Below are 54709 nucleotides of genomic sequence, written 5' to 3'. Positions count from 1 at the left end.
CACTTCGATCCCTTTGTCTTCCAACGCTTTTTGCATGTTGCCAAAATCCTCAAAAGCGGTATAAACAAAGATCTCTCCTTCGTTTTCGTCGATATCCTCCAGGCCAAAATCGATCAACTCCAATTCCAACTCCTCCAAATCCCATTGGTCTTTGGGAAATCGAAACACCGCTTTCCGCTCGAACATAAAACTTACCGATCCGGTAGTACCGAGCGAGCCCCCCGCTTTGGTGAAATAATGCCGGATATTGGCGACCGTCCGGTTAAGGTTGTCGGTGGACGTTTCAACGATGACAGCGATACCGTGTGGGCCGTAGCCTTCGTATACAATCTCTTCGTAGTCTTTTTCGTCTTTATTGCTGGCACGGGTAATCGCCGCCTCAATCCGATCCTTGGGCATGGATGCGCCTTTGGCATTCTGGATCACCGTCCGCAACTTCGCGTTGTTTGCCGGATCGGGTCCTCCCGCCTTCACGGCCATCACGATCTCTTTACCAAGGCGCGTAAATACCTTGGACATTTTGCTCCATCGTTTGAATTTTCGCTCTTTTCTAAATTCAAATGCTCTTCCCATACTAATTTTTTTTCAGGTTTGTAAAAATAAATAAATTTTTCATTCGAACTAATGCCGGGGTCAAACAAACCCAAACATATCTTTTGCGGGCAGCGACCCGGTTCAACTTATTCCCTCGCATTCCGTATCACTTGTATACGCAGCTTACCGAAACTCGCCCTACCATGGAGCCAATGCTTCCGAACCTACCACAGTCCCCGTATCCACGAATCGTTATCGTGGGTGCGGGTTTTGCCGGCCTGAAGCTCGCAAGAAATCTGCGCAACAAGGCCTATCAGATAATCCTCCTGGACAAAAACAATTACCACCAGTTTCAGCCCCTTTTCTATCAGGTAGCCACGGCCGGATTGGAACCAAGCGCCATTTCCTTTCCCTTACGGAAAGTCTTCCACGATACGCCAAATGTAACCTTTCGCATGGGAGTAGCCAAACGGATTGACCAGCAGCAAAACCGCTTGTACACAGAGATCGGCTACATCGATTACGATTACCTGGTACTGTCCATGGGTGCCGACACCAATTATTTCGGAATGGAAAACATCATGAAAAACAGTATTCCGATGAAATCCGTGTCCGAAGCACTCTTTATTCGCAACAAGATCATTTCTAACTACGAGCGGGCAATCACCATCGCCGATGAGTCGAAAAGAAAAGCCTTGATGAACGTGGTGATCGTGGGAGGAGGACCTACCGGTGTAGAACTGGCCGGGGCCATGGCGGAATTGCGCAACAAGGTGTTTCCGAAGGATTATCCCCAGCTCAATTTCCAAAACATGAAAGTGGTGCTGGTAGAAGCCGGAGGATCGTTACTCGCGGGTATGAGTGCCGAATCAGGCAAAAAGGCAAAAACCTATCTGGAAAAACTACAGGTAGAAGTGCTTCTTCAAACCACCGTCTCCGATTACGACGGACTGAACGTAATCATCAACGGAGAAACCCGCTTTCAAACCCATACGCTGCTCTGGGCAGCCGGAATTACGCCCAATCCCATCGAGGGGATTCGGGAAGAGCAAACTGCAAGAGGAGGACGCTTGCTGGTGGACGACTACAACCGACTTTATTCCAGTAAAAACATCTTCGTGCTTGGGGATGGATGCCTGCAGCAATCGGAGGACTACCCACGGGGTCATCCTCAGGTAGCCCAGGTGGCCATTCAGCAGGCCCAAAATCTCAGCGCAAACTTACTGGCGAAACTCCGACAGCAACCGGAAAAACCTTTTCGTTACAAGGACCTGGGAAGCATGGCCACCGTTGGTAGAAAACTGGCAGTTGTAGATTTGCCCTTTGTCAAATTTCAAGGACTGCTCGCATGGCTTACCTGGTTGTTTGTCCACCTCATGGCGATTGTAGGCGTAAAAAACCGAATTTTTATCTTTTTGGATTGGTCCTGGAACTATCTTGCTTTTGACCCCTCTCTTCGCTTACTGATCAAACCCACCATTTCCAAGCCCCAGGACCGGGAAAAACTGACGACAAAAAAAAATTAATTGCCACTTTTCCTGAAAATTAACATTTGTTAACAAGGCACTTTTAAACCTGGGCGACTTCTTCCGGTCTAACTCCTACAAACCAATTATAAATTACTTGCCATGAAAAAAATACTCATCATTGCCGTACTGGTAGGAGCTACTTTCGTACAGGCCCAAGCACAACGCAGGGGAAATCAAGAGATCAATCCCGAACAACTTGCTGAACGAATGACCGAACGAATGACCGAAAAACTGAACCTGAGCGAGGTACAGAAAGAACAAGTCCATGCATTGCACCTGGAAGAAGCCCAAAAACGAAAAGCCGCCTGGGAGGAAAGAAGAGAGACCATGGAAAGCATGAAAGCAGAGCGGGAAGCCTACCGAGAGAAAATAGCCGCTGTCCTGAGTCCGGAACAAAAAGAAACCTGGAAATCGCTGCAAGAGGAAAACCGGGAAAGAATGCGGGAAGGCCGCAGGGGACAGGGACCCAGAGGCCGGAACCCACAGCGACCGGCACCTTCGGATAACCAATAAAGAAAATATCAGATTAATTTGGGTTTAATTAACGGATGAAAAGCCGGAGTCTCTGACCTCCGGTTTTTTTTTATGCCGTTTACCGATTTTGTCTTAATTTGGACGAATTCCATGAAAAAAGCGATCATCGTTTTTCAAAAATACCCGAAAGCCGGAACGGTAAAAACCCGTCTGGCCCAAAGCATCGGCGCAGAAAAAGCCGCTCGTTTGTATGCGTTCCTGATTCGTCACACCCACCGGCAACTTGCCGGACTTGACGCGGACATCTTTGTGTTTTACAAAGGCCCGATCTCCCGAAAAGACTATCCCGAAAAAAAGTACCAATTTCATGCACAAGAGTCCGGAGATCTCGGCGCTAAAATGAAACATTCGTTCCGGCAGGTTTTTTCGCAAGGATACGAACAGGCACTGGTCATTGGGACAGATTGCTACGAACTTCAAGCCCGCCACATAAACAAGGCTTTTGATTTACTCTTGGATAAGGACCTTGTGCTTGGGCCAGCAGTGGACGGAGGCTATTACCTGCTCGGGCTGCGCAAGCAAGCCGACCTACTTTTTGAAGACATCTCATGGAGTACCTCCACGGTGTTGCAAGAAACGATGCGACGAGCCGAGACCGCAGGACTGTCCCTCGCTTTTCTCGAAAAACTACCGGACGTGGACCGGTACGAAGATTTGGGGGTATTGAAGCAACTGCTCCCAGACCTGTAGGAAATGACTTCGGGCTAGGACTCGCGTCGGGAGGAGAGGCAGCAAAGCGTTGATTATTTCACCAAACCGGCCCATGCCCGGACGGCCCTCCCTCCTTAAAAAAACCACTACCCAAAACAAATGGCAAGTGGGGAATACCTTCAAAAAAAACGCCTACCCCTGGTCGATCAAAAACCGGAGTAGGCGTTTTCCTTCGAAAGAGATGACGCTGAATCAAAATGGTTTTCCCAGTGCAGCATACCATATCCCCCCGTACAGGTGATTGAGAAAATCAGCATCTTCGAACGCTTCCTCCACATGTCCCAGGCCTGTATAAAACACCCTTCCCCCATCGTATTCGTGGTACCAGGAAATGGGGTGTACGGCACCCATTCCCATTTTTTGTCCGTTTCGTTCGCCCACTTCGTACGAGGTCTCGTCCAATTGGACGAGAATATTGACGCTTTCGTTAAAATTTTTAAACTCGTACCACTCGTCGGTTCGGAGCCACTTGTCGTTCAGGTGGTAGGTGGCAGGGTGGTCCCTGTTTACCACCTTCATTCTGGCCGTCTGCTGTTGGGGGTGGTGATTGAATTGTCCACCGATCAACTTGGTATACCAAGGCCAATCGTATTCGGTATCCGTTGCACTGTGCACGCCTACCACCCCTTTTCCGCTCTGCACAAACCGCTCAAAAGCAGCTTTTTCTTCCGCGTTGAAAATGGTACCGGTGGTACTCATCAGAATGATTACATCGTATCGCTCCAAATTTTTGTCGTTGATCAGACTGGCGTCTTCACTGGCGTATACTTGAAACCGATGCTTTTCTCCGAGTTTTTTGATCGCGGCGACTCCTTCCGGTATGGATTGGTGACGAAATCCGGCGGTTTTACTGATCACCAGCGCACGGAACTGCTGTGCCTGACTTAAGGCAGGCAATAAGGTTACGGCCAAACCGAGGGCCAATATGGCCAGGGTTTTGAGTTTATTGTTCATGGAATGCATGGATTTGGTAAGTTAAAACTAAGGACGATAATACAATTATTATTTCACAATGTCGAATTTCTCCCCGGCAACTTTTCGACTGTACGCATTAAAATGCCACCATTCGGAGCCTATTCCTGTGAATCCTCCTTTTTTCATGACATCCCTCAGTATTTGCCGATTCGCTACCTGCTCCGGGCGTAGCTTTCCCTGGGCCAACATCTGTTCTTCCCGATCGGGGTAGGCCGGATAGCCGAAATAGTCGTATCCCGTTCCCATGTCCAGCGGCTCCCCGTTATCTTTCCTGGCAAGGGTTAGGTCCACTGCCACCCCAAAGTTATGCAGGCTTCCTTTTTCAGGGTCGGCTACGTACAGCGGTTTGATGCTGTCCGGTTTGTCCAGCTCATCCCAAAGAATTTGTTGCACGGATTGCGGGCGTACCGCATCGTATACCAAAAAGGTGAGTTCCGGGTACCTATCGGAAAGCTCCAAATAGGCAATTTTGAGCATGTCGGCAACTTCCGGCTGCATGTAGCAGCGGGAAAGGGAGCCATACACGTTTTTTCCAAAAAAATTATCGGTGGAGGCATACTTCAAGTCCACCCGTACTTCCGGAATGATTGCCTGTACATCCACCAACCCGGCCGCGAGGAGCCGCTTTTCCAGTGCGCCCACATCCTGCCCCGGTGCTTGTATTTCTTCGCTCACCGCATCCTCCCTACCCTGACCGACCGGTTTGCTCTCCGATACCAAGGGGGGCATGGGTACAGGTTCTCCGGCGGTTTGTTTTTCAGAAGCCGAATGACAGGCTGCTGCCAGAAAAAAAATCAGTATCCGCCATCCGGTGCTCACGATTCCTTCTTATGCAAAAGTGTCGTACTGGCCTGAGCGGTGGGTAAAATGATCACATCAGCCAGGACCACATGCGGGGGGCGGGTAACTGCATACCGCACCAAATCGGCTACGTCTTCGGCTTGCAGGGGATCGAACCCCCGATATACTCCCGCTGCGCGTTCATCGTCTCCCTTGAACCGGACTAAGGAAAACTCGGTATCCACCAATCCGGGATTGATTGCCATTACCTTTATACCATAAGGATTCAGGTCCAAACGCATGCCCTTGGTGATGGCATCCACGGCATGTTTGGATCCGCAATACACGTTTCCTTTGGGGTACACCTCTTTTCCCGCAGTCGAACCTATATTGATCACCTGACCCGCCTTACGCGCTACCATGCCCGGGAGGATCTTTTTCGACACGTATAGCAGTCCTTTCACATTGATGTCCATCATCGCATCCCAGTCGTCAAGGCTCCCTTCCTGTATGGGGTCCAATCCGTGGGCGTTTCCGGCGTTGTTGATCAAAACGTATATGGACTGCCATTCCGCGGGTAGGGAGTCGATGGCCTCCGCCACGGCCTCCCGATCCCTGACATCAAATACGAGGAAATGATAGGGTGTTCCTTCAGGTAATTCGGCTTTCAATGCTTCGAGTCGTTCTCTTCTCCGACCGCAGCCTATGATAGCGAAGCCTTCTTCTGCCAGGTACCGGGCACAGGCTCTGCCGATACCGGAGGTGGCTCCGGTGATGCATACAATCTTTTTTTCCATGAGGGAATATAGAATTTTTCTGCCTGTTTCAAAAGTAAAAAAACAGCGAATGCCTCGCTTGCTACTGAAAATTAAGGTAGAGGGTGATAGACTTGCGGCGGATATCCTGAATGGCACCCAAGATCCGGTTGTCCGAGTGTCCGGGCTGGTAGAGATTCATCAAACCATGAGAAAAGCGGATCTCCGGAGAAAACTTGAAGTATTGAAAATACAGATCAAAACCCATCCCCATCTCCACCGCCAGGTCCCTTCCTTTCAGCACAACGGGGTCTTCATTGGCTTCTTCCTGATTTTTTGTGCGGATTTGGCCGTTCAAGCCACCCACGAAAAACATCCGGGTATTGTTAAACCGCTCGGATTTGTACTTCAAGAGTAACGGGAACTCGACCAGGGTTTCTTCCGTCAGCAAGGGCACAGTGGTGAAGCCCGTTCCCTCCGGACTGCTGGCGTTGTCACTAAAAAGCTGTAGCTCTGTACGGTACTCATAAAATCCCACTTTGGGAGTAAAGAGCACATTTACCTGATCGTGAATCCTGCCGGTAACTAAAAATCCCAGAGCAAAACCGGGCGAAAAAACCGGCATGATGGCCCGTACATTGTGTAAGTCCGTGTAGCCCGGATCCATAAAATTATCGGAATATTTAATGCGAAGACTACTGTTGTGTGCGGCCAGAAAAAACCCGTAGGAGACGGCCTGATCATCGCTACTCGAAGTATTAAAAAACATTCTTTTCTCCTGCGCCTGCAATGGACACACTCCCGCCAAAAAAGAAATTAGGAGTATAGCGATTATTTTGTACCTGTATAAATGGAACTGATGCCGAAGGTGAGGATTTTGCATTGCGTTTGTTTGAAGCCTACTTTTTCCAGAATGTCAAGAAAATCCCTCCCATCCGGAAAAGCATTTACCGATTCGGGTAAATACGTGTACGCCGAGTGATCTTTCGATATAATCTTACCAATTTGAGGTAAAATATATTTAAAATAAAAGGAATAAACTTGCTTCATCGGAAATTTTTTTGGTTTGGAAAATTCCAGGATCACCGTTTTTCCCCCGGCTTCAACACCCGGTACATGTCTGCGAGTCCTTTTTCCAAATTTTCGAAATTCCTGACACCAAAAGAAACGATGACTGCGTCGAAATTATTTTCCTGAAACAACAACTTTTCCGAGTCGCCCAGCTGAAGCTCTATCAGGTGGTCCAGCTTTCGTTGGCTCATTTTTTTCCTCCCTTCCGCAAGCATGCCTTCCGAAATATCGACCCCGATTACTTTATCCGGCTGAAGGGCCAGCGCCTCAATGGCAAAATCTCCGGTACCTGTCGCAATGTCCAAAATGAATTTGGGACGCTCCTTCTGAAGCATTTTGATCGCCTTTTTTCGCCAGATGATGTCTATGCCCAAACTCAGAAGGTGGTTCAACAAGTCGTACTTCTTGCTGATATTATTGAACATGCTCGCAACCTGCTGCTTTTTACTTTCTTTTTTGTCTTTATACGGTACTACGGCCATGGCTTTCTATTTCGATACAATATTAGTAAGTAAACCTGAGCATTGGAAAATTGTTAATGAATTATTGGTTTTGAGGCCTTGCCGGAAATTGGTTACCTTTGTTGAAAAAAGAGTCATGTTGAAAAATGCACGCTTCCTGGTCAGCAATACGGACCACCGAAAATGTCCGGCGCCCAGCAAACCGGAGTTTGCCTTCATCGGTCGTTCGAACGTGGGCAAAAGCTCGCTGATCAACATGCTTACCAACCACAAGCATTTGGCGAAAATATCCGGGAAGCCGGGGAAAACGCAGTTGATCAACCATTTTTCAATCGACGACCGCTGGTTTATGGTAGACCTGCCGGGCTATGGATTTGCCAAAGTCAATAAGAAACTCAAAGCCGACTGGGACAAAATGATTCGGGCCTACCTGACCGAGCGGGAGAACCTTACCGCCGTATTTGTCTTGGTTGACAGCCGGCTTCCACCCCAGAAAATCGACCTGGAATTCATCCAGTGGTGTGGCCAACTCGAACTTCCATTGGTTCTGCTCTTTACCAAGGCGGACAAACAGTCCCAGTCAAAAACCGCTGAAAACGTCCACCTATTTCTGGACGAAATGGAGAAATTATTTGTAGAAGCCCCGGAATTTTTCGTTACCTCCGCCGTCAACCGGCAAGGTCGGGATGAACTGATCCAATTTATAGAAGAAAACGTTACCGAATGGTACGAGCCCGGCGAAGTAACTTGATCAATCCTGCCGAAACCGTATATTTGCAGCCTGAAAACAAACTAGCCATCATGGAATTTAAAGACATCGCCACCGTTTCCGGAAAACCAGGACTTTACAAAGTACTAAAACCCAGCCGTAGTGGGGTCATTCTGGAGTCTCTGGATGAAAAAAAAGGAAAATTGGTCGTAGGGGCCGCCCAACGGGTATCTTTGCTCAGCGAGATTTCCATTTACACCCTGACCGAAGAAGGAGCCTCTCCGCTGAAAGAGGTACTCGTAAAAATCGAAAAGGAGTTCAAAGGCGATACCGGACTGGAGGGCGCCGACAAAGAAGAATACCAGGCATTCATGAAACACATATTGCCCGAATTTGACGAAGACCGGGTCTATGCCTCCGATGTGAAAAAACTGATCAGCTGGTACCACATTATTCGCGCGCAGTGCCCGGAAGTGCTGGAAGCGTCCTCCGATGCAAATTCCGGAGAAGCAAGTCCTGACAGCGATTCGGAGAAAACGGAAGGATCGTGAACGAGCCGGAAAAAGCAGGACCTGCTGCCATTCAGTCCGGTGCCGCGGACTTGACCGAATTGCTGCAACTGGCGGAAATTCCCCAGGTACGGGATCGGGAAAGTTTGGCGGCCGCCATCGCTCCTGTGATTCGCAGCTTACTGAACGGGCGATTGGAGGAATTGCTGCACCTGTGTTATCGCCTCGACCTGGGAGAAGAAAAGCTGCAACGCATCCTCTCTGAAAGTCCTCCTGAGGTAATGGCCCGGGACCTCTCCCTGGCAATCGTGGACCGGCAACTGGTAAAGGTTTATTTTCGAAACAACTACCGTTAGCCCAGCAGGGCTTTCTCCAGTCCTGCAACCATATTTTTTGAACCAATGTAAATCGGCGTTCGCTGATGCAGGCTCTGTGGAACAATGTCCAGAATCCGCTCGGTTCCATTAGTGGCCGCCCCTCCCACTTGCTCGGCAATAAACGCCAGGGCATTTGCCTCGTACATCAGCCTGATTTTACCATTCGGTGCCTGAGAAGTCGGAGGATACAGGTAAATTCCCCCCTTCAGCAGGTTTCGGTGAAAATCCGCTACGAGGCTTCCGATATACCGGGCGGTGGCTCCTTTCCGCTTACATCCTTCCAGGTAGGACAGAATGTTGGGGTTGATATGGGGAGTCAAACCTTCGTTGATGGTATAAATCACTCCGTCTACCGGCATTTGCATCTGGGGATGCGACAGAAAAAACTCGCCCAAAGACCGCTCGTAGGTAAATCCGTTGGCACCGTTTCCGGTAGAATATACCAGCATGGTGGATGAACCGTACAACACGTAACCCGCAGCTACCTGATCGGACCCCTTCTGCAATACATCCTGCTCCTGTATGGGAGACCCGGTGGGCGTCTTTCTCCGATATATGGAAAAGATGGTGCCGATAGAAACATTGACATCGATATTGGACGAACCGTCCAGTGGATCAATGGCCACCACGTATTTTCCCTTGCTGTTCTCCAGATCTATGACCAGGTCTTCCTCTTCGGAAACCACCGCACAGACTTCTCCTCCCTTTGTCAGTGCTCGGGTGAATCGCACATTGGCCACCACATCCAATTTTTGCTGCTCTTCTCCTTGTACATTGGTCTGCCCGAAAGCACCTGTTACATCCGAAAGCCCCGCCCGGCTAATTTCTCTGGAAACGATCTTGGAGGCCAGGGCAATGTCTCGCAGGATTTGGGACAATTCACCCGTAGCGTACGGAAAATCTTGCTGCTTGCTTTTAATAAACCGGTCCAGGGTCACCCCTACCTTGTAGGTCAGTTTACCCGAGTCTTGTTTGTAAGGCTGTGTCTTCATACCTTTGAAGTTAATTCATTATCTTCAAATCATTGGCCTTTCTTTTCTATTTTTCATGATACAACCCCTCGTTTTCAAGTTTGGTGGTGCATCGATCAAAGACGCCGCATCCATAATAAATATCGCTCAACTGGTAAAAAAACGATGGACCAACGGCCTGGTATTGGTGGTATCTGCGGCCGGGAATACCACCGACCGCCTGGAGCAATTGATCGAACTTTCGCTTGAAAATAAAAGATTTGACAGGCAATTGCTGGAATTATTGACCTACCACGAAGACCTCTGCCGGGGCCTTTTTTCCCCCGGACACGCCATTTTCTCCCGGGTTGACAATCATTTCGCGCAATTGCACCGACTACTGGAAACACCTAGCCTGAAAACAGAAGAAGGGTTTTTCTACGATCAAATTATCGGATACGGAGAGCTAATTTCCACGCGTATCCTCCAGGAATACCTCTGCGAAACCGGCAACCCGTGCATTTGGCAGGATGCCCGAGAACTGGTGCGCACAGATTCCACTACCCGGATGGCACGGGTAGATTGGGCCTTAACCATGCAGCATTGCCGGCGGATATTGATTCCAAAACTCGAAAAATTCCCCGTGGTCACTCAGGGCTTTATCGGCACCGATTTGCTGGGCAATACCACCACCCTGGGGCGGGAAGGCTCGGATTTTACGGCTGCCATCCTGGGCGTGAGCCTGGGAGCATCCGCCGTCACCATTTGGAAGGACGTGGCGGGTATCCTAAATGGAGATCCGGATATATTTCCGGATGCAGTTAAATTCGATTACCTGGATTTTGAAGAAGCCGCCGAGATGACCTATTACGGGGCAAAGGTGATTCACCCCAAAACGATCAAACCCCTGGCCAAGCACGGCATCCCCTTGTATGTCAAGTCTTTTGTGAACCCGGAAATGGCCGGAACGGTCATTGGTTCCTTTGGACAGGCGCCGCGTATCCCAATCACCATTTTCAAAAGTAACCTGACAATGATTAACCTGCGAATTCGCGACCTGTCCATGGTCGGCGGATTCCATTTCGAATTTGTCTACGAAGCAGCGAAAAAAGCCAACTGGCGCATTCAACTGATACAGGCCTCTGGCGCACACCTACAGGTGGTCATTCAGGACATGCCCCTTTCGGAAGAGCAATTGGCCAGGCCTTTTCGGGAGGTATTCCACGTGCAAATCAGAAGGCAGCTCCAGATGGTCACGGTCAAAAATCCTACCGAGGCAGCGGTGAAACACTATCGGCAGGTTGCCGAAAAGTGCTTCCTGGAGCAAAAAACCCCGGAACTCGTTCAATGGATCTACGAACCGGAAACGCCCTGACGGGATCGCCTGGCCGGGGAAAATCGGCAGCCGGTATTCCCCGAAACGCCCAGGGCTAGTCCAAAAACCGCCTGAGGGTGTGTTCAATTCCCGATAAATAAGCCTTCCCAAACAAATTGAGGTGCACCAGTAGGGGATACAGGTTGTACACCGCTACGCGTTCATCAAAGCCCTGCTCCAGGGGAAAAACGGACCGATATGCCTCATAGAACCGGTCATCAAAGCCGCCGAATAGGCGGGAAAAGGCAAGATCTACCTCCCGATGACCGAAATAAACGGCCGGGTCGATCAATGCCGGCGCTCCCGTGGCATCGGGAAGAACGTTTCCTGACCACAGGTCACCGTGGAGCAGCGCAGGCTTTTCTGAAGGAAAAAAATCCTGCAAATGCTCGTACAGCGAACGGAAACGTGCCATAAAATCCGAGTCGATCAGCTGGTTGTAAAAAGCAAGTTGCAATTGGGGCTCCAGCCTGTTTTCCACAAAAAAATCGTACCAACGGGACTTGGGTTTGTTTTTTTGGGCCAGCACGGCGATGTAATTGTTACGGTCCAAACCAAAGCTTTCTGAAGTGCACATATGCAATTCTGCCAGGCCCTCTCCCAGCTGTTCGGAATAATCTGCCTGCTCCGGGCCGCTACCGATCCAATCCATCAGAAGAAAATGCCGGTCTTCATGGCTTCCACATGCCAGCGTCTGCGGTACGTAAAGGCTACAATGAGCGCGCAACCGATCCAAGCCCTCGCGTTCCCGCTCAAAAATTTCCGGAGAAGACTCGTGATTCGTTTTTAAAAAATACTCACCGGCATCCGTTTCCAGGTAAATGGCTTGACTTCGGGTACCTGCCGCCACCAGCCGGTACTGCCGGATTGCGGGCACCCGGCCAAAGGCCTGAAGGCATACGCTTTCAAAAAGACCCTCAAGTGATTCCATTCAGTCGGTGCTTTTTTTCCAGCTCCTGAATGAAGCCATCCAGCGCCTCGTTCAGGATTTCAAAAACTTTTTGAAACCCCTCTTCCCCGCCGTAGTACGGGTCCGGCACCTCTAAAAACTCCGGGGAAGGCTGAAATTCCCGCATTAAGTGAAGGTTTCGCGCCGGTAGCCCCACCTCTTTGGACAATTTTAGGATGTTTTCCAGATTGGAATGGTCCATGGCAATCAGGTAATCAAAATCCCGGAAATCGGTGCGGTGCAATTGCCTGCCACGATGGTTCATATCGATCCCGTTTCGTTGTGCACAAGTCAGCGCCCGCTCGTCAGGAAGCTCTCCAATATGGTAATCCGATGTACCACAACTATCCGCCTTCACCTGAGATGCATAGGGCTTACCGGAAATTTTATGCGCAAATAAGGCCTCTGCCAGAGGAGAGCGGCAAATGTTTCCAAGGCAAACAAACAAGACTTTGATCATAAAACCATCGTTTTCCGGATTTACCTGACCAACCCGGCGACTCAGGTTGAAGGTTAACTGAACTGGCTTTCAATTTAAATAAAGGAAAGAACTATCCATATGAATTTCTTAAAATAATGCCTAATTTTGCGGGCTGAACCGAGAGGAGGAATGGCTAGCCGACAAAACCTGGACATTTTCGGCCAAAGAATCCCAGGTTTTCGCTGGTATCGAAGCCCGGCCGGAACCACCTATCCTGCTGCCTGGTCCGACTGCCAATCTTTTTGGCTCGCTCGCTTTTCGGATGACCGGCATAACAGCGGCAGGGTCTTCCCCCTGTTCCCCTCGCGGAGCGACGCGTCGTCTGGCCGCTGCCGGGCAGGCGGGTTAAACGAGTTACTGCTCCCGCTGCACCGATGGGTTTTCATCCCCTCCTGGAATTCCGCTGCTACTTTTGTATTGGCGGTAGCCGGATCGAAGCGATGACTGACATGCAGGAATCTCGAAAATGTCAAAAAGCTCCTGCATCGAGAACCAAACCGAAGCTTTTGTAGTTGAGGAAGTATCGGTGGTTAATTGAGAAAAAACAGAATTATTTTCTTATTCTAATCATAAATTTATCTATAAACAATTAAAATCTATTTTATGTCACTAGTTGGAAAAAAAGCACCTTTATTTAATGCCCCCGCTGTAGTCGATGGAGAAGAAATCGTAGAAAACTTCTCCCTGGAGCAGTACATTGGGAATAAAGATGTGATTTTCTTTTTTTACCCCAAGGATTTTACCTTCGTTTGTCCCACTGAAATTTTGGCTTTCCAGGAAAAGTTGGAAGAATTCGAAAAAAGAGGCGTGGCCGTAATTGGTGCTTCCTGCGATACGGAAGAGTCTCACCTGGCCTGGTTAAATACCCCTAAAGAGGAAGGAGGAATTCAAGGCGTAACCTATCCAATTGTCGCCGATCCGGTAAAAACCATCGCGCACAATTTTGGCGTGCTTGCCGGTGATTGGAACTACAACGAAGAAGGCCAACTTACCTACGATGGCCTTCCAGTGGCCTACCGGGCCACCTTTCTTATCGATAAAGAAGGCACCATCCGGCACGAAACCGTAAACGATTTGCCTTTGGGAAGAAATATCGACGAAATGCTGCGACTCATCGACGCGCTCCGGCATGTGGAAAAATTTGGAGAAGTTTGTCCGGCAAACTGGGAAGAAGGTAAAGAAGCCATGTCTGCCACTCGCGAGGGGGTATCCGCCTACCTGTCCAACAAATAACATAACCTCCGCCCATGGCGTTTTCAAAAGCCCTGCAGCTATGTGCAGGGCTTTTTTTGCTTTGATCCATTCTTTTTGTGCTGCCCGCTAACCTTTTTGGATTGGGATGGTTAAATTTACCGGTATGGCCGAATCTCCCAAAATATCCGTATTGATCGCCACGTACAATACCCCTTTTCACCTGGTGAAGCGGGCCATTGATTCGCTTTGGCAACAGACCTTTCGGGATTTTGAAGTCATTCTTGTGGACGATGGCTCTACAAATGATGCCCGGCATGAATTGTATAGCTACTGCATGCGGAACGAGGAGCGCCTGGTATACCTCCGACAACACAATCAGGGCCAATCCAGGGCCATCAACCGTGCAGTGCTGCTCAGCAGCGGCACCTATCTGTCCATCCTGGATGCCGACGACGAGTACCGGCCCGAACACCTGCAGGCATGCCTGCGTCAGATGGAGTACTACGACCTGATTGCCTCCACCACCGAAACCATCGTGGCGAAAGAAGAAGACTACTACGTGACCGACCGGCACCAACCGGAACGCCTGGTACACGTGGACGACTGCATCCTTTTCGCAACGTTATTCGGAAAAAAAGAGGTATTTGAAGGCCGGTCCTTTAAAGACGGCTACGCTGCCGATGCTGATTTTTTTGACTGGGCCAAGGAGCGGTACCGCGTAGGAAAGGTAGACCTACGTACCTATATCTATTACCGCAACCATCCCGATAGTACCTGTGAGCGCATGAAAATCAAATGCTCGGGTAAAAAACGCTCCGCACCCCTCTGAGAAAATTAAATCGCCTACCGAGGTCAGTTGCAATTTCTGTGCATGAGTTTATGTTGTACCTTTGGCCAAAACGAAACACAGACGATGGGTACTCCTTTTTCCTCCCAGGCTTCCTGCTGCGATCAGTCACCCGATCCCCGCGAAACCATTCCTTCCAGATGGTTTCATTACTGGCAGGAATGGAAAAGCAGTATTCTCAGTTTACTGGCCCTCCTGTTGGCCGCGATCGGAGAAGCCCTGTATCCCTACGAACTCCTAAACCTATCGGTCTGGCTGCCCCTGTACCTACTGGCGTACGGACTGGTGGGTTGGTCCGTCCTTAAAAAGGCCGGGGAGCTGATTCTAAAAGGGGAAGTTTTTACCGAATTTTTTTTGATGGCAATCGCTACGCTGGGCGCCTTTGCCATTGGAGAATACCCGGAGGCCGTGACCGTCATGCTCTTTTACACCGTCGGTGAAATCTTGCAGCATCAGGCGGTAAGCAAGGCGAAGGGAAACATTCAGGCCCTGCTCGATCTGCGGCCCAGCCGGGCACGAGTCATTCGTGAGGGGCAGGCTGAATGGGTACAGCCAGAAACCGTGGCCGTAGGAGAAATCCTGGAAATTCAGGCCGGAGAAAGTGTGCCCCTGGACGGAATCTTACAGCAGGGTACCGGAAGCTTCAATACGGCGGCGATCACCGGGGAAAGCGTTCCCCGCCGAATCGGTGCCGGAGAAGAGGTATTGGCCGGTATGGTCAACCTGCAACAGCTCCTCAAAATCCAGGTGTCCCGCTCGTTCCAGGAAAGCTCTTTGTCAAAAATCATCCGTACGGTGCAGGAAGCAACGGCGAAAAAAGCAAAAACGGAGCAATTTATCCGCAAATTTGCCAAAGTCTACACACCCATCGTCACTTATCTGGCGCTGGCATTGGTGCTGCTCCCCTACCTGTTTGTTGACCCCTATGTATTCAGTGACTGGCTCTACCGGGCCCTGGTATTTTTGGTCATCTCCTGTCCTTGTGCCCTGGTGATTTCCATCCCGCTAGGCTATTTTGGGGGAATAGGAGCGGCCTCCAGAAAAGGGATTCTCTTCAAAGGATCCAATTACCTGGATCAGATAACGCGGGTCACTACGGTGATTTTTGACAAGACCGGGACCTTGACGAAAGGGGTTTTTTCCGTTCAAGAAGAAAAAGCGGTAGCAAGGGCCCATCCGGATTGGAAAATGCTGGCCCTCAGCCTCGAATCCAAATCCAACCACCCAATCGCTGCGGCATTCGTCCAATACCTGGGAAAATCTCCCCATCCGGTATCGGAGCTCCGGGAACATGCCGGACAGGGGCTCTCCGGTACCGTCCAGAACCAGGCCGTATTGGTGGGCAACCGAATACTGCTTGAGCGAATGCAGGTCCAAAACGTTCCCGCTACCTCTGTCTCTGATAAAACGATCGTACATGTAGCCGTGGAAGGAAATTACTGCGGGTATTTCGCACTCGCTGACGAATTGAAACCCGATGCGCGTCAAGCTTTCAGGGATTTGGATAGCTTGGGGATTTCGGAAACGGGAATCCTATCCGGCGACCGGCAGGAAATCGTGCAGGCATTGGGCAGGGAATTGGGAGCCAGCCAAGCCAGGGGCGATCTGCTGCCGGAGGAAAAAAGCGCCTGGCTGGAAAATGAGAAGAAGCAAGCCGGCCGGGTGTTGGCTTTTGTGGGGGATGGGATCAACGACGCACCCGCCCTGGCGGTAGCGGATATTGGCATCGCCATGGGTGGTCTGGGCAGCGATCTGGCCATCGAAACCGCCAATGTGGTGATTCAGACCGATCGCCCCTCCCGGGTAGCCCTTGCCATTCGCATTGGAAAAACAACAAAAAATATTGTATGGCAAAACATTGGTATGGCTTTCGGTGTAAAGTTCCTGGTGTTGGCATTGGGGGCGGCCGGACTGGCAGGCATGTGGGAAGCCGTGTTTGCCGACGTGGGAGTTGCCCTCCTGGCCATACTCAACGCTATCCGAATTACCAAGATTTATTCGTAACCTGAGAAAACATGCTTTTTTACGAAACCGACCCACTGGATGCCGTATGGATGACTGTCAAAAAGGAACTGCAGCGGGCTGCGCTTGATAAAAAACATCCCTTTCGGTTTGTGGTGCTGAGCAGTTCCTCAGAAAGTCGCCCGGATGCCCGCTACGTAGTCCTGCGAAAGACGGAAGGTGACTTCTGCTGCTATATCTATACCGACAGCCGCAGTCATAAAGTTTTTCAACTGGAGCAGCAACCCGCCGTGACCCTGCTTTTTTACCATCCCCAAAAGCGATGCCAGGTCAAAATACAGGGCCGGGCCACCATCCACCGGCAGGATCCGGTAAGCAAAAGCCATTGGGCAAACGTACAGGGGGAGGCCCAAAAGGCCTACCAATCCATCCTTGCTCCCGGCACGCCGATCGAAACCCCAGCTGCTGCCCATACCTGGGAGCAGGCAGGGGATTCGCGCCATTTTACGGTGATCGCCATTCAGGCAGAGGCCGTGGAATGCCTGCAATTAAACGGGCTGCAGCACCTTCGTGTCGTCTTTCGAAAAGACGCAGGCGGCTGGTCCGGCCACTGGCTGGCACCCTAAGCAAGTACCATTCCTCTCCAAGTAGATTGCTGGTAAAAAATAAAAGCCTTATCTTGACTTTCTTTAGATTCAGGAAATAACCTTTATTCGAAACGCATGCAAACCAGAAGAGATTTTATCAAAAAAACCGGTATGGCCTCGGCCTTGCTTGGTTTGGGAATCGGTTCGGAGGCTTTCTCCCGGCCTGCCCGCGCGGAATTGTACAAAATATCGCTGGCCGAATGGTCCGTGAATAAGCTCTTGTTTTCCGGGAAAATGGACCACCTGGATTTTCCAGTACTGGCGAAAAAACACGGCATTCATGCAGTGGAATACGTCAACCAGTTTTTTATGGACAAAGCCCAGGACCAGGCCTACCTGCGCGAAATGAAAACCCGTGCAGCCGGAGAGGGGGTCACCTCGGTATTGATCATGTGTGATCGGGAAGGACAACTCGGTGCGGCGGATGCCGCCGAGCGGGCAACCACCGTAGAGAATCACAAAAAGTGGGTAGAAGCAGCAAAATTTCTGGGATGCCACGCCATCCGGGTAAACGGCTATTCTTCGGTGGATTACAGTTCCGACCGGCAGGCCTTTAAGGAATCCATGAAGCTGGTAGCCGATGGGCTGCATCAGCTTTGTGAGTTTGCGGATACCATGGATATCGGCGTGACCATCGAAAATCACGGGGGTTTTTCCAGCAACGGCAAGTGGCTATCCGGAGTGATGAAAGCCGCCGATCATCCCCGCGCGGGCACACTACCGGATTTTGGCAATTTCCAAATCAGCCGCAATGAAGGCGCGCAGCCGATCTCCTACGATTCGTACAAGGGTGTAAAAGAGCTGATGCCCTATGCACAGGGAGTCAGCGTGAAAACCACTGTCTGGGACAACAAAGGCAATCAGTATCCGCTGGATTACGAAAAAATGATGCGCATCGTGCTGAAAGCGGGTTACCGCTCCTGGTGTGGCATCGAGTACGGAGAGGCTGGCCGCGAATGGGAAAGCATCGTGGAAGTCAGAAAGCAACTGGAGGCCACCGAAGCAGCGCTTCAGGGGTCCTTTTCGGCTTAATCCAATAAAAAGACGGTCATGCTCCGGGGACCATGCGCCCCGATGACCAGCGATTGCTCAATGTCAGCAGTTTTAGAGGGCCCGGCTATGAATACACCGTAGCCGGGCGCTTGTACGTCTATTCGGGCATACACCTCGTGCATGTTCCCCAACAGCCGGTCCTTTTTCAACAATACGATCAGGTGCTGCGCGATAAAGGGCAGCGCCCGATGGTGCAATTTTTCTTCGGGAAGCCAAATGGCTCCGTTTTCTGCCACTCCCCAGTCTCCTTCCAGAATGGCCAGATCCACGTGTTCCAGTTCATGGGGATCCTCTGCCATCGCAACATTAAAATTTCCCGGAACGGCTTCGCTCAGGGAGACGATCATTTGACTTTCCCGGAAATGCTCCTTAATGAAGGCCAGCACCTCTTCAGGACCACCGACTTCCAGGCACTTTCCTCCATTTCCTGCCAAACCAATCGTGTATTGGGCGGGCAGGTCGCTGTCGTAAGGAAACTCCGGCTGTTCCGGCAAGGGGAGTAAATCGGGTTTATTTTGCTGGATGGCCGCTAGAATACGTTCTTTACTGCTCATTTGTTTCTGTTTTTCTTGTACCAATCCTTGAAGCTTTCCTTGGGTACTTCCGGCAGCTCCCGGTGTTTGCCCCAGGCATTGAAACTGTTGTAAACAAAGCCTCTGGGGCTGATGGAAAGGGACTTTCGGGCCATTTTACCCATCAGGTCAAACAACCTGGGTTTGGACATCACCTGCCCGCCAAAACGCATGGCCCATTTTTTGGAGGCCTGTGGCGGTCCGTCTTTGGTAATCACTTGCCGCCATTTATACAGCTGTTCGTGGATGTTGATTTTTACCGGACACACGTCCGAGCAGGAGCCGCACAGGGTGGAAGCAAACGGGAGCGTGCTGTATTTCTTCAAGTCCATGCCGGGCGAAAGTATGGAACCAATGGGTCCCGGCACGGTGGAGTTGTAGCTGAAGCCGCTGCTTCTTCGGTAAATCGGACAGGTATTCATACAGGCCCCGCATCGGATACATTTGAGCGAGTTTCTGAAATCCTCCCGGCCCAATTGCTTGGTCCTGCCGTTATCCACCAGGATGAGGTACATTTTCTTATCTTTCCTGGGTCGGTGAAAATGCGAGTTGTAGTTGGTAATGCTCTGCCCAGTGGCACTGCGGGCCAATAGGCGTAGGAAAATCCCCAGGTCGGCCGCCCTTGGCACCAATTTCTCGATGCCCATGCAGGCGATGTGGATATCGGCCAGATGGGTACCCATATCGGCATTGCCTTCGTTGGTGCAGACCACAAAGCCACCCGTCTCGGCGATGCCAAAGTTAACGCCCGTGATTGCGGCATGCGCCTGAATGAATTTTTGCCGCAGGTGTTGCCGGGCAGCCTCTGTCAGGTATTGGGGGTCATCGGCCCCTTCTTCGGTACCCAGGTGCTTGTGAAAAATATCGCCAATCTCTTTTTTCTTCAGGTGAATGGCCGGCATCACGATATGGCTGGGCACCTGCTTGTTAAACTGAATGATCCGCTCACCCAGATCGGTGTCTACAACCTCGTAGCCCTTGTCTTCCAGAAAGTGATTCAAACCGCATTCCTCTGTCAGGATGGATTTACTTTTTACCAGTTGTTTTACCTGGTTTTCCTCCAGGATGCGCAAGACATGCTCGTTGTGCTCTTGGGCGTCTTTTGCCCACAGTACTTCTATGCCATTGGCGGTTGCATTCTTTTCAAATTGAAGCAGCAAGGTGTCCAGATTGGAAAGCACATGATTTTTTATCTGGGAGGCAAGCGTGCGAAGTTGTTCCCATTCCGGGATCTTCTCCGCAGAGGCATCTCTTTTGCTCCTAACGTGCCAAAGCGTATCGTCGTGCCAGTGACTCCTTTCCGTGTCTTTTAGGAAATCGGCTGCTGCATCCGCATGTGTCTGAGGGAGTTTCATCTGTTTTTTGGTCGTTAATTTTCTGGTCGGTGTCCATTCAGGATTTCTGCGATGTGCATGACCCGGATGGGTTTCTTTTCCCTGCGAAGCAGGCCTTCCAGGTGCATGAGACAGGACATGTCCGCACCTGTGATTACCTGCACCCCTTGTTGCTCGTGGTCCTTGATGCGGTCCCTTCCCATTTCTACGGAAACGGCCTCTTCAAAAACTGCAAAGGTGCCACCAAATCCACAGCATTCGTCTTTTCTTGTCAATTGAACCAGGTCGATGTCCTTGACCATTTCGAGCAAGCGCAAGGGTTTATTAAATTCCGGTACCATCAGTTCGGAAGGTTTGGCCAGGTGAAGCCCCCGTAATCCGTGGCAACTGGCGTGCAGGCCGACCCGAAAGGGAAAGCGGACATCCAGATCGCTTACCTGCAACACATCCGTCAGAAACTCACACAATTCATATATTTTCGGCCCTCCCTCTTTTTCAGAGAGAATATGTTCCTTGGCATGCAGGGTACAGCTACCGGAGGGGCAAACGATGTACTCGTACGCCTCAAAATTTTTCCGAAACAAGCTGGCGGGACCTTCCCCGTACTGTTGGTACCCCGAGTTGGCCATGGGCTGACCGCAGCAGGTTTGTTCTAGGGGGTACTCCACCTCTACGCCGGCTTTTTCCAATAGCTGTAGGCTGGCAATGGCTGCATTGGGATAAAATTGCTCTACGTAACAGGGAATAAATAATCCGACTTTCATTCAGGGCAGGTATTTGGCTATCTAACAAAATAAGGCTGCCTTTGTTGGCAACCGCAGCTAAAGATACGCATCAGAAGGAAATTCGCCAGTAGTTACCCACGAAACTTTTCCCTGCTGATGCGGTACGGCTTACCGGGAAGGTAAATCCTTGGGTACTTAAACTTCTAATAAAAGTACAGGAAAGCAAAAAAGGAACCATCCTGCACTGTGCTGATTTTTGGCTGCCGAAAACTTGCATATTTAATGGAAATCCTTGACCTGGAAAGGTGCGGCCGATACATGGCTGGGAATTTTGACAGGTTGTAGCGGTAGGATTTTGATTGATTAGGGTAGACCTTGTAGCCCGCTTTTTTTTTCATTTTTTTATGTTCCAGGAAATATAGTTAAGGATACCTCCATCTTTTGAAAGCTGATTGCTCGCTACGGGAACGATGCTTGTCCCATTAAACAGTTCCTCAAATTGTTTGATCACTTGATCGTCCTCTTTTCTGTTAAAAGTCGGGAGGAAAACGACACCCTCCATGTGCAGATAGTTGATGTAGTCTCCCGTTGCATCATCTGTTCTTTGGTTGTCAAAGATTGAAGTCGGTAGTTCAAGTACCTCAAGTCCTGTATTGTGCAATGCGGCGTGAAGCGAGCGAACAAATTCTTGGTCAGGCTCCTTTGAATAGTCATTGACAAGTAACGTGTTCTCGTCAAGGAAGCGAACCATTCCGTCACTGTGCCCTGTAAAATCGTCTGGTTGTGTTGGAATCAAAATTAATTGGTCTATCCCAAAAAGTTCTGTGATTTTATCGGTCAGGTGGCGTACGGTATAGGTAGGGTTTTCCTCCATTACTCTTGTAGTCATTATGACCTTATTTTTTGTCCTGGTAACATTACCGCCATCGGCAATGATGTCAGTCACGGAAGGTGAAAGGTCGAGTTGTGCACAGATTAGTGAAGGATCGCTGATTGTTTTATGGTACTTCTTGGGCTTAAGGTATTTCGGGTCGAATTTGAATTGTACAAATTCACTTTCGCTAATCTGTACCGGCATAAAATCAACGCACCAAACATCTTTGGTTTTAGGAAGATAAGCAGGTTCTATTCCGTTTTCGTCAAGGGCCTTTTTGAAGTTCTGGAAAAACAGGGGATAGCGCTTTTCAAGTAAAGGGGAGAGGCCCAGTTTGTTGGTTTCCTTGTCCGTTATCATCCGTTCGCTAACCTGTTTTTTCGTATTTCGGCAATGCAATCCATATCTTTATTCAAAATTTGACAGGTGTATTTAGATAGTTCTTAGGGTAGAATTTAACAATCAGTATCACCACCTTTTTTCCATAAGTCAATGGTTTGTTTAATGAACTCTTCAAGTCCTGTTTCCTGAATTTCAACGTTCTTTTTTATACGAATGCAGCCTTTCCCTTTGTCAAAATTCTTTAGTAATTCCCGGGCATTGTCAACTTTGTTTATAGTCCCAATGTAAAGACTTACATAAGCCCGCTGAGCGTTTAGGTTAAAAATAGTTTTGTCATTATATCTAAACGATAGCATTTTATATTCAATCCCTTCAATTAAGTCAGGCCCGTGCTTTTTAAGCATTTTACGAACCATTAGAAGTTTTTCCTTTCTCCAATCATTTTCAAGTTTGTCAAGGTATTCTCTTGGTGTGTTGACCTCATATTGCATGATGAGTATGTGTTTTATTCTCAGTTTTTAAATGCACTGCAACGGTTTGCATAAACGCAGGGCAGCCGCATAGGCTGACTTGCCGTTTTATACTCTGTTGCAGGCAGTTTTCGTTGTTTCTAATTCCTATCACTCACTTTGAATATTGGAGATATCCGGTACGTTTTCCAGCATACCTGTTGAGGAGTAGCTTTCGCCGCTACCACCAATATGACTAGTTACATAAGGCAGTGTTCCGCCCTGCTGCCGCATAGTTCTTGCAAATGGCAATAACCCATGGTTTTGCAGTTGTCTGATCGCGAGGTCAAGCAATTCATGGGCCGCCGCGCAAACATCCCTCCATCGTATAAAGTCAGAACGGGTTGACGGCGGGTTGATGTCGTTTTTGTTTTCTTGAGTGGAACGCTGCAGGTTTCTTAAGTGCTGGCGAGTGCCGGGAGGGGGAATATTTGCAGACAGGATCGAGAAAAGGATTCCAAGCTCGTCAATCTGCCTGGATTCCTCCACCCCTTCTTCGAAGCTAACCGTCTCCCTTTGCAGCAGTGTATTCAGTTCCTCCACGGCATTTGCTGCATCCGTAAGACCTATTTCTTCCGCATAGGCATCAGCATCGAGGGTGGTAGGGTAACCGGCACGTTCCAATCTTCTATTTGGAACTACCCCATCAGGTCTTCCCATAATGGCTGTCTCAAAGGCCCGTAGTGTTTCGTCTACTCTATTGAAGCGTTCGGTCAAGCGACTTAGCAGTTCCCGTGCGGACTCCCGCCTACGGGCAAGTCGTGGTTCGTAGTGCGATCTGGCTCTCTCAGCAGAACTGGCTCGTCCACTTTCAGATGTGCTTACATTGTGAAGCAGGTTCCGTAGGCGCTCATTGAGTTGGACCCTTCTCTCCAGATTGTCTTCCTGGTTTATCCTAAGCAGGAGTGCACGTTGATTGGGCGTGATTCGCCAGGCCAGAGAGTCTAATAGGCTGGGGTTACACCCGCGTAGTGATAGACCATGTGCGCCCAATGAAAACACATCCTCGCATGCACTTCTTGCAAGCGGAATCCAGAGTCATATCTTCCATTGGCCAGTATGTGTGCTGAGATTACAATACGTTGACCTGCATCGAGCAGGTTCGTCTCATCACCATTGAATAGTCGCTCCGGTATGATATTTGAATCAAAATACTGAGACAGCAAGGTAATCTGCCCGGGCGTAAAATTCGCGGCAATCTCGTGTGCACTCAATGTACTACCTGTAGATGTAGTCCCAGCTGAGGATTCCTGTTCCCCGCTTTCTGAAGCTTCTTCGGCAGAACTGCCTATGGAGGTCGGACTCGCAGGCCGGGGCCTAAATACGTGTTGTATGCTGTTAAAATGACGATTAAAGCGTTCGACAAATTCATCCGACAGGCTGACTACCTGGACTCTCTGCTGGCGCAAAAGGTATCGCTCATACAAACGGATAAACTCATCGATCTCATTGGAGGCAATGGTCAAATTGTAGCTGTCCTGCCCTGTGGCAAAGACTATGCGAGTCGTTTCAGTGGTCTCCGTCACCGCGCTTTCTGCACTGCGAAGCCCTTCCAGAGCCGCCCGAATGTTATCCTCATTGCCTTCATCGAGGAGGAACATCAGGCGAGTAACTGAACTGGCATGATCTTGCTCAGTGTATTCCTCAAGCTGGACAATATTACTTTTTGTCTGGATAGTACTAAAATCATTTCTCATGTTAAAGCTTGAAGACTGGTATTTAGGTACTAGCTCGCCAGTAACTGCCATTTCCCCAAAAATGTCAGCTTCTCTTTCTAACTCTTCATTATCGTTTAAAATCAGCCCCTTCCCCATCACACTAGGGGGTTTCACCACTCCACTTCTCTGCTGGGTCACATGAGCAAATTCATGTCCGATAAGATTTTTCCCTTTTTCTGAGTTAGGATTAAATTCACCGGGTGCAAAATGAACCGAATCTCCCTTAGTAAATGCCCGAGCATTTAGATCAACTGCTTCTTGCGAGTTCTTCTGAATATTTACATTTGTGAAATCTTGTCCAAAAGAATTCTCCATGTTTTCTTGAAGGTCTTCAGGCAAATTTTTATTCTCTTTCCTTTGAATTGGATGAATTGGAATAGTGCTAAAATTAAATGATGATGGAAAAAAGCTTGTACTTTTACTGAAAAAACTATTTTCATTCCCTTCGGCCTTGAAAAAGGGTTTTTCTACAGATTTCTTCTGAAAAAATGGCTGGTTAGCATTTGCCCTGCTATTTGTTTTCTTCTGGTTTGGTGAATGTTCTTTCATGATTTTATCTTTTTAATTGCCTGCAACGGCCCGGCTAGCATGTGGAACTTGGCATTGTGTGCTGGCCTAAAGCGGCTCTTTATGCTCGCCATTGTTGTAGCGCGTTTTTATTTTAAAATTATTGTTATCAGCAGTAAAATAACAAATATCGATTGTAACCCCATGATATTCTGGTTGACCATCGAGTTAGTTTAATTAGAGCTTTAATTTTCTTTGAAAACTCAATCGAATCCGTCTGTTCATAAAGTTGTGATAACTCCTTAACTGTGTATCTCATTCTAAAATTCGTCTTCGTGATCGTAAAGTTGTTCTTTTTGAGTGACCGATAAGTTAGTATACTTAATGTCACCCCAAGTATTACCAGGAGGAAAAAATATGCAATTAAGAAGTATAGAAAGTTCAATTTTCCAGTTTATGTCAGGTGTTTATAAAAGTTCTGTCTTTTTGTTAAAAATGAAGTTGGAACTTAGGCAAATGCGCTACAACTACTGGCTAACTGCAACCCTTGCATTTACTTCCCTTTTGGGCTGCGGTGCAAACTCCCTTGATTATAAAATATTTTGAGGAATCCCAACTAGCTTTTTCAGTATCGTGCACCATAGCCTTTCACCCGATACCGAACCATAAACGTTGGTTTCCCGCCGAACCGCTCATCGGAATCCCTGGGAAAACCCATGCCTATGCCATAAAAAAGTCCTTCCAAAAGCCATTGAAAAGGCTTAAAACATGAGTACTTTTTTGAATCGATCCCGAATCTACTGGCAGGTATCACCTTTTTTAACTAGCTGTACACCTCACTTCCCTTCAAAACATCCCGACTCAAACTCCGTAAGCACTTCACCGGTTCACCCAAAAATTCGGGGCAGGCAGTGCAACAGCGTTTTCATGCTTGGCTTTACAAGCCCCACGAAAACTTAGCTGTTGGTGGCAGTTTTTTCTTTATAAATCATATAGAAATAGTCTCCAATTTCAGTCTTTGAAAATTCGAATAACTGTTCGCTTGTATATATTTCAAACTTTTTTCTAAAAGAACTGTATAAGTTTTCATACTGTTCAAAGTATTCGATTTCTTTGAGGTACTTTGACCTTGGTTGCCCTCTACCGATACTTGGTAAAGATCTCACATGTTCCAAGCATACTCGATAGTAATTCTTTATTGCCTTATACCTTACATGAAAGTGTGTTCTTTTCAGTTCTTTGTGCTTGTAGGCACATTCTTGCTTGTCGTCAAATAGCAAATACTGTGGGATTTCTCGTAACTTGTCAAAGTCAATTTCCTGTGAAATCGTATGGCTAACATTCTTGCCAAGTATGTTTTTATGAATAGAATTTCTCTCTCTTAGGAGCAACTTTATCCGAGACTCTTTCTCATCAATTTTATTAACCGAAACAGTATAGGTGATAAAAACAGAACCTAAACCTAAGGCTATACTGCCAAGGAATAAGGTACCCATCAAGAATCGTTTCCTTTTCCAGGGAGCGTCTCTTTTAACACTCCCGGGAGGTCGTCTTTTATGTGGTCGAACGTAGGTGCCGTCTTTTCTATGGTAACCAGACACACTAACTGAGTAAGGTGTCAAATGCGTCCCAGCTTCTATATAAGTTGAGCAACTTTCAAAACCTCCAAAAACTGAAAGTGGTAGCAAAATCCATATATAGGATTTTAAAAATTGTCTTTAAGACTATACTTCTCTTATTTAGTTTAAGTTGTTTCAACTATTTTTAAATTACCAGCAAGGTCCTGGTATAAACGTAGTGCGAGGTTTCGGAGCGATTCACCGTCCGTACATCCAGAAGTTTATTAGAAGCAAAAAAAGCCCAATTTTAGCCGCTCAGCCCGCATTGCGCTTATACAATGTGGTGGGTAGTATTTCATTTGGGTCAACAGCGACAATTTTTCCATTCCTTACCACAATCATCGGACTTTTCTTTTCCTTTTTATATTCGATTAGCCTTCTGTATGTCTCTTCGAGGCCTTTGACTATTTTATCCCGTTCTTCTTTCAGCTGTTCTTTAGTTCCCATAATAATTCCTTTTTAATTCTTCCCACTGTTCTACATTAGTAATTGTTTCTTCCTTCAACGCTCCTTCAGCTATAATTTCATAAGTATCTCCTGAATTGTCAACAAAAAGCCAGTTGTCTACCTTGGCAAGATATAGGTGGAAAAAATTCTTAAGACCACTTTTATACCTCCTCCTTATCACCTCTTCCGGTATATGATGACCTCCTTCTTTTACTCTTGTTTCCACTCGTGAAATAGCCAATTCTTCCGAATTTAGCCAGAAAAACAAGCAAGTCACCTGGTAATCCATTTCTTTTGCCCTATCAATAAATTGGACATAGCTTCTAGTTGAAAGAGTAGTTTCAAAGGCAAAACTTCCTCCTGATTCTAACAACCTTTTAATTCTTTTCAACATCAACCGGCCTGCTTCTATTCCCGCTTTTTCTGGCTGAAAAGGAGAAATTCCTTTAGCGATTTCATCTGCGTTTACAAACTCCTTACAATCAAGTATTTCTGGTAGAATTGTGTAAGAAGCAGTGGTTTTTCCTGCTCCGTTGCATCCAGCTATTACGTATGGTTTTTTCATTCGGTATATGGCTGGGAATTTTGACAGGTTGTAAATGTAGGTTTTTGTTTTGAATTTTGCCATGCCGGTCCGAAACGGAAGTGGGCGCTGCTGAGGAGCAACCCACCAGGGATAGGGCTGGCCGACCGAAACGGGTTCCAAGGCTGTCCAGTGGGCAGCCTTTTTGTCTCCCTGTTTTGGGAGTTTTATTCCTTTGGAAAACCTTACGCCGCATAGTCGGAAGGGGTTTGGTATCCCAGTGACTGGTGGGGTCTCTGATTGTTGTAATCTTGTTTCCATGTATCGGCTAGGTCTTGAGCATGCGCAACGGAACTGAATAGGTAAGCATCAAGCACATCTTCCCGGAAGGTTCTATTGAACCGCTCTACGATTCCGTTCTGCTGGGGTTTTCCTTTCTGGATTGGCGACCACGTTATCTGCTGGTCGCTCAACCATGCCTGAAACTTCTTGCTTCTGAATTCAGGACCGTTGTCGGTTCGGATACGCCTGGGCTTGCCCTGAAATTCAATCATACGCTCCAGGTATTCGATTACACGTACAGAAGGCAGGCTGTGTGCCACCGCAATCCCAATGCAGGCACGGTTGAAATGATCCACCACGTTCAGCGTCCTGAATTTTCTCCCGTTTTCCAACGTGTCAGACATAAAGTCCATTGCCCACTCTTGGTTGGCCACTAATGGAATCTCAATCGGATTGGCGGGCTGATTCTTGATCCTGCGTTTCAGACGCCTGTGCAGGCTAAATCCCTCTTGCTCGTACACGCGCCTGATCTTGCTACCACTAATGTGAGGATACTTTTTCTGCACCAGGCAGATCACCTTGTTTCTGCCTTTTCGGCTACAGCCTATCACCTGCTCAATCATCGTTTTGATCTGGGCATCTTTTGCTGGCATTTTCTTCTGGTAATACTTTGTGGTTCTGGATACCGATACGACGCTGCACGCCCATGCATGGGACACCTTGTAGGTATCTTCAAGGTAGGTCACCTGTTCCTGCTTTTGCACGGGCGTCAGGGCTTTTTTGACAAAAGATCTTTGATCATGTCAATCTCCAGACTTTGGTTGGCCACTATTTTCTTCAAGCGACTATTTTCTTCCTCCAGGCTTCTGAGACGACGAAGCTCTTGCACATCCATGCCCGAATATTTATTCCGCCAGCTGTAAAACGTCGCAGAACTGATGCCGTACTTCCGGCATATATCTTCTACTTTGTGGCCGTCCTCTTGCAGTTTGAGGATCTTGATGACCTGCTCTTCGCTAAATTTGCTCTTTTTCATAATCACTAAGTTAAAAATTCTAGTTTTAACCTGTTCAAAAAAAGCAGCCTAGTACCATTCCATTCTAATATACGATCTTCTATCATTGATGGTGGACTCTGGATATTACCCACAACTACCAGCTAACCGCAACCCTTGCAGTTACTTCCCTTTTGGGCGGCGGTGCTAACTCCCTTAAATATAGAAAAATTTTAAGGAATCCTAACTAGCTTTTTCAGTATCGTGCACCATAGCCTTTGACCCGATACCGAACCATAAACCTTGATTTCCCGACGAACCGCTTATCGGAGTCCCTGTTCCCACAGGCTTTCCCGGACCTTCTCTCCAAGGGTACACGACGCGGTATGCCTCCTACCCATTCCTCCCGAAAAACGCGCGCCGATCCGGCAGCCCCCACTTGTATTTTTACGGGATCGTGGCAGGTGGAATTTCGTTTGCCCTTGGTAGAGGCCTTTGTTTCCCCACCGTACAGAAGACTCCCATTGCTTCGAAAAACATAGGAAATGCGCACCCTGATACGCAGAAAAACAGCCACCTAAAACCAACGAATGCCGCTCCCACACCGTATGGGCTCCTGCATCGTCCAATTGTCGGATTTGGCTGGGCAGGTTATTTTTAACGAAAAAAACAAACTACCACAGCGAGATAGCCCTCTGCCACTTTGCTTTTTTGATTTAAAACTAATTAGTTCTATATTGCATCCATACAGGCACACCTTATTGGCGGCCGCATGTCCTACTCCTGAATCATGCTTCAAGTTGTCCTACTCCTGAAACGAACCGCTCATAAAACCCGGGCAGACTTGACCTCCCTGATTGTTGGCATCGTCCTGTTTACCGCATGCTCAGAACCACCACTTGGTGCAAACTTCAGGGAGTACTTTTCAAAAACAGAGCTGGTAGCATTAACAGGCGAAACGGTTGTTTTAACCGAAGGAGAAAAGCCGCTGAGTTACCTGTTCAACATGACTTTTTTTGACAGCCTGATTCTGGTCAATGAATTTCCGGACCGGGAGTATACCTATAAGCTAATTGATTTGAGAGACAAGTCTGTCAGGCCATTTGGAAAAAAGGGAGAGGGACCCAACCAGTTGCTAAGCGATGCTTTTTATTTTTCGGTGGACCGGAAAGAAAATCGGCTCTACCTGACAGACCAGGTGCACTATTACATCCACGACATCGATGCCTTGAAAAGTGGCCGGGATACACCCGCAGCAAAGTTTACCATCGATCAACAGGAAAAGCGCTTTATGGGAAGCACCGTCCATGTGGACGGATACGTGGTAGGCAGTATGCATCACAAACGATTTTGTGCCTACAATATTGAAAGCGGAGACTTTATCGAAGTGGGTGAATATCCGGGAGGGCCCGCGATGGCGATGGCCAACCAGTCGTTTTTTATGAACCACCCCACAAAGAATTTGGCCGTTTACGGCATGTCCAGAGTCCCGGAATTTGGCATTCTCAAAGTTTTACAGGATACGATTGAGGTGACTACCTATGCATGGGGAGATACCCCCTTGGATGTACAGCATAGCCCTGTAGGCATGGCCGTCGTGGATAAGGAAGGGTCCACCTTTGAATACACCTCGGTGGCGGTGACGGAGGACCATATCTACTTTCTGTACAATGGGCAGACCATCGATGATACTTCCCGGGAAACCATCATCCAATCAGGCCTTTCCGATGAGGTATTTGTGTTGGATTGGGAAGGAAGGCCTGTAAAAAGGTACGCACTGGATCAGGCTGTCCGCTCCATTGCGGTCGATGATCAAGCCAAAATGCTGTATGCTGCTTCTTTTGAGAAAGAACCCAAATTAATCGCCTACCCATTAAACGAGCCTTAAATGATACGATATTATTTTCTTGTAGTAGTCCTTGGGCTATCCCATTTCGGGTATGCCCGGCAAGCTACCGAGTCCAAACTATTCCAGCTACCAGCAAATTCACAAAAGGTTAGTGGCACTACCAAAGTCAACCCTCTGGTAAAACCCCTAAAATTGGTGACGGTATTAGACCCAAAAGGCTCCTCCATTGATCGGGAATTAGAGGTGTGGAATGCCTTAATGGGCAGTATGGACAGGGATTCCATCGGCTATATTTTCCTGGTGCAGGACACGGAAGATATCGAACCGTTCAAGCAGTATTGGTTTACCGAACGGAACATGGACTATCCCTTTTATTACGACACCGACAAAACGGTGATTAAAGCGAATGGCTTGTCGGAAGGAAGTCCCGGGCAGACCTTGCTATTGGATGACAAAAACGCCATCATCCTGTCAGGGAGTAGTCCTATCAATACCGATCCGTTTAACCGCTACCGAAGCGAGCTGTACCACCGAACCTTGGAAATGGGGATGGACAAGGCGGTACGAGGGGTGATCGTTGAACCTACTGAGAGAGGCATCAAATGGTTCTATTCCAATGAGCCGGTCTACGTCACGGAGCAAGGAGAGGTGATACCTAAAAACCAGGCCGATGCAGGAATTCGCTCCAAAAAATGGGTTCCCGGCACTTCCCCCCTTTCCGACACCATTCGGCTGGTCAACCGGCACCCGTAACCGCTACGAATTTCTGCAGCCTAAGAAGCGGAAAAGAAGCAAATGGGGGTACCCTTGGGAATACGGATAAAAAAGAAGCTATTTTCGTCACCGATAATGCCCATTCCGTCACATAATTTTGACGAATTTGCCTGTCCCCTGTATTCTTGTGGTACCATGAAAATCCAATGTATACTCATTCTGTTTATTCACACATTCTTTTCCTGCCAGCCCCGGGAAGAAGGCAAAAAAGTAATCCACCGAATTCCGGAATCAGGAACCCTACAATCCAGAGAAGTAGGCCTGGCTAATGCGGCGCTGATGCCTTATAAAATCGTCGTATCTGCTAACAAAGCCGTGGTCTTAGACCAGGGGAAAGAAAACCTGTTCAAAGTCTACAACCTACCTGATTTTTCCTTCCAGTACGCTTTTGGCGACATCGGTGAGGGGCCAGATGAATTCCAGTTTGTGAATGGAAATTCCTTGAAAATGCATGGGGAGCACCTGATGGTGCTTTCGGGGGCAGAGCTTATCAAGATAAAGCTGCATGCGGAACAAGCAACCCGGGAAGCGCAACATCCATTGATTTCCGATACCGGCGGGCCAATTAACGGGCTGCACCTGGTCAACGACTCCGTATATGTTGCCGATATCGGGGATGCAAAACCAGGAGCACCGGAGCACCGGCTGGTGCACCTGGGACGAAATGAGGAATTGGTCCGATTCGGTGAATTCCCAGAGCCAGCCGCAGGGGAAAATAGGGATCAGGGAACCCTGGCTCGCGATTATATGAAACGTACGGTGGCCAACCCCAAAAATGGGAGGTTAGCGGTATTTTACTTGTACCACAATCAAATCAAACTGTATAGTGCAGATGGGGAACTTCTTCAGGAAATAGCCGTGGAGAGCACTTCCAACAGCGCATCCGATGAAGAAATGTGGATTTACCGGACGGATCCATTTGCCAGCAGTGAGCGCATTTATGTGCTGTATATAGGAATGCCCAAAAAGGAAGTGGAAGAGAATTCTCAGACCTTCCGACCCCACCTGGAAGTCTGGGATTGGGAGGGGAATTTACTGGACCGCTTTAGGCTGGACCAGCCCATCACTACCTTTACCTATGCTGAGGAATTGAAAAAATTGTATGGGATTTCTTTTTTTAAGGAGGATGCGCTGTTCGAGTATGATTTAAATGAAGGCGGTATCAGCGATAGTGAGATAGCCTCGTCCGCCGGGAACGAGAAAAACAGCAAAAAACAAGATCCAATCCCTCATCCCGACAAGAAAATCATCTCGGAGAATGATTATTTCCAGATAGAGCCGCCGGCAGGATGGAATTATCCCCCGAGCTGGACATCGGAAGAAAAGAAATCGGTTGGAGAGCGAGACGGTTTGTACCTCACCGGAGCAACGTTCGTCGGAGAAAACCCAAAAGATACATCCGTTTGTGGCGCTTCGATGCAACTTACAGTCGGAATTCCCAAAGAAGAAACATTTGATTTTGACGACTATTTGTCTTCAAGTGCAGAGGAGTATCGATCAAACGACCAACTGGACGAGCTCTCTATTGAGGAACTGGCGAATGGTACAAGGGGATACACCATTACCTACAAACGCCGATTTGTGGATCCGAAGGGTGAAGTCTACCTTAGCAAGAATGAGCATACCCTCTTTGAAAAAGAGGGTCGGATAATTGTGACCAGATTTACCAGTTGTGACTTTTTTGAGCGGTACCAGGAGGTAGTTCGAAAAGCCTTTGAATCGCTGACATTGAAGGAGGCCGTGCCCGGGTCATGAATAGGATTTGATCTGAACCCTAAAAACATCATTGTGCATGTATTTATACCTGATTTTTAAAATCAAATTTTAAATTTGCAGGGATGTTGAAGCGAGGCGTATATCCGAAATTTTTGTTTTCCGTGATACATTTCCCCGTCACTGGACTTATTGGACCATAGCAGGTTGGTCAATCAACTTCTGCAAAATCCGTTGATTACCGAATGTTTTTTTGACAACAGACCAACCCTCATGGCCTACCAATGTCAAAAAGAAACTGGTAAAATCTCCTAAAATTTATTTTAAGGATACTGCAAAGCTTCATTACTTCTAGGGCATTAAAAATTGGATCAAGCCCTGCAGGGGCGAAATACCAAAGCGAATGGGTGTAAGCCCATCGTGAATTGATAGCCGATTATTCGTAAGCCCTGGAAGGGCGGGATATGTTGTTATCCAGGCCGATTCCTATACCTTAGAACTATTTAAAATAGTTTTGCAAGAAAAAAGGAAAACTACACCCATACGCTGAATGTAAGATTTTACCTTTGACTGGCTGGGTATGCCTCCTCACCCCTGTTTTTTCGATGATGCCATACCGACGGAGCCTACCGAATGTCATTTGCAATGGCCAATCCTGATCCGTCAACAAAAACGATAATCAGTTACCGGGCCCCTTTGTATTTTTTCCTGAATCGTATAACTCGGAGAAACAGTTGCTCGTGGCAGGGTTCATTGCTTATCCTTTTGGATTAACTTCCCCCAATCAAAAATACCGCCGGAACCTTGTGCAGGTCCGGCTTTTCCTTGCGCCAGTCGGCCACCTTCCGGGTACGGATCATCTCCCCTTCGCCGGTCAGTTCACTGGCAATGCATAGCAAGGTATTGGCTTCCAGCTGCTCCAGCAAATCTTCCAGCAGGCGGTTGTTTCGAAAAGGCGTTTCCATAAACAGTTGTGTGGTATGCTCCCTGATTGCTTTGCTCTCCAGATTTTTGATCACCCTGACCCGGTCCTTTCGATCAATCGGCAGGTAACCGTTGAAAGTAAAGGCCTGCCCATTAAAGCCGGAACCCATCAGGGCCAGAAACATGGAAGAAGGCCCCGGCAGTGGCACCACCCGTATACCCAAACGGTGCGCCCAAGCCACCGCCCTGGCCCCGGGGTCGGCTATGCCCGGGCAACCGGCATCGGATAGAATACCCATATCCTGCCCTTGCAGCACCGGCTCCAGAAGCTTCCTTACCTGGGAATCCGGCGTTTTTTTGTCCAGCTTTTCCATTTGGACCCCTTCCAGGTTGACCCCAAGCTTCAGGCTGCTGATATACCTTCTGGCCGTCCGGAAATCTTCCACTAAAAAATAAGAGGTGGCCTTCAAAACTGATTTTACAACAGGTGCTATGACCGCATCAGCAGTTCCTTCGGCCAAAACAGTAGGGATAAGGTAGAGTATTCCTTTTGAATGCATTATTTTTGATTTATGGAAAACGGATTACCCGGATTGGCAAAACTACTGATTTTTGCCGGTCTCTTACTTCTTTTTGCCGGACTCTTGCTTTGGGGCCTGCATAAATTCCCCGGGTTCAAAGGGATCCCGGGCGACATGGTGTTCAAAAAGGAAAATTTCACCTTTTATTTTCCCCTGGGAACCAGCATTCTGCTTAGTTTGCTGTTGACCTTGTTCCTTTATTTGTGGAGAAAATTCGGGGGATGATAAGGCCGGGAATGGTCCTGGCAAATCGGCATGCCAAAAAAATATGCTTTCCCGATCTTACTGCTTTCCCGATGGATTAATTCCGCCGATCCGAATCAGATTGCTCCCTTCGACAGGCTCAGGGACCAACTGCGCTCGCAATGACGCGTTCTGGCGTCACTGCGAGAATTAACATTTAAAAAAACGTAGAAATCGGGATGACGATTGGTATTTGCAATAAACGGGAAATAAGGTTATTGTTGGTTTTATCAGGATTAGATCTTAACATCATCTAGTAAACCTCTTATTCTCTGTACTTTTTCCTTGATGAAAAAGTACCAAAAAATCAAGACAAAAAAATCCTTCCTCCCACAAGCCTCCTGCGCACCCCGGTTTTTTGTCGGGCCAGCACTCTTTGCGTAATTAAATTTATCTCTTCTTTATTTAACAGATTATTTAGGGTTTCTTCTTTACCAAAAATAGCTGGTTCAATTTCTTCACCGGTATGCTAAGCATTTATAAAATACACCAATCAGGATGATAGTGTTGATTCTTTAATATATTGATTTACAGTTTTTTAATATACTCGTCATCGGTAGGGGGCCAACCTGAACTTTACCGAATTTCATAAAACGCGCTGGCTCCCGCGGCAGTCTGAACACAGACCTGGGCGAATTTCCGATCTTGCTAGATGTTTTTCAGACGAAAGAACCTAAGCGTCAAGGAAAGCTCTCAAAGTGGCTACTACCGCATCTGGCTGCTCGGCATGCAGCCAGTGGCCCGCATTCTTGATGTAAACCAGGTGATTTTCCGGAAAGATCCTCTCGATATCGGCCTTGTCCTTTTCCTGGATATAATCTGAATTGGCCCCTCCCATAAACAATACGGGATTTTCGAAAGGCTTTTCCGAATCGATGGCTTCACCTACATTTTTTATTTGTTGCGTGATCACCGGCAGGTTATTTTTCCAGGCAAACTTACCGTCTTTTCGGGTGAGGTTTTTCAATAAAAACTGCCGGATACCTTTTTCATCGATGAATTCAGCCAATTGCGCTTCTGCATCCTTCCGGGAATTCGTTTTATTCAAATCCACAGCGTTTAGCGCTTCGAGGATATGTTGGTGGTGTACGGGATAGGGCCTGGGTGCTATGTCGGCAACAATCAGCTTTTCTACCCGCTCCGGGTACATCAGTGCCAGTTTCATGGCGGCTTTCCCACCCATGGAGTGGCCTAGCAGGTACACGCTTTCCAAACCCTCTGCATCCATCAGTTCCCGCAGGTCTTCTGCCATTACCTCGTAATTCCATTCTTCGGAATGGGGAGAGTCGCCGTGGTTTCGGAGATCAATGAGGTACAAGGTATAACTTTCTTCCAGGTTTTTGGCTATTCCCAGCCAATTGTCTGCGGAACCAAAAAGTCCGTGCAGAATCAGAAAAGGCTTTCCTTTACCGCTTTTTTTGAAATGGAGCTTCATTCGTTTCTTTTTAGTTTGTGATACGCTCGACCTTCCGGAGAATCCTTCCCTGTACCGCGAGGGTCAGGGCTGAAAAGGAAAGGCAGGAATACTCGATCTTCTTTTCTGTTGTTTTAATTATTCCAATTGCCTGCGGTACATCTGTATGGTGTTTTCCAGGCCGTAATACAGGGCGTCGCAGATCAGCGCGTGGCCAATCGAGACCTCGTCCAGATAGGGAATGCTTTCTTTTAGAAATTTCAGGTTGTGCAGGTCCAGATCGTGACCGGCATTCAGTCCAAGGCCGAGTTCCCGCGCCAGCCTGGCTACTTCCACGTAAGGGGCGACGGCCTTTTCCCGGTCCTGGGGATAGCCACTGGCATAGGGCTCCGTGTACAACTCTACCCGGTCGGTGCCGGTAGCTTTGGCCGCTTCAAAGTACCGGGCTTCGGGATTGATAAAAATCGAGGTGCGCACCCCATAGTCGTGCAATTCGGCAATGATATCCCGCAGCATGTCCCGGTGGCTGATCGTATCCCAGCCGGTATTCGAGGTCAGGGCTTCGGGGGGGTCGGGCACCAGGGTGGCCTGAGCGGGCCGGGCGTCCCGGATGATCTCCATGTAGCGCCGATCGGGGTAGCCTTCGATATTGAATTCCGTCGTAATGCGGTCTTTTAAGGCGAGTACATCGGCGTACCTGATATGGCGCTCATCGGGGCGTGGATGCACGGTGATGCCCTGCGCACCGAAACGTTCCGCATCCAGGGCAACTTTCACCAAATCCGGGTTGTTGGCTCCCCGGGCATTTCGCAAGGTGGCAATTTTGTTTATGTTGACACTTAATTTCGTCATGTTCCAAATATGCGTTAATTTTGCACTAAATTAAATATATTGCGTAAACAATGGTAACGAAGCCGAAGTTTAGGCCTTCGACTTTTTCGTCCGGATCCGGGGTTGGATCGCTTTTCGCAAGTAACGAACATAAACTAGCATGCCATGAGTCTAAAAATCAACATAGAAAAAGAAATCAAACAGGCGATGTTGGCCCGTGACAAGGACCGGTTGCGCGCACTTCGAGCGATTAAGTCGCTTATTTTGCTGGAAGAAACCAAAGGAAGTGGGGACAAGGGTATGTCCGAGGAGGAGGAAATCCAATTGTTGACCAAAGCGGCCAAACAGCGAAAAGATTCGCTGGAAATTTTTGAGAAACAAGGCCGGGAGGATCTGGCAGCCCTGGAAAATTCCGAATTGCAAGTCATTCAGGAATTCCTGCCGCAGCCATTGACCGAAGCGGAACTGGAAGCAGAACTAAAGGCCATCCTTGCGGAAACCGGGGCCGAAGGACCCAAGGACATGGGCAAAGTCATGGGCATTGCCACCAAAAAGCTGGCCGGAAAGGCCGATGGGAAACTCATTTCCCAAAAAGTCAAAGCCATGCTTCAATCGTAAATACGTTCTTGAGCACCATCGATCTGATCATATTGGGCATGCTGGCCGTGGGGGCCTTTAGTGGGTACCGACAGGGACTGTTTATTGGTCTTTTGTCCATCATGGCGTTTTTCATCGGCATCATTCTGGCCTTTCGGTTCATGCATTGGGGGGCAGAATTACTGGCAGATCGGGTGGAGAGCCTGACCTTTATGCTCCCCTTCGTTGCTTTTATCCTTATTTTTCTGGTAGTGACGATTACCATTCGCATTTTGGCCTACCTGGTCAAACAAGCGCTGGACCTCACCATTTTAGGCACCTTTGACAATTTTGCCGGCAGCATACTCGGGTTGTTCAAATGGTCCATCATGATCAGTCTTTTGATTTGGGTAGCCCAGTCCTTTGAATTTGAGGTGCCAGAAGAAATGCGGAAAGGCTCCGTCATTTACCCCCTGATGGTGCCCATAGCGCCAACGATGGTGGCTGTCGTAGACGACTACACGCCGATCATCGATACCGCTATTGCAACCATCAGAGAACTCGTAAACAGCTCCATCGGTGATCCTGTTAATTGATAATTTCGATTCTTTTTCCCACATGCTGGCGGATTACCTAAGGCGATCGGGAGAAGAGGTTCTGGTTCTACGCAACGACGTATCGGTATCCGAGTTGGATGTACTGGATTTTTCAGCCATGGTTCTTTCGCCGGGTCCTGGAACGCCTGCCAGTGCCGGCAACCTGATGCCGCTGCTGACACGCTATGCGTATGAACTACCCGTGCTGGGCGTCTGCCTGGGGCATCAGGCCTTGGGAATGCATTTTGGAGCCAGTCTCAGGAAATGCGGGCGCCCCATGCACGGCAAGGTGTCGTCGGTTTTCCAGAAAAGAACACATCCGGTATTTGCAGGCCTTCCGGAGCAATTTGAGGTGACGCGTTACCATTCCCTGGAATTGTGGAAGCTTCCGGCCGAACTGGAGGTATTGCTGGAAACCGACCGGGGAGAACTCATGGCATTTTGCCACCGGCACCTGCCGCTGATGGGGCTGCAGTTTCATCCGGAAGCCCATTTGACGCAGCATGGGGAGCTGCTGCTGCAGAACTGGATCGAGCGATACGTAAAAAAAAGCGCTGCTGCGGGCCTGCATGTGGACACATTCGTTGCCGATCGGCCCTGAATCGCGCCTATTTTTGAGAAAAACGGGTGGATTCTTTGGGATTTGAACCAAGCAGCACCGGCAGGCGTTTTATTTTTCGAATCCTTTTAATACCTTTAGCTACATGAGGGCACTAGACTTTATCAACCATCTGATCCCACCCCTGAAATTCACGGACAAGGTGAAAATGGCCCTGTCCTGGATGGAAGAAATTCGAACGAATATTTTGCCCGTGGTTGAGAAAGGTGTTTTCAAGGGATTTATCACCGACGAAATCATTTACGATATCAACAATCCCGAACTGACAATAGCCGAGGTGGAACTATTGGCAAGTTCTTCTGTGGTCCAATTGGACCGGCACATTTACGAGGTACTGCGAATCTCCTCTGAAAACCAGGTGAGCATGGTGGCGGTCCTGGACCGGGATTTAAAATACCAGGGAGTAATTACGGAAGAAGACGCCGTGTCTGCATTTACTGACTCCATTTCCATACAAACGCCCGGAGGCGTACTGATCCTGTCCATGTTTATGACGGATTACAGCTTGTATGACATCGCCCGGGTGGTGGAATCTGAAAATGCCAAAATCCTAAGTAGTTTTATCTCCAATGACCCGCTGGAGGATAGCAAAATAAAAGTAACCCTAAAAACGGACCAGGTAGAATTGAGACATATCAAAGCGACGCTGGAACGTTTTGGCTATAAAATCATCGACCAGTACCAAGAGGAAGGAAGCGTCAGCAGCGAGCAGGACCGGTTGGGAAATTTGCTCCGATTTTTAGATATCTGATTGTACATGAAGGTCCTACTCCACGGCATCGCAATAGTTCCCGAGTTCCACACCTACATTCAACAGTTAATCCAGGCCTTTGAAAAGCAGGCTCAGGAGGTTTGGATTACCGAAAGTCTGCATAAATCCATCCGGGACAGGGAATTTGCGCCGGGCGTATCCCTGCTGAAAGAAGGGGATCCCGGGATGGAATCGATGGATTTTGTCATTTCCATCGGCGGGGACGGCACGCTGCTAGACACCATTTCCCGCATCGGCACCCTGGAAATCCCGGTAGTAGGAATCAACACCGGTAGAATGGGCTTCCTGGCCACCATTGCCAAAGAGGAAATCGCCCTGGCTGCGGAGGATTTGCTTGCCGGACAGTATTCTCTCGAGGATCGGAGCCTGGTCTGCCTGGAGTCCAGCATTCCCCTATTTGACGGATTGAATTTCGGACTTAACGAGTTTACGATTCACAAGCGGGACACTTCCTCCATGATTACGGTGCACACCTATATTGACGGTGACTACCTGAATAGTTACTGGTCCGATGGACTGATAGTTTCCACGCCTACCGGCTCGACCGGCTATTCGCTGAGTTGCGGAGGGCCCTTGATTTCTCCGCTTGCAAAAAACTTTGTGATCACGCCTGTCAGCCCGCATAACCTCAACGTGCGTCCGATTGTGGTCTCGGATGATAGCGAAATCACCTTTAAAATTGAAGGAAGAAGTGAAAAATTTCTGGTATCTTTAGACTCCAGGTCCACAGCCATTGATGCCTCGGTGGACTTAAAGATCAAAAAAGAAAAATTCGTAGCCAAGTTGGTTAAGTTTCCGAGTTACAGCTTCTTCGATACCCTGAGGCAGAAATTGAATTGGGGCTTTGACATGAGAAATTAGTTTTAACAATATTTAACCCGGCATATACTGCGATGGGTTTTTTATTCGTTGGGTAGTTTATAAATTGCAGCGACTTGAATAAAACCAGGTATTACACAATCGTTTTGACCGCAGTACTGTTTCTGCAGGGCCTGTGGGTCTGCGCACAGCAGTACGAGGTAGGAATGGGATTGGGAGCGGGAACCTATACCGGAGACATCATCCGGCGCTTGGATCCAACCCAACTGGGTATTCAGGGAACGTTGTTTGGCAGGCGAAATTTTGACAATGCATGGAGTCTTCGGGCAGGACTTTCGGTGAGCAGACTCAATGCGGCGGATAGCATTCGGCCCATTGATCCGGTGGCATTGGTTCGCGACGCATATTTTACCGGTACCATGGTAGAGGCGTCCGCCACCATGGAGTTCCATTTTCTGGATTACATGAACCACCAATCTCCTTCCCGCTTTTCCCCGTTTGGCTTCTTTGGTTTGGGTGTAGCGACCTTCTTTGGCAACGGACAAGCCTACGCGGCAGATCCACAGCCGGGCAGCTACCGGGTAAGCTCGGTCATCCTTCCCTTTGGTATGGGAATCAAGTACAAACTCCGGGATCGCTTGCTACTCTCCATCGAAGGCGGCGCCAAAGCTACGTTTTCGGATTTTCTGGATAAAATTGGCGACGATCCTAACGCCATCCCCCGGTTTCGAACGGATCCAGGCACCGGAAATCCCACCGTTGATCCCAATTCTATCAACTTTGGCAACCGTTCCGACCGGGATTGGTACTATTTTTTAGGTGTTACGATCAGTTATTCCTTCCACCAGATCAAATGCTATCCGTACAATAATTGACCGCAGGATAGAATTTTTGAAAAAGAAGTGTCATTTTTGTAATTCATTACAATTTGGAAGCGTACACAGGAATGAAGGAAGCGATTGATAAAGGGAATATCCCTCAACACATTGCGGTAATCATGGATGGCAACGGAAGGTGGGCACAAAAAAAGGGTGCCATGCGAATCTTTGGCCACCGGAACGCGATTGCGGCCGTTCGCGATGCCATTGAGGGAGCTGCCGAATTGGGTGTGAAATTCATTACCCTGTATGCATTTTCTACCGAAAACTGGTCCCGCCCCAAGGAGGAGGTGGACGCGCTAATGGAAATTCTTGTACAGGCCATCACCGATGAGGTGCCTACCATGATGGAAAACAACATCCGTCTGGCCACCATCGGGGATACCGATAGCCTTCCCGGCAAATGCAAGGAGCACCTGCGCATGGGAAAAGCAACAACAAGCGCCAATACCGGAATGACGGTCGTACTGGCACTCAGCTACAGTGGTCGCTGGGAGATTACCCAGGCGGTGAAGGAAATTGTCAAAAAAGTAGTCAGCGGGGAAATCCAGGAAAAGGATATCAATCAGGAAGCCATCGCCTCCCACTTGAATACCGCCGATTTTCCCGATCCCGAATTATTGATCCGTACCAGTGGTGAACTACGGATCAGTAATTTTATGTTGTGGCAGCTGGCTTACACCGAACTGTACTTTACTGAAGTATTGTGGCCGGATTTTCGGAAAAAAACACCTTCATGAAGCCATTTTGGCCTATCAAAAAAGGGAACGAAGGTTTGGCAAAACCGGTGCCCAGATTAAGCCCTCCCAATGACCATACAGGCCTGAAAACGCATGTCGTTTCTCAGGGTATTCCAGCTTCCCTGGTTTCATAAATCAGGGGGTTAAACTTATCGTTCGAAATGAAAAACTATTTACTGATTATTTATTTGCTGCTAGTGGCCGGAGTGGCAGAAGCCCAGATTCGCCTGGGACAAAGCCGGTATACCCGTCAGGAGCCGGTAGATATAATCGACCTGGATTACTCCAATCCGAAAACCTACCGACTGGCAGGAATCGAAGCCGTGGGCTTAAGCACCCTGGACGAAACCGCCATCATTTCTCTCGCGGGTCTTCGGGTGGACGACCAGATCACCGTACCCGGGGATGCCATCTCCGGAGCCTTGAAAAAGTTGTGGGGACAGGGAATCATCGGAGACGTAAAAATCCTGGTGACCAAGATTGAAGGAGACGATATCTACCTGCTACTCGACCTGACCGAACGGCCCCGCTTTAGTCGCGTGGAATACTCCGGAATCAACAAGACCCAGGAGGGAGAGCTTGAAGATAAAGTGAATATTCGCGGAAGGGTGGTCCGTGACGACGTACTGAACAATGCACAACGGAATATCCGGGACTATTTCGTCAATAAAGGCTTTTTAAATACCGAGGTAAAGGTCATTCAGGAACGGGATACCACCCTGCCCAATAGCGTAAAGCTGCGGTTTGATGTGGACAAGAAAAGCAAAGTACGCATCAACGAAATCAAGCTCTACGGGAACGATAATATCGCGGACACCCGTATCAAAAAGAAGATGAAGGGTACCAACGAACATGCCCGGGTGTACATCTTTAAGGACCTGGTTTCCCGTTTGCTCAACGCCAGCCCGAAAAACCTGGGCAACGCCCTGGTAAAACGAAATCCCGTGACTGACGAGCAGGTCAAGGAATACATCAACAAAAATTTCAAACTCAATTTCTTCAATGGCTCCAAGTTTGTCCGTAGTGACTATCGGGACGATAAAAATTCGGTCATCGATTTTTACAACAGCCGGGGCTACCGGGATGCAGAAATCCTTACCGACAGTATCTACCGCTTTGACGACAGCCGGATCAATATTGACATCGACATCGAAGAAGGCCAGCAGTATTACTACCGCAACATCAGCTTTTCCGGGAATTACATCCACACGGACGCAGAGCTTCAGGCCAAACTGGGTATTTTCAAAGGGGATATCTACGACAAGGAAAAGCTGGACAAACGACTGAATTACGACCCGCAACGGGGAGACGATGTCAGTTCCCTGTACCAGGACAACGGCTACCTGTTTTTTACCATCGACCCGGTGGAAGTAAACGTTGAGGCGGACTCCATCGACATTGAAATGCGAATCTTTGAAGGTCCTCAGGTAACCGTGAATAGCGTCTCCATCGAGGGAAACGAGCGTACGAGTGACCACGTGGTCATGCGGGAAATTCGAATCCTGCCCGGACAGAAATTCGATCGAAGTGCACTGGTACGAACCATACGGGAGCTTTCCCAAATCGGGTATTTCAACCCGGAAAACATCGAACCCGACATGCGTCCGAATTTCGAAGATGCCACCGTGGACATTACCTTCAAGCTGGAAGAACGTCCCAACGATCAAATCGAACTCTCCGGAGGATGGGGCGGCCTGTTTGGCTTTGTGGGTACCGTCGGTCTGACATTCAACAACTTCTCGATCAAAAATATCAACGACTTTTCCAAGTGGCGCCCCTTGCCGGTAGGCGACGGGCAGAAGCTCTCCCTGCGGGTGCAGGCAAACGGCCGTAGTTTCCAGAACTACAGCATGTCCTTTACCGAGCCCTGGTTTGGTGGAAGGAAACCCAATGCCCTTAGCTTTAGCTTTAACCACTCCGTGCAGCGGCAGATTGACTTTTTTAACCGCAATAATTTTGGACAGGAATTGGGCTCCTTTAAGATTACCGGTGCCTCCATCGGCTTGGCAAAGCGGGTTACCTGGCCGGACGATTATTTTCAGGTCAGCAATAACCTGCAGTTTCAGGTCTATAATTTCGACGAATATGGAAACTTCTTTGGGCTTACCTACAATACCGGAACGGCACGAAGTGTAGCGCTAAACACCACAATCGCACGAAACAACATCGATAATCCCATCTATCCGCGATTTGGTTCCAATATCACCTTGAGCGCCACCCTCACGCCGCCGTATACCTCGATGAATCCAAATATCAATCAAGAATCTCAGGATGAGGAAAAATACCAGTGGCTCGAATACCACAAATGGATGTTTGATGCATCCCTATACACCCCGGTATTTGGCTCGAATAAATTGGTGCTGAGCGCCCGTACCCACCTGGGCTTCCTGGGATCGTATGGAGACCGCATCGGCATCATACCGTTGGAACGCTTTGTGTTGGGAGGCGACGGCATGAACATGATGAACTTCGCCCTGGGGCAGGAAATCATCGGACTCAGAGGCTACGAAAACCAGTCCATCACTCCCGGAAGGGACTTCCGGGGGCAGCCAAACGCACCGGTGCCATACGGGGGAGTGGTGTACAACAAGCACGTAATGGAACTTCGGTTTTTGGTATCACCCAATCCCTCCGCTACCATTTTCTTGCTTGGATTTGCCGAAGCGGGAAACAACTGGGGCAACTATGCGGACTACAATCCGTATGACCTGAAAAAATCCGCCGGGTTTGGAGCACGTATATTCATGCCGGCCTTTGGCCTGCTGGGTATCGATTGGGGCTATGGATTTGATGAAGTTCCCTCCATCAGCAATCCCAATCCCGGACCAAGTGGAGGCATGTTCCACTTTACCATTGGGCAACAATTCAGATAATTATGGAAAAATCCCTGAATTTGTTACTTTTGCTTTCCCTTTTCCCCATGCTACTATCGGCGCAGAAGATGGGCTATGTGGATACGGAGTATATTCTCAATAAACACCCGGACTACAAGAAGATTCAGGAGGAAATGCAAGCGGTGAGTTCAGAGTGGCGAAAAGAGGCACAAAATTTGGAGGAGGAAATACAGCAGATGTACAGTGACCTGCAAGGAGAGCAGGTATTGCTGACAGATGAAATGTACCAGGAACGCCTGGAACTGATCAGGAAGAAGCAGCAAGAGGCAAGATCCTTTAACAACCGTATTTTTGGGGAAAATGGTCAATTGTACCAAAAACAATCGGAATTGTTACAACCCTTGCAATCCACCATTTACGATGCAATCGATCGGGTAGCCAAAAGGAACGGGCTGGCTATTTTGTTTGACAAAGCAAGCAGCCCTACCGCTATCATCTATACGGACCCGGTGCACGATTACTCGGATTTTATCATAGAAGAATTAGGATTAGAAGAAAACAATTAAAATTAACAAAGTTTAACAATTATGAAAGCAAGAATCATCCTATCAGCAATAGCCCTCTTTTGCTTTGGATTTGTAGCAAGTGCTCAGGATTTGAAAATCGGGTACACCAATGTGGAATACATCATGAGCCTGATGCCGGAGATGGAGCAGATTGACGCTGATATCCAAGATTATAGCAATCAGTTGGGTCAGCAGATCCAAACCAAAACACAGAGCTTCCAGCAGCAAGTGGCCTCTTATCAGCAGTCTGCCCAAACCATGACGGACGAAGCACGTGCGACCAAAGAGCGTGAACTACAGACCATGGAGCAGGAAATTCAAAAGTTCCAGCAAGACGCCCAGTCTTCCTATCAGCGCAAGTTGCAGGAATTGCTGGAGCCGGTTCAAACCAAGGTTTACAATGCGATCAATGCCGTAGCCGCCGAAAACAACTACACCCATGTGTTTTCAGAAGCAGCCGGTCAGTCACCCATTCTCTTGTACACCAAGGAAAACGACCCCTTTACCGATCTGGTGATGGCCAAATTGGGACTGGAAGCACCCGCTGCTTCGGCACCCGCTCCTTGATGGAATTAATTTAGGCATCCACAGGTGCCATTGCCCGGCTGCGTTGGCAGCCGGGCTTTTTTGGTGAGCGGAGGTTGCTTTCCGGAAGCAACGGATGCACTTCCCGAAATACAGCGTCCGGCATCGATTGGGAACCAACCGGTACTCCCCTCAAAAAAATACCTGCCTGCAAAACTTCCCAAACAGAAAAAATGGTAACTTACACTTCCGGAGAAGTTGATCGAGTTTGACTTGGTCTGATGGCAGGGCTGCGGTTGCCTACCAAAGTGCCTGGTGTCCGGAGTACCATTCTATTCAAACCTACGGCAACATGTTTTTACGAATCGTTATTGTTTTTTTGCTTTCCGTTCCCGCTGGTTGGGCTCAAGAGTCTCCTCTATTTGATCTGGAGGCAGCGGAAGTCTACCTGGAGGAAGAAAAGGAAGGGAGCCGGCTATTCAGGTATGCCATAAAGAACGTAGGTACCGTCACTGCTCCGGCCGAAAGTTACCGGGTTTTTTTCAAGGTAAATGGGAAAATGATGAGTTTTGACACCAAAACGGACGCCATCGAACCGGGGAAAACGATTGTTTACACCGCCCCGGAAAAGATTCCGGCCCGACAACCGGGGAAAAAACTCAAATACCGGCTTATCATCCACACCAAGGATGCGAATGCCGGCAATAACAAGCGAAAAGGTGAAATAATTCTTTTCTAACGCAGGGAAAACTCAGGTAATCCTCTCATCGCTACCTTTCCTTTTTCAACGTTACTACCCACTCCGCCACTCTTTTTCCCAGCCCTTCTGCTTTTTTCACAAACAGTGGATTCACCGCTTTTCCGGCAAATTCACCTTCTCCGGTAATTGCCGAGGCACCAAATGCCGCTTCTGTTTCGGCTCCTCCTAGGATCAGCATCCCGTGAACCAGCATGGCACGGATCATGCCAAACATGACCGATTCTTCCCCTATGGAAAAGCCACCACCCGTGACAAATACAGCACCGATTTTATCTTTTAAGGGTCTCCCTGCAAACGGCCAGCTATTGATAAACTCCTGGACCTCAGGGGCCATATTGGCATTGTATACGGGAGAACCCAAAATGATGGCGGAAGCATTCAAGACCTCCTCCGGGCTAACCTCGTCAACGCGTTTGATGGTATAGTTGACATGCTCCACTTGTTCCACTCCACTTGCCACCGCCTCCGCCATGGTTTGGGTGTTGCCCGAACCGGAGTAATAAGCTATCAGGACGCTTGGAACATCCTGAGCCATTACCTTTCCGCTGAGGACCATCAAAAAACATAGAATCAGGTAATTTCTGAGATTTTTAACCCTCATGGCTAGCTAAATTTTCAAGGTCATCCAGAACCTTATACCTACCGCTGGCTTTTTTGGTCTTTACCAAATCCGAAATAGTTATGAGTTTCACGTCAATACCTTGAATTGCTGTCACGATGTCAATAGCCATAGGGAGTCTTCCAAACGAAAAAACTTCATACCTGTCATCATTCAAAAATTGATCAAGAGGTATAGCATCGGTGGGTAATCCAAAAAATGAAAATGCCTTCATTAGTTTTTTATAATTTTCTTCTGTTGCTTTTACCCAAATATCCAAATCTCCGGCCGTTCTGTGGTAACCGTACAGAACTACTGCATATCCTCCAATTAGGATATACGCCACATCAAACTTGTGCAGACTTTCAATAAAGTCTTTAAAATCATTAATAAACAGATTAAGAAGTGCTACCATCTTTGATCAGACTTCTTACCTCAAAATAGTCCCTATCCATGTTCGGCCAGTCAGGATCTACAAACCCATAGGAGCTTGCATCAGGTGAAGAAAAACATCGCCTTTTTCTTCCTCCGAAAGGTTTTTATAGTGTTTTTGATGATCCGCAGCTTCTTCGAAACTTTGGATGGTAAAAGCATTTTTTCCTAGTTTCATAATTTTCAAGAACCTACTCTTTCACAATATAGTAATAAACTATGTTCTCGATGGTGTAGATTCTCGCTTTGGGAACTATAAATCTCTTTCTATCTGGACCCCGGGATTGCAAATTCCGCAAAGCGGCTATATTTTACTGGTATTTTCTAACATAAGCTTGTAATTTCGGTTTACTGAAATAAAGTATAGGTTAGCAACAACTCATGAGTCAAAATAAAGCCAAAACAGGCATCTTGCTGGTAAATCTCGGTACACCCGACAGCACCGCCACCGGAGATGTACGAAAATACCTGAGAGAATTTTTAATGGATGGACGGGTGATCGACTTTCCGTTCATCCCCCGATGGTTGCTGGTAAACCTGATCATTGCCCCCTTCCGGGCACCGAAGTCGGCCGGAGAATACCGAAAACTCTGGACGGACCGGGGTTCTCCCCTGCTTTTCCATACCCAGGACTTAAAAGAAAAGTTGCTTCCCTTGATCGATCAATCCCGGTACCAGTTGGAAATCGCCATGCGGTACCAATCGCCGGGTATTGAGGAAGGATTAAAAGCCTTAAACAAAGCCAATGTAAAGGAAATCGTGGTATTGCCGCTGTTTCCGCAATACGCTTCCGCAACAAACGGCTCGGTGATCGATCGGGTCATGGAATTGGCCCGCAAGTGGCAGATCATTCCAAATATCCGCTTTATCAGCAATTTCGTGGATCACCCGCTATTTTTGGAAGCCTGGGTGGAATTGGGGAAAGAAATGATGGCGGAGCAGGAATACGACCGGTTTCTCTTTTCCTACCACGGCCTTCCGGAGCGACAGATACGAAAAGGATCCGTGGATGGCTACTGCCGGTTGGGCGATTGTTGTGCCCACTATACCAAAAAGAACCAGTTTTGCTACCGCGCGCAATGCTTCTACACTACCCGCCTGATTGCCGAAAAACTTCAATTGCCCGCAGAAAAAGTGGTGACCTGCTTTCAATCCCGGCTGGGTAAGGATCCCTGGATCAAGCCCTATACCGAAGATCTCATCCGGGAAATGGCCGCAGATGGAATCAAAAAGGTACTCGTCTTTTCACCGGCCTTTGTCGCCGATTGTCTGGAAACCACCGTGGAAGTGGGCGAGGAATACAAGGAGCAGTTCATTGAACAGGGTGGCGAACGCTGGGATCTGGTACCCAGCCTGAACTCCAGGGACACCTGGGTTCACTGCGTGAAGGAGTTGGTCACCTCCGAATCCTGATTCCAAAGATCCGGCTAGCAATCAAGCCAACAGGTCGAGCGCCATCTTCTTGTAGGGCTCCAGTGCAGGTACCGGTACCTGGGTTTCTTTGGCCTTCTCGTCCCATTCCCGCATTTTGAGGATCAATGCATGGTGTTCGTCGGCTTCAAATGCAGCTGCCTCCTCAGCACTCATCACTCCCCCCTGGTAATTGAGGGTCTGCTTGCTGGCCTCGGACAGTCGGTCGAAATAATCCGGGTTTTTATAGGTCAGGTACCGTTTCGCTTCCACGTGGCTTTCCACCAGGCGCGCCAACAGTTCGGGGAAGCCCAACTGCCTCAGGTAGTCCGCGCCAAGTTTTTCGTGATCCATTACGCCAAAGCCACCCATTTGCTTCAGCGCCTCCCGCTGCGCGAAAAGATGGCCCAGGTCGTGGAAAAAAGCAGCCAAAATCACTTCGGGTCCATACCCTTCGGATTCTGCCAATTGCGCAGCCTGACTCATGTGTTCCAACTGGGACACGGGTTCTCCGATGTAATCTGCATCACCATACGCTTCGTACAGAGAGAATACCTCATCTACGGTTTCCCGGGCAGTTTTTTTCATAGCTTTTGAATTTGGAAATGAAACTAATCATATTCCCGATCAATGCCTAGCCAAATTCATGAAAAATTAACAGAAGGATGAAGAGGAATGCCTTTCTACTGCGACTTTTTTTAAGTAATTTATCCGGAAAATAAGACGCCGGTAGGCAAAGGCTTCCAAGGTATCTCTTCGAGCCTGCGTTTAAACGGAAAGGCCTGATGAAAATGCCATACCCGGAGAGCTGTCCGGATCGGGAAAAAATCATCCGGGAAATGGAGACAGCTGGGCGAGATTCCCCGAAATCCGCTTTCGGACAGGTCGTACTGACCATTGGTACCCGGCAAGTCATGAGCATTTGAAAGAAACGATAAAAAAATGAAGAACCCCATCAAGCTAGCCGTATTTGACATGGCCGGTACTACCATCAAGGACCAGAGCAATGTGGCCGAAGCCTTTGTGAAAGCCTTTTCCAGGCATGGATACCCTGAGGTCAGCGTGCAGGAGGCGAACGAAAAGATGGGCTATCCTAAACCACTGGCAATCCGGGAAATGCTGAAGACCCATACGCCGGAAGGGGAGCTTGTTGCGGAAGAATTGGTGGAGGCGATTCATGACAGCTTTGTGGATGAAATGATTTGGTTTTATCGGGAGAGTCCCGATATCGCACCCATGGAAGACGCGCTGGAGGTGTTCGAAGCCTTGCAGCAAATGGGAATAAAAGTGGGACTGGACACGGGTTTTAGCAGGCCGATTGCCGATGTCATTCTGGACCGAATCGGCTGGAAGAATCATCCACTCATCGATATCACGGTGTGTAGCGACGAAGTCAGCAAAGGACGCCCCCACCCGGACATGATTTTAAAAATGATGGCTGCACTGGGCATCGGCAGCCCCCGTGAAGTCATTAAAATAGGGGATACGGAGGTGGACATCAACGAAGGCCTGAACTCCGGTTGCCTCATGAGCATCGCCGTGACCACCGGCGCATACACAGAGGCCGAGTTGGCGCCTCACAAGCCCTCGCACATTGTTCACCGACTGCTCGATATTTTGCCACTTGTAGCTCAGGAAATTGGGGAGCCTGTGCGCGAATGATTAGCTTTCCATCGCTTACAAAGAAACTGGCCTCCGCGCCCCCGCTGGTAATGAGCCTTTTTGCCGGGTCCATGGCATTTTTGACCTACAGTTGTATGTATGCGTTTCGAAAGCCTTTTGCATCCGCTACCTTTTCCGGGGAAGAATGGTGGGGGATTGACCTGAAAGTCTGGCTTATCCTCCTGCAGACCCTTGGGTACATGGCCAGTAAATTTTATGGCATCAAGCGCATCGCCGAACTCAAGGCCGAACACCGGGCCCGGCTAACCCTTCGCCTGATTGGAATTTCCTGGCTGGGTTTGTTGGGATTCGCCGTGTTACCCGCACCCTGGAATATTCTGTGTTTCCTGATCAACGGTTTTCCTTTGGGATTGATTTGGGGCCTGGTGTTTCACTACCTGGAGGGAAGGCGATTTACAGAAATGATGGGCAGCATACTGGCCGTTAGTTTTGTGTTTTCTTCGGGTTTTGTAAAGACAGTGGGTCGTTACCTCCTGATCGATTGGGGGGTAGACCCCTATTGGATGCCTTTTCTTACAGGTGCCCTTTTTATTCCGGTTCTCTTGATGAGTGTGTTTTTACTGGATCATACGCCGGCGCCCAGCGAAGCGGACATCCAACTAAAAACGGCACGAAAATCCATGAACGGAGAGGATCGGCGAACTTTTTTCCTCCGGTTTAGACCCGGGCTGATCATCCTGGTCCTGGTTTATATGGTGCTGACCGCCTTTCGGGATATTCGCGACAATTTTGTGGTGGAGATTTGGAAAGACCTAAACGTCCCGGCAGTGCCGGAATTACTTACCCAAACAGAAATTCCCATCACCCTCATTCTACTTTTGATGATGGGCCTGCTGGTCCTGGTAAAAAACAATTTCAAGGCCCTGTTTATTTACCATTTGATCATTGTCTCGGGCCTGGTACTGACGCTGGGAGCTACGCTGGCGATGATAAACGGTTGGCTTTCGCCGTTTTATTGGATGGTGGCAACCGGGACCGGTACCTACATGGCTTACATTCCTTTTAATTGCCTCCTGTTTGACCGCCTGCTTGCCTCCTTTAAATATGCGGGAAATGTGGGTTTTCTGATGTACCTGGTCGATAGCTTTGGCTACCTCGGATCGTCGGGCATCCTGATTTTTAAGCAATTTGGCAATTACGAGAGCATGAGCTGGTTTGGATTTTATTCTCAGGGACTGCTGCTATTGATGAGTTTGAGTGTGCTGCTAATGGCCGGAAGCGGGATATATTTTTATCGAAAACTTCGAGCCTACCAGCTGCTGAGTGACCCCAAGCCCCTCCCGGGCTAATCCCCCGTATCAACCGACAACCAAACCGGTATCCGACAAGGCGCCGGAAGCCCCGGGTTCAAAAGGAGCTAGCTCTGTTCTCGTTTATAACGAAACCAGTAATAGGCCGGAAACACCAGGGCTTTCAGCCGCCAGTCGTTTTTTTCGTGAAAAGAGAGGCGGGGATTTTTATTGATTTGCCGATAAAAGAGGCTGGCCATCACCAAATGGGCCAATACTAGTAGCAGGGCCACCGAATAAGCTATTAATTCGTTCATTTTTTGAATCGGGGAATAATGGCGGGAACTTCGTTTTTGTAGGCAGCATAATCGGAGCCGTATAGCGCTAACAGGTTCTGCTCTTCGTAATGGATGCCTACCGGCAGGTACCCCAACAGGGCAAGCAGATGAATCAGCGAAGCCCAATTGGGTACATACAGAAAATAGCCAAAAAAGATCAGGATCAGTCCCGCATAAAGCGGATGCCGCATGTACCGGTACCATCCTTCGGTCTGCAGAGGCTCGGTTGTAGAAATATCGTCCTGCGGCCGGAGCCCGATAAAACGGGTCACAGAGACCTGTTGCATACTTTTTACACAAATAATGGTGCCAAAGGTAGCAAACATAAACGCAAGGTAAGTGCTCCCCGGGCCGGGGGCAAACAACTTTGGCGAAGCAATACTTCCGGCATAAAGAAACAAGGCCAGAAAAAAAAGCCCGGAAAACGTACTGTATGCCAAACGGTACCATTTATACCGGCCTTTAAGGCGGGACCTGATTTTTCTTTTTATATTGAGCCTGGCCAGGAGGGTATGGCTGCCGTAAAAGAGCACCCATCCCATCGCCAATACGAGGTAGTCCATACAGCGTCAAATATCTGTATTATGATTGATTATGAAAAATTTACAGCTATATATTGAGCAAAGCCTATTGCATCCCGCAATAGATGAAAAATCCATCCAAACGCTGGTCCGGCAGGCGCTTCGCTACAGATTCCGCGCCGTTTGCATTCCTCCCTTTTGGGTAAAAAAAGTGGCAAGGGAACTGGCCGGCGAGGACATTCAGGTGGTGACGGTCATTGGCTTTCCCTTTGGATACAACATGAGCCAGACCAAGATGGCCGAGTGCCAGCAAGCACTGGAAGACGGAGCCGACGAATTGGATGTTGTCTGGTCTCTGACGGCCTTTAAATCCGGAATGAACTGGCCAAAAATCGAGCTGGCGCAATTGGCCAATCGGATACACGCCGCAGAAAAACTCCTAAAGGTGATCGTAGAAACGGCCTACCTGAATGCCGAAGAACTGGAACAAGCCTGCCTGCTTTGCCGGGATGCGGGTGCCGATTTTGTAAAAACCTCCACCGGATACGCGCCCGAGGGAGCCCGCGCAGTTACCGTCCGCGAGATGCGGCGTCTCTTACCCAGTCAGATCGGGATCAAAGCCAGCGGAGGCATCAAAACCCTGGAGCAGGCCCTGGAGATGATTCAGGCAGGAGCAGACCGAATCGGCAGCAGCAACGGCCACGGCATCATGGAAGCCTTTTTACAACAGGAGGGTTGACGAACCCGGTAGCAGCCGCACGGGCATCCGATTATCACTCGGATTGATTGAAGTAGATCAGAAAAAAGGGAATGATAAAAAAAGTCAGCAGTATGTACGCAAAACCGATAACACGGGTGCTCGCCGTTTTCTTACCAAAACTTCGGGCCATGCGAACCGGGATTTCCCGTACAGCCGGATAGGGAAGAAAAAGCATCGTTCCGATCAGGTTAAAGAGAACGTGGACGATGGCCACGCTGATCGCTGCCTCGGTTTTGTAGAGCGCGGCGATTACGGCAGTAATGGTGGTTCCCAGGTTTGCACCCATGATAAAGGGGAAAACCTTTCGCAATGCCACCTTCCCGGTAGCCACGGCAGTCACCATAAGCGAGGTTGTGACCGTACTGGACTGCACCGCAGCAGTGAAAAACATCCCATAGGCAAAAGATCGGTAGGGGAAATTAAAAATATGCTTCCGAATTTTTTTAAAATTAGGCGTAATCAGGGAGCGGTAGGCCAGGGAAGAAAGAATCTTGATACTCCCCACCAACAGCAGCACCCCTACCAACAAGGCAAGCAAGGGCCAATGCAGCCATTCAGACAAATGCACACTCAACGGCCGGAGAAAAAAACCCTGATACCCCGGTTCTCCCTCAAAGGTGGGGCTGCCGCTCACAAAGCCCTTTGTAATCCACGCAGATAACCTGCTCAGCAAGCCAAAATAAACCTCAAGCGGAAGCAATAGGATTACCGTAATGATGTTAAATACATCGTGAAGCACGCCTGCCGAAAGTGCTTTTCGAAAGGATTTCTTCTTCATGATATAGCCAAAAGCTACCAGGGTGCTGGTGAGGGTGGTGCCGATATTTGCTCCCATGATCAGGGGCACAGCCTGGGCGAGGGTCAGGTTACCCGAA

General features: G+C 48.5%; 61 protein-coding genes and 2 pseudogenes (2 of these 63 cut by a window edge). 32 read left to right on the top strand and 31 right to left on the bottom strand.

The annotated features are described in order from the left end of the window. Window positions 1-573, bottom strand: the 5' portion of a protein-coding gene (locus tag ABWH99_RS03220; protein ID WP_375584874.1) for a YebC/PmpR family DNA-binding transcriptional regulator. Its footprint begins 135 nt before the window's first position; the window shows 573 of its 708 coding nt (coding positions 1-573); it begins with the start codon at window positions 571-573; its stop codon lies off the left edge, out of view. A 164-nt stretch (window positions 574-737) separates the two neighbouring features. Between ABWH99_RS03220 and ABWH99_RS03215 the strand changes: the two genes are divergently transcribed. The 3 genes from ABWH99_RS03215 to ABWH99_RS03205 all read left to right on the top strand — a co-directional run bounded on the left by ABWH99_RS03215 (window position 738) and on the right by ABWH99_RS03205 (window position 3287). Further along, window positions 738-2060 (top strand): NAD(P)/FAD-dependent oxidoreductase, encoded by a 1323-nt coding sequence (locus ABWH99_RS03215; protein WP_375584873.1) that lies wholly within the window; start codon window positions 738-740, stop codon window positions 2058-2060. A 102-nt stretch (window positions 2061-2162) separates the two neighbouring features. Then, window positions 2163-2576, top strand: a complete 414-nt coding sequence (locus ABWH99_RS03210; protein WP_375584872.1) for a DUF4890 domain-containing protein — start codon at window positions 2163-2165, stop codon at window positions 2574-2576. Between the two features lie 111 nt (window positions 2577-2687). Further along, window positions 2688-3287 carry a TIGR04282 family arsenosugar biosynthesis glycosyltransferase gene (locus tag ABWH99_RS03205; RefSeq protein WP_375584871.1) on the top strand — a complete coding sequence of 200 codons (600 nt, stop codon included), beginning with the start codon at window positions 2688-2690 and terminating at the stop codon, window positions 3285-3287. A gap of 213 nt (window positions 3288-3500) precedes the next feature. Here ABWH99_RS03205 and ABWH99_RS03200 read toward each other — a convergent pair whose 3' ends face one another. The 5 genes and pseudogenes from ABWH99_RS03200 to ubiE all read right to left on the bottom strand — a co-directional run bounded on the left by ABWH99_RS03200 (window position 3501) and on the right by ubiE (window position 7371). Beyond that, entirely contained in the window at window positions 3501-4271 is a 771-nt protein-coding gene (locus ABWH99_RS03200; protein ID WP_375584870.1) for a ThuA domain-containing protein, read from the bottom strand. Between the two features lie 39 nt (window positions 4272-4310). Continuing rightward, a complete protein-coding gene (locus tag ABWH99_RS03195) occupies window positions 4311-5102 on the bottom strand; it encodes a M15 family metallopeptidase (protein ID WP_375584869.1) in 792 nt (263 codons plus the stop codon). Continuing rightward, a complete protein-coding gene (locus ABWH99_RS03190; protein ID WP_375584868.1) occupies window positions 5099-5860 on the bottom strand; it encodes an SDR family NAD(P)-dependent oxidoreductase in 762 nt (253 codons plus the stop codon). Before ABWH99_RS03190 ends, ABWH99_RS03195 begins: the two co-directional genes overlap by 4 nt. Window positions 5861-5921: 61 nt before the next feature. Beyond that, entirely contained in the window at window positions 5922-6701 is a 780-nt protein-coding gene (locus ABWH99_RS03185; RefSeq protein ID WP_375584867.1) for an outer membrane beta-barrel protein, read from the bottom strand. Continuing rightward, window positions 6650-7371 (bottom strand): annotated as a pseudogene (gene ubiE / locus ABWH99_RS03180) (bifunctional demethylmenaquinone methyltransferase/2-methoxy-6-polyprenyl-1,4-benzoquinol methylase UbiE). The gene ABWH99_RS03185 and the pseudogene ubiE overlap by 52 nt, the downstream one beginning before the upstream one ends. A gap of 115 nt (window positions 7372-7486) precedes the next feature. Between ubiE and yihA the strand changes: the two are divergent. Genes yihA through ABWH99_RS03165 form a run of 3 tightly spaced genes read left to right on the top strand, consistent with a single transcriptional unit; the run spans window position 7487 to window position 8924 of the window. Beyond that, entirely contained in the window at window positions 7487-8101 is a 615-nt protein-coding gene (gene yihA, locus ABWH99_RS03175; protein ID WP_375584866.1) for a ribosome biogenesis GTP-binding protein YihA/YsxC, read from the top strand. 50 nt (window positions 8102-8151) lie between these two features. Beyond that, window positions 8152-8610, top strand: coding sequence for a DUF5606 domain-containing protein (locus tag ABWH99_RS03170; protein WP_375586532.1), 459 nt, complete (start codon window positions 8152-8154; stop codon window positions 8608-8610). Further along, on the top strand, window positions 8607-8924 hold the full coding sequence (locus ABWH99_RS03165) for a hypothetical protein (protein ID WP_375584865.1): 318 nt from the start codon (window positions 8607-8609) through the stop codon (window positions 8922-8924). Before ABWH99_RS03170 ends, ABWH99_RS03165 begins: the two co-directional genes overlap by 4 nt. Here ABWH99_RS03165 and fbp read toward each other — a convergent pair. Beyond that, on the bottom strand, window positions 8921-9937 hold the full coding sequence (fbp, locus tag ABWH99_RS03160; protein WP_375584864.1) for a class 1 fructose-bisphosphatase: 1017 nt from the start codon (window positions 9935-9937) through the stop codon (window positions 8921-8923). The genes ABWH99_RS03165 and fbp overlap by 4 nt on opposite strands. Window positions 9938-9992: 55 nt before the next feature. Here fbp and ABWH99_RS03155 point away from each other — a divergent pair, with 55 nt between their 5' ends. After that, window positions 9993-11270, top strand: coding sequence for an aspartate kinase (locus ABWH99_RS03155; protein ID WP_375584863.1), 1278 nt, complete (start codon window positions 9993-9995; stop codon window positions 11268-11270). 55 nt (window positions 11271-11325) lie between these two features. On the opposite strand, the gene ABWH99_RS03150 is transcribed toward ABWH99_RS03155, so the two are convergent. Both ABWH99_RS03150 and ABWH99_RS03145 read right to left on the bottom strand, forming a co-directional pair. Beyond that, the gene (locus ABWH99_RS03150) at window positions 11326-12201 is read right to left on the bottom strand and encodes a fructosamine kinase family protein (protein ID WP_375584862.1); all 876 of its coding nucleotides are present in this window, start codon (window positions 12199-12201) and stop codon (window positions 11326-11328) included. After that, window positions 12188-12679, bottom strand: coding sequence for a low molecular weight protein-tyrosine-phosphatase (locus ABWH99_RS03145; protein ID WP_375584861.1), 492 nt, complete (start codon window positions 12677-12679; stop codon window positions 12188-12190). Before ABWH99_RS03145 ends, ABWH99_RS03150 begins: the two co-directional genes overlap by 14 nt. 624 nt (window positions 12680-13303) lie before the next feature. Between ABWH99_RS03145 and ABWH99_RS03140 the strand changes: the two genes are divergently transcribed. The 5 genes from ABWH99_RS03140 to ABWH99_RS03120 all read left to right on the top strand — a co-directional run bounded on the left by ABWH99_RS03140 (window position 13304) and on the right by ABWH99_RS03120 (window position 18382). Further along, a complete protein-coding gene (locus ABWH99_RS03140) occupies window positions 13304-13933 on the top strand; it encodes a peroxiredoxin (protein ID WP_375584860.1) in 630 nt (209 codons plus the stop codon). 124 nt (window positions 13934-14057) lie between these two features. Continuing rightward, on the top strand, window positions 14058-14723 hold the full coding sequence (locus ABWH99_RS03135; RefSeq protein WP_375584859.1) for a glycosyltransferase family 2 protein: 666 nt from the start codon (window positions 14058-14060) through the stop codon (window positions 14721-14723). 42 nt (window positions 14724-14765) lie between these two features. Then, window positions 14766-16745, top strand: a complete 1980-nt coding sequence (locus tag ABWH99_RS03130; RefSeq protein ID WP_375584858.1) for a heavy metal translocating P-type ATPase — start codon at window positions 14766-14768, stop codon at window positions 16743-16745. Window positions 16746-16756: 11 nt separating this feature from the next. Continuing rightward, complete coding sequence (locus tag ABWH99_RS03125) at window positions 16757-17329, top strand: pyridoxamine 5'-phosphate oxidase family protein (protein ID WP_375584857.1); 573 nt, start codon at window positions 16757-16759, stop codon at window positions 17327-17329. A gap of 96 nt (window positions 17330-17425) precedes the next feature. Continuing rightward, entirely contained in the window at window positions 17426-18382 is a 957-nt protein-coding gene (locus ABWH99_RS03120) for a TIM barrel protein (protein WP_375584856.1), read from the top strand. Here the strand turns inward: ABWH99_RS03120 and ABWH99_RS03115 are convergent. From ABWH99_RS03115 to ABWH99_RS03060, 12 genes are all read right to left on the bottom strand, one after another. Further along, complete coding sequence (locus ABWH99_RS03115) at window positions 18379-18957, bottom strand: lactate utilization protein C (protein ID WP_375584855.1); 579 nt, start codon at window positions 18955-18957, stop codon at window positions 18379-18381. The genes ABWH99_RS03120 and ABWH99_RS03115 overlap by 4 nt on opposite strands. Beyond that, complete coding sequence (locus ABWH99_RS03110) at window positions 18954-20330, bottom strand: lactate utilization protein B (protein WP_375584854.1); 1377 nt, start codon at window positions 20328-20330, stop codon at window positions 18954-18956. Before ABWH99_RS03110 ends, ABWH99_RS03115 begins: the two co-directional genes overlap by 4 nt. A gap of 14 nt (window positions 20331-20344) precedes the next feature. Then, window positions 20345-21073: a (Fe-S)-binding protein gene (locus ABWH99_RS03105; protein ID WP_375584853.1), complete on the bottom strand. Its 729-nt coding sequence runs from the start codon at window positions 21071-21073 to the stop codon at window positions 20345-20347. A gap of 355 nt (window positions 21074-21428) precedes the next feature. After that, window positions 21429-22268: an agmatine deiminase family protein gene (locus ABWH99_RS03100; protein ID WP_375584852.1), complete on the bottom strand. Its 840-nt coding sequence runs from the start codon at window positions 22266-22268 to the stop codon at window positions 21429-21431. A 95-nt stretch (window positions 22269-22363) separates the two neighbouring features. Continuing rightward, complete coding sequence (locus ABWH99_RS03095; protein ID WP_375584851.1) at window positions 22364-22741, bottom strand: iron chaperone; 378 nt, start codon at window positions 22739-22741, stop codon at window positions 22364-22366. Window positions 22742-22870: 129 nt separating this feature from the next. Continuing rightward, entirely contained in the window at window positions 22871-23761 is an 891-nt protein-coding gene (locus tag ABWH99_RS03090) for a hypothetical protein (protein ID WP_375584850.1), read from the bottom strand. Then, window positions 23704-25026 carry a DUF4157 domain-containing protein gene (locus ABWH99_RS03085; protein ID WP_375584849.1) on the bottom strand — a complete coding sequence of 441 codons (1323 nt, stop codon included), beginning with the start codon at window positions 25024-25026 and terminating at the stop codon, window positions 23704-23706. The genes ABWH99_RS03090 and ABWH99_RS03085 overlap by 58 nt, the downstream gene beginning before the upstream one ends. 914 nt (window positions 25027-25940) lie before the next feature. After that, complete coding sequence (locus tag ABWH99_RS03080; protein WP_375584848.1) at window positions 25941-26480, bottom strand: hypothetical protein; 540 nt, start codon at window positions 26478-26480, stop codon at window positions 25941-25943. A gap of 378 nt (window positions 26481-26858) precedes the next feature. Continuing rightward, window positions 26859-27050: a hypothetical protein gene (locus tag ABWH99_RS03075; protein WP_375584847.1), complete on the bottom strand. Its 192-nt coding sequence runs from the start codon at window positions 27048-27050 to the stop codon at window positions 26859-26861. Then, window positions 27040-27894 carry a zeta toxin family protein gene (locus tag ABWH99_RS03070; RefSeq protein WP_375584846.1) on the bottom strand — a complete coding sequence of 285 codons (855 nt, stop codon included), beginning with the start codon at window positions 27892-27894 and terminating at the stop codon, window positions 27040-27042. The genes ABWH99_RS03075 and ABWH99_RS03070 overlap by 11 nt, the downstream gene beginning before the upstream one ends. Continuing rightward, window positions 27819-28619 (bottom strand): IS3 family transposase, encoded by an 801-nt coding sequence (locus tag ABWH99_RS03065; RefSeq protein WP_375582787.1) that lies wholly within the window; start codon window positions 28617-28619, stop codon window positions 27819-27821. The genes ABWH99_RS03070 and ABWH99_RS03065 overlap by 76 nt, the downstream gene beginning before the upstream one ends. 5 nt (window positions 28620-28624) lie before the next feature. Further along, a complete protein-coding gene (locus ABWH99_RS03060) occupies window positions 28625-28891 on the bottom strand; it encodes a transposase (protein WP_154859709.1) in 267 nt (88 codons plus the stop codon). Window positions 28892-29639: 748 nt separating this feature from the next. On the opposite strand from ABWH99_RS03060, the gene ABWH99_RS03055 reads away from it, so the two are divergent. From ABWH99_RS03055 to ABWH99_RS03045, 3 genes are all read left to right on the top strand, one after another. Continuing rightward, window positions 29640-30737 (top strand): BF3164 family lipoprotein, encoded by a 1098-nt coding sequence (locus ABWH99_RS03055; protein ID WP_375584845.1) that lies wholly within the window; start codon window positions 29640-29642, stop codon window positions 30735-30737. Continuing rightward, window positions 30738-31451 carry a hypothetical protein gene (locus ABWH99_RS03050; RefSeq protein ID WP_375584844.1) on the top strand — a complete coding sequence of 238 codons (714 nt, stop codon included), beginning with the start codon at window positions 30738-30740 and terminating at the stop codon, window positions 31449-31451. It begins immediately after the preceding gene. Between the two features lie 156 nt (window positions 31452-31607). Further along, on the top strand, window positions 31608-33227 hold the full coding sequence (locus ABWH99_RS03045) for a BF3164 family lipoprotein (protein ID WP_375584843.1): 1620 nt from the start codon (window positions 31608-31610) through the stop codon (window positions 33225-33227). Window positions 33228-33955: 728 nt separating this feature from the next. Here ABWH99_RS03045 and ABWH99_RS03040 read toward each other — a convergent pair. Beyond that, the gene (locus tag ABWH99_RS03040) at window positions 33956-34669 is read right to left on the bottom strand and encodes an SAM-dependent methyltransferase (RefSeq protein ID WP_375584842.1); all 714 of its coding nucleotides are present in this window, start codon (window positions 34667-34669) and stop codon (window positions 33956-33958) included. A 12-nt stretch (window positions 34670-34681) separates the two neighbouring features. Here ABWH99_RS03040 and ABWH99_RS03035 point away from each other — a divergent pair, with 12 nt between their 5' ends. Continuing rightward, entirely contained in the window at window positions 34682-34915 is a 234-nt protein-coding gene (locus ABWH99_RS03035) for a DUF2905 domain-containing protein (RefSeq protein ID WP_375584841.1), read from the top strand. A gap of 691 nt (window positions 34916-35606) precedes the next feature. On the opposite strand, the gene ABWH99_RS03030 is transcribed toward ABWH99_RS03035, so the two are convergent. Together ABWH99_RS03030 and ABWH99_RS03025 are read right to left on the bottom strand one after the other, a co-directional pair. Continuing rightward, window positions 35607-36368 carry an alpha/beta fold hydrolase gene (locus ABWH99_RS03030; RefSeq protein WP_375584840.1) on the bottom strand — a complete coding sequence of 254 codons (762 nt, stop codon included), beginning with the start codon at window positions 36366-36368 and terminating at the stop codon, window positions 35607-35609. 117 nt (window positions 36369-36485) lie between these two features. After that, window positions 36486-37199 carry a pyridoxine 5'-phosphate synthase gene (locus tag ABWH99_RS03025; protein ID WP_375584839.1) on the bottom strand — a complete coding sequence of 238 codons (714 nt, stop codon included), beginning with the start codon at window positions 37197-37199 and terminating at the stop codon, window positions 36486-36488. Between the two features lie 144 nt (window positions 37200-37343). Here ABWH99_RS03025 and ABWH99_RS03020 point away from each other — a divergent pair, with 144 nt between their 5' ends. From ABWH99_RS03020 to ABWH99_RS02970, 11 genes and pseudogenes are all read left to right on the top strand, one after another. Beyond that, window positions 37344-37796 carry a GatB/YqeY domain-containing protein gene (locus tag ABWH99_RS03020; RefSeq protein ID WP_375584838.1) on the top strand — a complete coding sequence of 151 codons (453 nt, stop codon included), beginning with the start codon at window positions 37344-37346 and terminating at the stop codon, window positions 37794-37796. A gap of 8 nt (window positions 37797-37804) precedes the next feature. Continuing rightward, window positions 37805-38350, top strand: a complete 546-nt coding sequence (locus ABWH99_RS03015; protein ID WP_375584837.1) for a CvpA family protein — start codon at window positions 37805-37807, stop codon at window positions 38348-38350. Beyond that, complete coding sequence (locus ABWH99_RS03010; RefSeq protein ID WP_375584836.1) at window positions 38334-38951, top strand: anthranilate synthase component II; 618 nt, start codon at window positions 38334-38336, stop codon at window positions 38949-38951. The genes ABWH99_RS03015 and ABWH99_RS03010 overlap by 17 nt, the downstream gene beginning before the upstream one ends. Before the next feature lie 103 nt (window positions 38952-39054). Continuing rightward, window positions 39055-39720: a CBS domain-containing protein gene (locus tag ABWH99_RS03005; RefSeq protein ID WP_375584835.1), complete on the top strand. Its 666-nt coding sequence runs from the start codon at window positions 39055-39057 to the stop codon at window positions 39718-39720. A gap of 6 nt (window positions 39721-39726) precedes the next feature. After that, entirely contained in the window at window positions 39727-40602 is an 876-nt protein-coding gene (locus ABWH99_RS03000; RefSeq protein ID WP_375584834.1) for an NAD kinase, read from the top strand. 74 nt (window positions 40603-40676) lie between these two features. Further along, window positions 40677-41435, top strand: coding sequence for a DUF6089 family protein (locus ABWH99_RS02995; RefSeq protein WP_375584833.1), 759 nt, complete (start codon window positions 40677-40679; stop codon window positions 41433-41435). A gap of 71 nt (window positions 41436-41506) precedes the next feature. Continuing rightward, window positions 41507-42251: pseudogene (locus ABWH99_RS02990) on the top strand (isoprenyl transferase). Window positions 42252-42339: 88 nt separating this feature from the next. Further along, a complete protein-coding gene (locus tag ABWH99_RS02985; protein WP_375584832.1) occupies window positions 42340-45051 on the top strand; it encodes an outer membrane protein assembly factor in 2712 nt (903 codons plus the stop codon). Window positions 45052-45053: 2 nt separating this feature from the next. Then, a complete protein-coding gene (locus ABWH99_RS02980; protein WP_375584831.1) occupies window positions 45054-45578 on the top strand; it encodes an OmpH family outer membrane protein in 525 nt (174 codons plus the stop codon). 21 nt (window positions 45579-45599) lie between these two features. Next, window positions 45600-46145, top strand: a complete 546-nt coding sequence (locus ABWH99_RS02975) for an OmpH family outer membrane protein (RefSeq protein ID WP_375584830.1) — start codon at window positions 45600-45602, stop codon at window positions 46143-46145. 310 nt (window positions 46146-46455) lie between these two features. Continuing rightward, window positions 46456-46842, top strand: coding sequence for a hypothetical protein (locus ABWH99_RS02970; protein WP_375584829.1), 387 nt, complete (start codon window positions 46456-46458; stop codon window positions 46840-46842). Window positions 46843-46873: 31 nt separating this feature from the next. Here ABWH99_RS02970 and ABWH99_RS02965 read toward each other — a convergent pair whose 3' ends face one another. From ABWH99_RS02965 to ABWH99_RS02955, 3 genes are read right to left on the bottom strand one after another with little or no spacing between them, the layout of a single operon-like run. Beyond that, entirely contained in the window at window positions 46874-47464 is a 591-nt protein-coding gene (locus ABWH99_RS02965; RefSeq protein WP_375584828.1) for a flavodoxin family protein, read from the bottom strand. Beyond that, window positions 47454-47876, bottom strand: a complete 423-nt coding sequence (locus ABWH99_RS02960; protein WP_375584827.1) for a hypothetical protein — start codon at window positions 47874-47876, stop codon at window positions 47454-47456. Before ABWH99_RS02960 ends, ABWH99_RS02965 begins: the two co-directional genes overlap by 11 nt. Before the next feature lie 57 nt (window positions 47877-47933). Then, window positions 47934-48071, bottom strand: coding sequence for a hypothetical protein (locus ABWH99_RS02955; RefSeq protein ID WP_375584826.1), 138 nt, complete (start codon window positions 48069-48071; stop codon window positions 47934-47936). A gap of 203 nt (window positions 48072-48274) precedes the next feature. Here ABWH99_RS02955 and hemH point away from each other — a divergent pair, with 203 nt between their 5' ends. Then, complete coding sequence (gene hemH / locus ABWH99_RS02950; protein ID WP_375584825.1) at window positions 48275-49306, top strand: ferrochelatase; 1032 nt, start codon at window positions 48275-48277, stop codon at window positions 49304-49306. Window positions 49307-49327: 21 nt separating this feature from the next. On the opposite strand, the gene ABWH99_RS02945 is transcribed toward hemH, so the two are convergent. Continuing rightward, a complete protein-coding gene (locus tag ABWH99_RS02945; protein ID WP_375584824.1) occupies window positions 49328-49891 on the bottom strand; it encodes a phosphonate degradation HD-domain oxygenase in 564 nt (187 codons plus the stop codon). A 197-nt stretch (window positions 49892-50088) separates the two neighbouring features. Between ABWH99_RS02945 and ABWH99_RS02940 the strand changes: the two genes are divergently transcribed. The 3 genes from ABWH99_RS02940 to ABWH99_RS02930 are packed head-to-tail and all read left to right on the top strand — an operon-like array spanning window position 50089 to window position 52275. Next, window positions 50089-50229 (top strand): hypothetical protein, encoded by a 141-nt coding sequence (locus tag ABWH99_RS02940; protein WP_375584823.1) that lies wholly within the window; start codon window positions 50089-50091, stop codon window positions 50227-50229. Between the two features lie 16 nt (window positions 50230-50245). After that, window positions 50246-50965 (top strand): HAD-IA family hydrolase, encoded by a 720-nt coding sequence (locus ABWH99_RS02935; RefSeq protein WP_375584822.1) that lies wholly within the window; start codon window positions 50246-50248, stop codon window positions 50963-50965. Further along, complete coding sequence (locus ABWH99_RS02930; RefSeq protein ID WP_375584821.1) at window positions 50962-52275, top strand: DUF5690 family protein; 1314 nt, start codon at window positions 50962-50964, stop codon at window positions 52273-52275. The genes ABWH99_RS02935 and ABWH99_RS02930 overlap by 4 nt, the downstream gene beginning before the upstream one ends. Before the next feature lie 68 nt (window positions 52276-52343). On the opposite strand, the gene ABWH99_RS02925 is transcribed toward ABWH99_RS02930, so the two are convergent. Together ABWH99_RS02925 and ABWH99_RS02920 are read right to left on the bottom strand one after the other, a co-directional pair. Then, the gene (locus ABWH99_RS02925) at window positions 52344-52532 is read right to left on the bottom strand and encodes a hypothetical protein (protein ID WP_375584820.1); all 189 of its coding nucleotides are present in this window, start codon (window positions 52530-52532) and stop codon (window positions 52344-52346) included. Then, window positions 52529-53116 carry a methyltransferase family protein gene (locus tag ABWH99_RS02920; RefSeq protein WP_375584819.1) on the bottom strand — a complete coding sequence of 196 codons (588 nt, stop codon included), beginning with the start codon at window positions 53114-53116 and terminating at the stop codon, window positions 52529-52531. Before ABWH99_RS02920 ends, ABWH99_RS02925 begins: the two co-directional genes overlap by 4 nt. Before the next feature lie 31 nt (window positions 53117-53147). Between ABWH99_RS02920 and deoC the strand changes: the two genes are divergently transcribed. Then, window positions 53148-53813, top strand: coding sequence for a deoxyribose-phosphate aldolase (deoC, locus tag ABWH99_RS02915; protein ID WP_375584818.1), 666 nt, complete (start codon window positions 53148-53150; stop codon window positions 53811-53813). Window positions 53814-53847: 34 nt separating this feature from the next. Here deoC and ABWH99_RS02910 read toward each other — a convergent pair whose 3' ends face one another. Beyond that, window positions 53848-54709, bottom strand: partial view of a Na/Pi symporter gene (locus tag ABWH99_RS02910; RefSeq protein WP_375584817.1) — the 3' portion only. The gene runs 254 nt beyond the window's last position; the window shows 862 of its 1116 coding nt (coding positions 255-1116); its start codon lies off the right edge, out of view — the gene reads right to left on this strand; the stop codon is at window positions 53848-53850.

It is taken from the genome of Cyclobacterium xiamenense, from assembly GCF_042140265.1.
Classification (GTDB): domain Bacteria; phylum Bacteroidota; class Bacteroidia; order Cytophagales; family Cyclobacteriaceae; genus Cyclobacterium; species Cyclobacterium xiamenense_A.
Note: the sequence above shows the minus strand (reverse complement) of the source record. Positions and strands in the feature narration are given on the sequence as shown.

Excerpts from the sequence above, each read along its gene's own strand:
- ABWH99_RS03020 (WP_375584838.1), top strand. The coding sequence starts at position 37,344 with ATGAGTCTAAAAATCAACATAGAAAAAGAAATCAAACAGGCGATGTTG.
- ABWH99_RS03200 (WP_375584870.1), bottom strand. The coding sequence starts at position 4,271 with ATGCATTCCATGAACAATAAACTCAAAACCCTGGCCATATTGGCCCTC.
- ABWH99_RS02970 (WP_375584829.1), top strand. The coding sequence starts at position 46,456 with ATGTTTTTACGAATCGTTATTGTTTTTTTGCTTTCCGTTCCCGCTGGT.
- ABWH99_RS02925 (WP_375584820.1), bottom strand. The coding sequence starts at position 52,532 with ATGAACGAATTAATAGCTTATTCGGTGGCCCTGCTACTAGTATTGGCC.
- ABWH99_RS03145 (WP_375584861.1), bottom strand. The coding sequence starts at position 12,679 with ATGATCAAAGTCTTGTTTGTTTGCCTTGGAAACATTTGCCGCTCTCCT.
- ABWH99_RS03130 (WP_375584858.1), top strand. The coding sequence starts at position 14,766 with ATGAGTTTATGTTGTACCTTTGGCCAAAACGAAACACAGACGATGGGT.
- ABWH99_RS03155 (WP_375584863.1), top strand. The coding sequence starts at position 9,993 with ATGATACAACCCCTCGTTTTCAAGTTTGGTGGTGCATCGATCAAAGAC.
- ABWH99_RS03120 (WP_375584856.1), top strand. The coding sequence starts at position 17,426 with ATGCAAACCAGAAGAGATTTTATCAAAAAAACCGGTATGGCCTCGGCC.
- ABWH99_RS03005 (WP_375584835.1), top strand. The coding sequence starts at position 39,055 with ATGAGGGCACTAGACTTTATCAACCATCTGATCCCACCCCTGAAATTC.
- ABWH99_RS03050 (WP_375584844.1), top strand. The coding sequence starts at position 30,738 with ATGATACGATATTATTTTCTTGTAGTAGTCCTTGGGCTATCCCATTTC.
- ABWH99_RS03150 (WP_375584862.1), bottom strand. The coding sequence starts at position 12,201 with ATGGAATCACTTGAGGGTCTTTTTGAAAGCGTATGCCTTCAGGCCTTT.
- ABWH99_RS03210 (WP_375584872.1), top strand. The coding sequence starts at position 2,163 with ATGAAAAAAATACTCATCATTGCCGTACTGGTAGGAGCTACTTTCGTA.
- ABWH99_RS03185 (WP_375584867.1), bottom strand. The coding sequence starts at position 6,701 with ATGCAAAATCCTCACCTTCGGCATCAGTTCCATTTATACAGGTACAAA.
- ABWH99_RS02945 (WP_375584824.1), bottom strand. The coding sequence starts at position 49,891 with ATGAAAAAAACTGCCCGGGAAACCGTAGATGAGGTATTCTCTCTGTAC.
- ABWH99_RS03100 (WP_375584852.1), bottom strand. The coding sequence starts at position 22,268 with ATGATAACGGACAAGGAAACCAACAAACTGGGCCTCTCCCCTTTACTT.
- ABWH99_RS03140 (WP_375584860.1), top strand. The coding sequence starts at position 13,304 with ATGTCACTAGTTGGAAAAAAAGCACCTTTATTTAATGCCCCCGCTGTA.
- fbp (WP_375584864.1), bottom strand. The coding sequence starts at position 9,937 with ATGAAGACACAGCCTTACAAACAAGACTCGGGTAAACTGACCTACAAG.
- ABWH99_RS03030 (WP_375584840.1), bottom strand. The coding sequence starts at position 36,368 with ATGAAGCTCCATTTCAAAAAAAGCGGTAAAGGAAAGCCTTTTCTGATT.
- deoC (WP_375584818.1), top strand. The coding sequence starts at position 53,148 with ATGAAAAATTTACAGCTATATATTGAGCAAAGCCTATTGCATCCCGCA.
- ABWH99_RS02965 (WP_375584828.1), bottom strand. The coding sequence starts at position 47,464 with ATGAGGGTTAAAAATCTCAGAAATTACCTGATTCTATGTTTTTTGATG.
- ABWH99_RS03035 (WP_375584841.1), top strand. The coding sequence starts at position 34,682 with ATGGAAAACGGATTACCCGGATTGGCAAAACTACTGATTTTTGCCGGT.
- ABWH99_RS03045 (WP_375584843.1), top strand. The coding sequence starts at position 31,608 with ATGAAAATCCAATGTATACTCATTCTGTTTATTCACACATTCTTTTCC.
- ABWH99_RS02985 (WP_375584832.1), top strand. The coding sequence starts at position 42,340 with ATGAAAAACTATTTACTGATTATTTATTTGCTGCTAGTGGCCGGAGTG.
- ABWH99_RS02975 (WP_375584830.1), top strand. The coding sequence starts at position 45,600 with ATGAAAGCAAGAATCATCCTATCAGCAATAGCCCTCTTTTGCTTTGGA.
- ABWH99_RS03170 (WP_375586532.1), top strand. The coding sequence starts at position 8,152 with ATGGAATTTAAAGACATCGCCACCGTTTCCGGAAAACCAGGACTTTAC.
- ABWH99_RS03215 (WP_375584873.1), top strand. The coding sequence starts at position 738 with ATGGAGCCAATGCTTCCGAACCTACCACAGTCCCCGTATCCACGAATC.
- ABWH99_RS03110 (WP_375584854.1), bottom strand. The coding sequence starts at position 20,330 with ATGAAACTCCCTCAGACACATGCGGATGCAGCAGCCGATTTCCTAAAA.
- ABWH99_RS03085 (WP_375584849.1), bottom strand. The coding sequence starts at position 25,026 with ATGAAAGAACATTCACCAAACCAGAAGAAAACAAATAGCAGGGCAAAT.
- ABWH99_RS02930 (WP_375584821.1), top strand. The coding sequence starts at position 50,962 with ATGATTAGCTTTCCATCGCTTACAAAGAAACTGGCCTCCGCGCCCCCG.
- ABWH99_RS02955 (WP_375584826.1), bottom strand. The coding sequence starts at position 48,071 with ATGAAACTAGGAAAAAATGCTTTTACCATCCAAAGTTTCGAAGAAGCT.
- ABWH99_RS02935 (WP_375584822.1), top strand. The coding sequence starts at position 50,246 with ATGAAGAACCCCATCAAGCTAGCCGTATTTGACATGGCCGGTACTACC.
- ABWH99_RS03025 (WP_375584839.1), bottom strand. The coding sequence starts at position 37,199 with ATGACGAAATTAAGTGTCAACATAAACAAAATTGCCACCTTGCGAAAT.
- ABWH99_RS03040 (WP_375584842.1), bottom strand. The coding sequence starts at position 34,669 with ATGCATTCAAAAGGAATACTCTACCTTATCCCTACTGTTTTGGCCGAA.
- ABWH99_RS02980 (WP_375584831.1), top strand. The coding sequence starts at position 45,054 with ATGGAAAAATCCCTGAATTTGTTACTTTTGCTTTCCCTTTTCCCCATG.
- ABWH99_RS03115 (WP_375584855.1), bottom strand. The coding sequence starts at position 18,957 with ATGAGCAGTAAAGAACGTATTCTAGCGGCCATCCAGCAAAATAAACCC.
- ABWH99_RS03095 (WP_375584851.1), bottom strand. The coding sequence starts at position 22,741 with ATGCAATATGAGGTCAACACACCAAGAGAATACCTTGACAAACTTGAA.
- ABWH99_RS03205 (WP_375584871.1), top strand. The coding sequence starts at position 2,688 with ATGAAAAAAGCGATCATCGTTTTTCAAAAATACCCGAAAGCCGGAACG.
- ABWH99_RS03125 (WP_375584857.1), top strand. The coding sequence starts at position 16,757 with ATGCTTTTTTACGAAACCGACCCACTGGATGCCGTATGGATGACTGTC.
- ABWH99_RS03000 (WP_375584834.1), top strand. The coding sequence starts at position 39,727 with ATGAAGGTCCTACTCCACGGCATCGCAATAGTTCCCGAGTTCCACACC.
- ABWH99_RS03060 (WP_154859709.1), bottom strand. The coding sequence starts at position 28,891 with ATGAAAAAGAGCAAATTTAGCGAAGAGCAGGTCATCAAGATCCTCAAA.
- ABWH99_RS02960 (WP_375584827.1), bottom strand. The coding sequence starts at position 47,876 with ATGGTAGCACTTCTTAATCTGTTTATTAATGATTTTAAAGACTTTATT.
- yihA (WP_375584866.1), top strand. The coding sequence starts at position 7,487 with ATGTTGAAAAATGCACGCTTCCTGGTCAGCAATACGGACCACCGAAAA.
- ABWH99_RS02920 (WP_375584819.1), bottom strand. The coding sequence starts at position 53,116 with ATGGACTACCTCGTATTGGCGATGGGATGGGTGCTCTTTTACGGCAGC.
- ABWH99_RS03070 (WP_375584846.1), bottom strand. The coding sequence starts at position 27,894 with ATGGAAACAAGATTACAACAATCAGAGACCCCACCAGTCACTGGGATA.
- ABWH99_RS03055 (WP_375584845.1), top strand. The coding sequence starts at position 29,640 with ATGCTTCAAGTTGTCCTACTCCTGAAACGAACCGCTCATAAAACCCGG.
- ABWH99_RS03105 (WP_375584853.1), bottom strand. The coding sequence starts at position 21,073 with ATGAAAGTCGGATTATTTATTCCCTGTTACGTAGAGCAATTTTATCCC.
- ABWH99_RS03080 (WP_375584848.1), bottom strand. The coding sequence starts at position 26,480 with ATGGGTACCTTATTCCTTGGCAGTATAGCCTTAGGTTTAGGTTCTGTT.
- ABWH99_RS03075 (WP_375584847.1), bottom strand. The coding sequence starts at position 27,050 with ATGGGAACTAAAGAACAGCTGAAAGAAGAACGGGATAAAATAGTCAAA.
- ABWH99_RS02940 (WP_375584823.1), top strand. The coding sequence starts at position 50,089 with ATGAAAATGCCATACCCGGAGAGCTGTCCGGATCGGGAAAAAATCATC.
- ABWH99_RS03135 (WP_375584859.1), top strand. The coding sequence starts at position 14,058 with ATGGCCGAATCTCCCAAAATATCCGTATTGATCGCCACGTACAATACC.
- ABWH99_RS03190 (WP_375584868.1), bottom strand. The coding sequence starts at position 5,860 with ATGGAAAAAAAGATTGTATGCATCACCGGAGCCACCTCCGGTATCGGC.
- hemH (WP_375584825.1), top strand. The coding sequence starts at position 48,275 with ATGAGTCAAAATAAAGCCAAAACAGGCATCTTGCTGGTAAATCTCGGT.